Source organism: Endozoicomonas elysicola (genome assembly GCF_000710775.1).
Classification (GTDB): domain Bacteria; phylum Pseudomonadota; class Gammaproteobacteria; order Pseudomonadales; family Endozoicomonadaceae; genus Endozoicomonas; species Endozoicomonas elysicola.
Window position 1 is genome coordinate 4,837,022 of record NZ_JOJP01000001.1, and the last position, 57,671, is coordinate 4,894,692.

Sequence of the window (57,671 nt, forward strand, 5' to 3'; positions counted from 1 at the left end):
ATTCTCTTAATACAAAGAGCAATTTGGTGGGTCGTGTAGGATTCGAACCTACGACCAATTGGTTAAAAGCCAACTGCTCTACCAACTGAGCTAACGACCCATTCTTTTACAAAGAATCTTTTAAAGAGCAAAATTATGTATTTATCACTGACACTTATTGGTCAGGATAAAAAAACCGCCATATCATAAGGCGGTCACACACCATTAGCAAGTAGCTTAATGGTGGGTCGTGTAGGATTCGAACCTACGACCAATTGGTTAAAAGCCAACTGCTCTACCAACTGAGCTAACGACCCATTTCCTCTAAGAGTTGTTTAATTAAAACACCTCTCAAGAAAAAGTGGCTCCCCGAGCTGGACTCGAACCAGCGACCCAATGATTAACAGTCATTTGCTCTACCAACTGAGCTATCAGGGAACAACATGTGGGGGGTGATTTCTCGTCACCAACCAACGGCAGCGAATGATAAGGTTATTTTGCCGTGAGTCAAGTATTCCACTGCAAAAAACTTTTTAAAAAAAAGCTGCATAGGCAGCTTTTTTTACTCAGAGCCAGATTTTAAAGGCCATCAGCACTCTCAGAAAGGTACTTGGCAACGCCATCTGGAGAAGCAGTCATACCCTTGTCACCCTTGCTCCAACCAGCTGGGCAAACTTCACCATGTTCTTCATGGAACTGCAGAGCGTCAACCAGACGAATCAACTCGTCCATATTTCGACCCAATGGCAGATCATTAACAATCTGAGAACGAACCAGACCGTCCTTATCGATCAGGAAAGCACCACGGAAAGCCACACCACCTTCAGACTCAACATCATAAGATTTACAGATGTCGTGTGTCATATCAGCAGCCAGTGTGTATTTGACCTGACCGATACCACCCTGATCTACAGGGGTATTACGCCATGCGTTATGGGTAAAGTGAGAGTCAATGGAAACACCAATAACTTCAACGCCACGCTCCTGAAAAGCATCCATACGATGATCCAGAGCGATCAGCTCAGAAGGACATACGAAAGTGAAATCCAGAGGGTAAAAAAACAGCAGACCATACTTACCACGGATGGCTTCGGACAGTGTAAAAGCATCAACAATAGAGCCATCACCCAGTACTGCAGGTACCGTAAAGTCAGGAGCCTTCTTGCCTACTAAAACGCCCATAAGTGTATCTCCAATGGTTTACGAAGTTATACGCTTTAATACGATAGTCCAAATCAGGAACCACACCGAACAGCGCACCACAAAAACTGCGAACATAATCATACACAGGACTACGGTTTTCGCCTACCATAACAGAGACAAATAGCTATAAATTTTACCAACGACCGCAATTTTATTGGCAAAAGAAGGATTAGCCGCCTACACCTGCGAAAAAATGATCAATCACTGTTCCAATATGTTTCAACATATGATCATTTTTCAGTAAATAGACAGCCCACAACAGTTTTATATAGGTATGCACACTTTGCCGAACTGCAACAGGCTATAACTTTTGCTTTAACGAGTGGTATGTCATATGAGTTGAACTTTGCAGAAATAATAGAATCGAAACTATTTTCGAAATCTATTGTTGGACTAAACCAATGGATTCACCTGCATCATCATCCCGCTTCAGCCCTCCGGGCGCCGAGCATCTTCCATCCAGAGAGAGCTTTCAGGCCACAGTCTCTCTTCATCAATCTCAAAGTCAAAAAGTAAGCAGCTCTCATAACCGACGGGATGTTAGCCCGCTTTCTCACCCTCAAATACACATGCCAGGACAAAGAGGAACGGAAACATCAGAGCAAACATTCAAACCCTTGGGTGCCAGAGAGAAAAAAGAATCAATTCCTTTTGATGATTCAGACAATCAGATTTCTGAACTTTTCTCATTAATCAACATTACGAGTGATCCAAATCACAAGGATGGCAATCTCTTAAAGCCAGTAGCAGTTTATACACGCCAACACTCAGCTCCTGAGAAGGTGGGAGGTAACTGTAAAGACATTAGTGAATCGAACCCAATTCACCAGGATAGGGTGGTTAGTAAAACACGGAAACGTCAACGATTAGAAATGCCGGAAGATACCAGCCAAAAGTTTGCTTCTTTTCCAAAAAGACATCATCTTCGTCCAGAAATGTCTTATACCGCTACCAGGGATATGAGATTTATTTTTACCCCTCAAGCTCCTGTAACTCATTCGCCGCAACAAATGGACTCACTTCCATTCGATATGAAATTTTTTGAAGAACGCGATATGGGCTCTGACAGACGAAACGCTGAAAAAACACAGCTCCCTGAAGGGAAGCCTTAAACAGGAAGAAAGTAAAAAGTGTTTCGGTTAAAGCGATGTAATTAACTTCAGCTAGGTGAGAAGCTCTATTTCAATACAGAGGACTCTCACCCAAGCCAAGCCGTGGCGAATATCAGTCTTCAGCCTTTTCTGCAGAACCAGCAGCCTCAGCAATCAGCTGCTGCAACTCACCGCTGTTAAACATATCAATGATAATATCACTACCACCGATCAGCTCACCCTTAATCCATAACTGTGGGAAGGTAGGCCAGTTAGCATACTTGGGCAGGTTGGCACGAATCTCAGGATTGGCCAGTATATCAACAAAAGCAAACTGTTCACCGCAGGCCATTAAAGCCTGAACCGCCTTGGACGAAAAACCACACTGCGGCAATTTGGGAGAGCCCTTCATGTACAGCAGGATATCATGGGATTCAATCTGATCTTTTATTTGCTCCATTACGTCCATGAGACGACCTCTTCTTCATTGGAATCATAAGACAGGGCATTTTAAAGAAAATACCTGACTGTCACCATATGTTATTACATATATTCCAATAGATAAAAATAACCAACATAGAATCAATTAGTTACAAAAAAGAACCTGTTCCGGTGCTATATTCGAATGGCATACACAAAAGCTTCCACAGATTGCTCCTTCAGCTTTACCATTACAGGAACCCGCCTATATTCTCGCCCCTCAAACTCATCAATGGCTGTCCAGTACCGAGCCAGTTCTCCAGATGACAAAACCCACCCTTTAACCTCATCACCTTCATCTGAGGGCATAATGCCAGGATAACCCATGGAAGCCCCCCAACCTTTATCCAATAGAAACCCCTTTATGCTTGCTGACTCCCACGTTCCCGATACTTTATCCAGTATATGATGATTTTCTCGGCCCGGAGCTAATGTCCCATAAACAAATAGACGCTGAATCACCTATAAACGCTCCTATTAAGTGCAAAAAATAACCTTAGATGAGTCCAGTGATCTTGTTTTGATTTTCTATTGACCCGTCTATTAGTGTAGGGTTGAGAATTGACCTCGTATTCACCCTGGAGGCCATATGCTTACGGTTACTCAATTGGCCAGAAAATACGATGTATCGCGTACTACGATTCTCTACTACGAGCGTGAAGGTTTACTCATGCCTCACACTCGATCGGAGAATGGCTACCGATGGTATGGGCAGAATGAAATCAAACGCCTTGAAGCCATCATGGCTTATCGTGCTTTCGGCATACCAGTCAGCAATATTGCGCCTCTTCTAAACCGTGAAGACGATATGGAGCAGGAACGCATTTTACGCGATCAGCTGATGGCTCTTGAACATGAGATCCAGAAGCTCCGCCACCAGCAAAAAGCGATTGTATTGCTTCTTAAACAACCTTCCTTACTGGAGCAAAGCATGGTCAATAAAGACCGTTGGACAGAGATTATGAAAGCGGCCGGGTTCAGCGAAGATGACATGAAAAACTGGCATCAGCAGTTTGAAAAGATGGAGCCAGAGGCACACCAGGAATTCCTGGAATCCCTGAGTATTGATAAAGAGGAAATAGATAAAATCCGTGTCTGGTCAAGACAGCCTTAAAAATAGAGATACTGGGAGCTCTTAAGAGTGAGCTCCCAGTATTTCCCCTGAATTACTGATCACCAGCAAAAGCTGTCAATGCTGCCCCAACCAACTGATAGCCCACCCATTCACTTTTAGGCCTAGCCCCAATGGACTCATAAAACTCGATGGCTGGCTCATTCCAGTCCAGCACGCTCCATTCAAAACGCCCGCAATTTTCAGCAACCGCGTTCCTTGCCAAGTATTTCAACATCGCTTTCCCCGCACCTAAACTGCGATACTCCGGAGCAATATACAGATCCTCCAGATAAAGACCTTTTCTTCCCAGCCACGTTGAATAGTTATAGAAATAGACTGCAAAACCGATAGGCTTTCCATCCAGTTCACCGATAATGGCTTTTGCCGTGGCATGAAGCCCAAAGATTGACGCCTGAATATCAGAAATCGTGGCAATCACTTCATCTTCTGCTTTTTCAAATCGGGCAAGGTCCTTAACAAACCCCAGAATCAATGCAGAATCCTCTGCAACCGCTTCTCTGATCACAACCTGCGACACGATACCCTCCAGCCAACATCAATTTGTCGTACGCTACACGTTAGAAACGTCCGAAATGATGTATGAGCAAAAGAAAATCTGCAATCGGAGAGTTTAGAAGTGTACTGGTAATTCCAGCAGGTGAGTGGTTTTGAGAGTCTCACCATGGCTATTAAGCTTATGCCTGATTCGCTCAGACATATTAGCTACCCATGCACCTTGAGGTGGCTGTGAGTAAAAATGTTTTCTTATGCCGACGAAGATAGAGTGAGCCATCTTGTTTTGATAACTCTTTGTCACCAACTTCTTCGCTTCTGAGGCATTAGAGATGAAGCCAGCTTCAATCATAATCGATGGGATTTTTCTTGCAGCCAGAACGGTAATAGCCTGCTTTTTAACGCCATGGCTGTGTAGCCTGTTAATTTTACCAAGTTCTTTCAGCACCAGCTGGCCAATATGCTGAGTACGCTCCAGTTTATTTCTTGGGTGATAAATAACCGAAGACCCATGAACGCCTTTAACCTTAAAGGCATCCGCATGTATCGAAACCACCATGTCAGCCTTATTTTTTAAAGCAAATTTCAATCGATCAATGATTGAGATAAAACGATCCCCATCTCTAACCATAATGGGTTTAAAGCCGCTCTCTTTTTCCAGCAATGCAGCCAGTTTTCTGGCAATAGCTAAACAAATATCTTTTTCCAGGGCACCATTAGGTCCGACCGCCCCGGGGTCTTTTCCACCATGCCCAGCATCAATAACAATGACAATATCACGCCCTTTCTGTGAAGAAAGCGCTTTGCCCTTTTCAATAACCTCATCGGATAACTCTGTGCTATTTAACTGAAAATCAACTTCTATTTCAGATAAATACCCTAATCCAGAGCCAGGCAGAACGTCATTAGACGTAGCTGCATATTTAGCGGTCATAAACAGAACAAAAACCAGCAGCAGCATTAAATAGCCCACTATAGTGGCTTTATACAGTATACCTCTGCCTGAAATGATACTACTCATACAGCTACTCCCTGCAAACTGACTACATGCCTTCCATGGCAATCCCCGATATTACTGAATTTACTGAGCAGTACACTTCGACATTAGTTGTAATATTTGAACAGCCCCACCCGAAACGCCTCAAAAAGAGTGAAGCAATAAGACCAATGGATAATAAAGCTCATTTCTTAATCAGACTGATCGTCTGATGAGATGAAAAGTGACCATTAAGGTACGATGTAATGTCGATAGACATTTTTTTTCCTCTTGCATCAAAAGAAATCAAATTCTCAACTAAATGGGCACCACTGCCATTAGGCTGATAATATTTCTCTTCAACCGTTATCGTTGAGCCTGATCGTTGATAATGAAAAATAGTCTCATCATCGAAATAATAGGCAACATCCATCGCCGTTTTATTACCGTCTCTCTTGTCCGTTTGAAAGCGGATAGTTTCTTCCCGCCCTTTTTCAACCTCTGTTTCCATTTCATAGGTTTTACTATAGGCTTTCATCGCCTTACTAGAACCTCTGCAATCCGTAAAAACAGACTCTCCCTCCCACTCGCCTTTTATTGATTTATAAAGGTCTCTCAGCTGCTTTTTTTCACTGGAACTAAACCGAACAGGATCACCCACATCAAAGTATGCCTCCCCCAGAGATACGAAATTTCTGGATTCTTCATAGCAATCAACGGCGAAAGCAGCCCCTGAGCTGACAGAGAACAGGGTGCCCAGCAAAAATACGGACAGGCTATTTTTCATTATGGTGGTTACCCCAAAGATATTTATCTATTCTTTTATCAGCAAATACACAACGTTGAATTGTCGTCAGAAGCTGATCATCTCTCTCTCGCCACCTTGTTTCATTCATCCAGGTCAACAGTTCTCTTAACAGCGGCATTCTGCACCGGTTATTAACAATAGTTTGAGACCTGTTTCTCAATCTTTTTAATCATCATGAAAGTTCAGATAAAAAAACCAGCAGCGCACGATTGACCTGATCCGGCCTCTCCTGCTGAACCCAATGGCCAGCACCGTCAATAATGGTTGCTCCCCTGAAGTCAGTGCAACTCACACCAGGATTTTCATAGAGATCCACCCCGGGGATAAGACCACGCACAATATCCAGAGAGCCTGCAACAAAGCAGCTAGGCTGATCAACCGTTAACTCTGACAGCTGGGGTAATAACGCCCAGTCTCGCTGTTGAGCCCTGTAGCGGTTAAGTGAACCTCGAAAACCACTCAGCTTATAGGCATCCACAAAATACCGTAAGTCTTCGTCCGTAAGCCATTCTGGCAAGGGGTTTGGGTCAGGCATACCACCCAGCAAACTATCATCAGGTCCTTTAGAGGCCATCAGTTGCTCCCAGCTATGTTCAGCAAGGCAGTCACCGGAAATAGCGTAGTACATCGTCCTGAGCGCTCTTGGTATATCAGCTTCAAGCTCCGCTTCTGCAATGCCTTCTTTTTGAAAATAGAGCTGATAGAAAAACTTTCCCTGGTACAGCTGTTTCCAGAGTTCAATGGCAGAAACCTCACCTCGCTGCATATAAGGAACACTGAGCCCTGCGACGGCAGAAACTCTTTCCGGGTATAAAGCGGCAGTGTTCCAGCATATTGGAGCACCCCAGTCATGACCGACCAGAATAGCTGTTTCCTCTCCTAATGCATCAATCAACCCCACCACATCGCCGGTCAGATGAATCATGTCGTATGCTTCAACTGGGTACGGTTTATCACTTCCACCATAACCCCGCACGTCGGGAGCCACCACCCGATACCCGGCAGCAGCAACCGCCTGGATCTGATGCCGCCACGAGTACCAGAGCTCTGGCCAGCCATGAACCATAATCACCAAAGGTCCCGTACCTTCAACAGCGGCCCAGACTGAAATGCCATTAATATTGAACTGTTGTAATGAAAAGGTATCAGCCTGCATAGGGTGCCTCCGTGGTTGAACTGTTCAGAACTATAGACAAAATTCACTTAAGCTCTGCTTTCAGTCGTAACACCTGTATACCCGTCGCCTGTCAAGTTGCTACTTTGTTGGCTGCATTCGCTCACTGGAGTGCAGGCCCGGCCACATAGTTTTTCTATGCTCCCGGGACTTCGCTTATTTGCCACCACGTAGCCACTTAAAACCCATTGGGTATATATATGGACGGTTCAATCCAAGGAAACTGAAAACAGCTGACCCAGATCACGCGCTCACCAGAATGCATAGGGATTTGTCCCCTGTCCCTTGTAGATCTCCGCCTTTCCTGCCAACATCGATTGACCTACTATGGAACTGCACGCTGGAATCAGCCATGTACGTACCGGAGAAACCTCTTCACTCCTATCCTTGGTGGCTCAAGCCCTTTTTCTGGAGCCAGAAGCGCCGCTATGGAAAAGTCCTTAAGCCTGGCTTGCTATGGGCCAGAGTCCCAAAGCTATTTGCCACGGTAGCCGCTCTTTATGGCGTTCTGGATCGCAAAAAATCCCCACTGTCACCGGAACTGCGTTCACTGGTAACGGTCAGAGTTTCTCAGGTTAACTGGTGTGCGTTCTGTGTTGACGTTAACGCCATGACTCTGGCTAAACGTGCAGGCAGTATGGACAAGGTCGAAGCGCTTGATGACTGGAAAAACTCTGACCTGTTCAGTAGCCAGGAACGGATTGCACTGGAATATACAGAAACGGTCACTTATAGCGACCGTCAGGTAACTCCAGAGCTGATGAAACAGTTAAAAGCCTATTTTGATAATGACTCGATCATAGAGCTGACAGGACTTATTGCTTTTCAGAACATGTCCAGTAAATTTAATGCAGCCTTGGATGTTCCTGCAGAAGGCTTCTGCAAAATACCGGAAAAAACCCAACAATAGAAAACCGCTAAATGAGCATTCAAACCATTATCAAACCGGCTATTACCCTGTTATTGATCATCGTTGCACTGGTCATCCCGCCGGTACGTGAATGGTTATCTGAAATGATCCACATTTTATCATCCGTGGATATTGACCAGGTGCGACTATATATTCTGAGCTTTGGAGTCTGGGCACCGCTGGTTTCTGCGTTGATGATGGTTCTCCAGGCAGTATTAGCCCCGCTTCCAGCTTTTATGATCACCTTTGCCAACGCTGCTGTATTTGGTTGGTGGCAGGGGGCGCTGCTCTCCTGGAGCAGTGCAATGGTGGCGGCTGTGCTCTGTTTTTTCCTCGCCCGCTGGTTCGGTCGGGGCTTTGTGACAAAACTCACCAGCCATTTTGCCATTGAGCAAGTGGATCGGTTTTTTGCCCGTCATGGTCAGTACACAGTCCTTATAGCCCGACTACTGCCCTTCATTTCATTTGATATTGTCAGCTACGGTGCCGGACTGACATCAATGAAGCTCCGGCACTTCCTGATAGCCACGGGTATTGGCCAATTACCAGCGACCCTGATTTACTCCTACGTCGGTGGAATGCTGACGGGTGGAAGCCGTCTTTTTGTAACGGCTCTCCTGACACTGTTTGCTATCACCGTTCTGGTCTTTTTCCTGAAGACCATCTATTTGCGGGACTCAGGAACTGCTTCGGATGTGTAAAAAACAATTACGATCGTACGCCCACGGGCACTTTTTACTGCTCATACTGGCTTTGCTGCCTCTTCGATTATTGCAGGCCGCACCTCAGGACTACTTTATCAGTGCCGAGACCGTTGTCAGCAACCTGAAAGACTACCTTCTAATCGATGCCCGAGAGCATTCTGAATACCTTAAAGGGCATATTCCCGGAGCCCGATCCGTTCAATGGCAATCATTTTCTGACATGATTGGAGAAACTGGCAGCGAAACATGGGGAACCGTGCTTAATAATCAGGCACTGGAAAATCAGATCCAAAAGATTGGCCTGACCCCGACTGATAATATTGTTGTCTATGCTGATGCTCACCAAGGCTGGGGAGAAGATGGTCGTATTGTCTGGAGCCTGAGGGTAGCTGGGTTAAGAAATGTTCGCATTCTCGATGGCGGTTACAGCTACTGGAAAGAAAAAGGACTGAAAACGACTGTTATTCCCACCTTATTCAATACCAGAAGCGACTTTAAGATAACCCGCAGAGATGACTCATCAACCATAAACACCAAAGCACTTTACACGGATTACGCCAAGTTTCGTGTTATCGACTCACGCTCCCCAGAAGAATATCAAGGCCAGAAAGACCTTGGTGAAGCCAGGAAGGGTCACTTACCCGGCGCAGTCAGCTTACCATTTCAGCAGTTGCTTATGCCGGACGGAACCCTGAAGTCATTTGACGAAATCAATCAAATTTTATCCGAGCAGGATATTACGAAAACCAGCCCAATTGTTGTTTACTGCACTGCAGGTATTCGCTCCGCCTATATGGTTATGGTACTGAAAGCGGCAGGCTACACCAATGTCAGGAATTATACGCCCTCTTTTTATCACTGGGCTGCGTTATCCTACACCCCCATTGAATGACAATTTAAACGCTGTCTTTGTTTTCTTGAAAACCCATTACTGTTGCTATTGAACCAACAGGAGACAAACCTTTATGGCACCTCGGAAGCGTGTTCCGCGCTCTGCTTTTGCACTCTGTTTGTGTGCAGCCCTCTTTTCTACTTCGATTTTATTCACCATCAATTTGACTGGCTGTCGAATGTTTAATCAGGAGAAGGCTCATTTCCCCATGGAAGAAATATCTGTATCGCAGCTGCAACAATGGCAGATCAGTTCTAAGCCGTTGGTCATTATTGATGCCCGTGCAGATCATTTTTTTAACGGATGGCCAGCCGGTGAAGGTATTAAGCAGGGGCATATAAAAGATGCCATCAGCTTTCAGCCCCACTGGCTTGAGTTAGCTGATTCATCAGAAGATCAACAACAGCTTCTGGCAGAAAAAGGGATCCATAAAAAAGAGGTGCCATTGGTTGTTTATGATCAAAATGACGGCTCCGCTGGCGCCCTGTACCAGAGCTTGAAGCAGCAGGGCTTCACAGAAGTATACCAGCTTGCTGGTGGTATTCAGGCGTGGGGAGATGCAGGTAATGAAACTATAGTTCTCCCAAAATACCACAAACTGGTTTATCCCCAGTGGTTACAACAGCAGTTGGAAAGAAAAAAAGAACAGAGCCTGATCACTCTTGAAGTGGGTTACGAAGAGGAATCCGAATATCGATCAGGGCATATCCCTGGCGCCATTTACCTAGATACCCGTGAGATTGAATGGAATCAGGGAACCCCCTCGTGGAATTTTATACCGGATAACCGACTGGCTAAACTGCTGGCTCAATACGGCATTGATAAAAGCACAATGGTCGTTGTCTATGCCGATGAGCTTGCTATGGGCGCTTACCGTGCCGCTGTAGCCCTACTATATTCGGGTGTTACTGATGTACGTGTACTTAATGGTGGCAAGCAGGCATGGAAGGCTCAGGGATATAACCTGGAAACCAACGTTAATTACCCAACCCCTTTAGCTCGCACGACACTTCAGGTTCCGGATAATGATGACCTGGTCATCAATATTCCGGAAGTAAAAGCGCTTATGGATGATCCAGATACCATCCTGGCCAGCGTAATGACGCCTGAGGAGTTTAACGGTGAGAAATCCGGTTACTTCCGTTACAGCAAGGCAGGACATATCCCAGGCTCTGTTTTACTGGAAAACGGTGAAAGTGCTTATGACATGCTCAACTATCAGGACATTGATGGCACCATGCGCTCATGGACAGAAATTGAAAAAATGTGGCAGAAAAAAGGGATTACTGCGGACAAGGAAGTGAGCTTTTATTGCGGCACCGGCTGGCGCGCCAGTGAAGCTTTTTTTGCGGCTTATCTTATGGGTTGGAAAAAGATCAGTGTCTTTGACGACGGCTGGATTGGCTGGAGTATGGACCCTGCCAATCCAGTAGCACCTAAGGGTTAATTGGTTTTGCTGATCGCCTGCTGGTAGAGATGATCCACTTTTACAATATTGGCATTTAGTCCATTAATACGGGTATCGTGGGACGGGTGTGTGCTCATAAATTCCGGCACACTTCCACCACTTTGCGCTGACATCTTTTTCCACAGGCTGACAGCAGCTCTTGGGTTATAACCAGCCCGCGCCATCAGCTCCAACCCAATGAGGTCAGCCTCGGCCTCATTGGTACGACTATTAGGCAATGTCAACGCATAATTCACTACGGTACTGCCAATATTCATTACCTCAGGGCTAACACCCAGAAGAATACCCAGCGTATCCTGACCCAGCTGCACGGCATAAGCCTGAGACATAGCCTCACGCCCATGCTCCCTAAGGGCATGCGCCATTTCGTGCCCCATGATGGCGGCAATTTCATCATCGGTTAGTTTGAGAGTGTCAATGATACCGGTATAAAACATGATCTTGCCCCCTGGCATACAGTAGGCATTGAGCTGTTTATCGGTCATCAGATTGACTTCCCACTTCCAGTTCCGGGCATCCTGTCGAAACACCGCAACATGAGACACCAGACGGTCAGCAATCGTACGCAGTCTTTTAACGTCGGCAGGCTTCTGGTTCAACACCTCTTTTTTACGGGCCTTGCTTAACTCTTCCTGGTAAGCCTCTGCTGACATAGCACTCACCTGACTTTCGGACAGCAGGGAGAACATTTTCTGCTCCCGATGCACACCGATTGAGCCGGAATTGGTTGTCGACACCGTCTGACACCCTGTCAGGAAAATACACAGGCTGACGCCCAAAACCTTTAACCACTTCATCCCCATTACCTGTACTCTAAAAAGCCAACATTTGATTAATTATTGTCGTTACCTAACTGACCCAGCCATTGCTCTAAGCGCTGACATGCTGCAAACAATCTTGGGCAATACTGTTGAACAAAGCCCTCTGGCTCGTAATGCCCTGCTGTCACCGCATCAAGTGCTCTGGCTCCATCAAAGTCTACAAATGCCATTCTGACAAATAACTGGTCTGCCATTAAACCAAAATCACTGCCAGGAAGCACCGCTACACCGGTCTCTGACAGTAAGATATTGCATAAGTCATCAGAGCAGTTTATACCGCGAGCGCTCAGCTGCTCACGGAATGCTTCAAAACTGACAAAGAGATAGAAACCTCCCACAGGATCAGCCATTTGCAAGCCTATACTTCTCAAGGAGCCCACCATATACTCGGCTATCAGCGCCAGAACCTGCTGACTTTGCTCAAGATACCGGGTAATTTCAGAACTTCCTGCAAAGGCTGTACACGCTGCATACTGAATTGGAGCACTGGTTGAGGTAAAAGTTTCACTGGCAATAACTGCCATGGTATCCTGGACTCTGCGCAGCTCTTTCGGGAAAACCATCGTACCCAATCTCCAGCCTCCAGCACCACACCATTTGCTCAATCCACCACTGAGGATAGTACCCTCAGGATAGAAAGTAGCCATGGAGTGATGCTGACCAGAAAACCGGGTTTCACCGTAAATTTCATCAGCAATAATAATGATCTTCTGCCGTCTTGCCACTTCAGCCAGTGCTTTCAGCTGTTCTGGCTCATAGCTTGCGCCAGTTGGGTTTGATGGATAATTCAACAGAAGAAAGCGCGCTTCATCCCCTGGAGGCGCTAACTGCTCCAGTTGTTCGGGAAGCATTTGCCATTGATTATCCATAGTCGTTGGCAAGTAACTAACCTTTCGTCCCAACATAACAGCTTGGGGCACATAGGATACCCAGCTGGGAGCAGGTAGAATCAGCTCAGCCTGACAGGCCATTTGGATATTAAACAACAACTCTTTGGAACCCGGACCAACCAGTACTGATTCAGCATCCACATCGAGCCCCCTGCTCTGGTAGTAGTCAGCGACTGCCTGACGCAAAGCCTGAAGCCCGCGTACCGGGAGATAATCTTTTTCATGAGCGTGCTTCTGCAGGCTTTTTACAACAATATCAGGTACTGGAAAAGGCGATTGCCCCAAACCAAGCCGGATAATATCCCGCCCTTCTTTTATTAATTGCTGACTAAGTTCATTGATTTTCAATGTTGCCGATGGCTCAAGTGTCCGTACCGTAGGATTGAGCTGGTTTTCGTGAATCATGGTTCTGGCATCCTTGCGCTTGCTGGCGCATAACTCACTTTATCAATAGAGTATCCAAGAAATAATTAAAAATTACCCTTCCTTATAATTCCAGACTACTTTTATTTCGGTTTTTTTCAAAGAGAACCAGCCACTTTTCCTATGCAAACTATCTCAGGAAATCGTTAGCTGTTGTTCTACCATGGAAGCTATTATGACTGATACCAGTCAGGAAGCTGTGATTTAACTTATTAAGGACTTATTCGATGGATGCAGTTTTAACAACCATATGGCCATTATCATCAGCACAATACCAACAAGGAAAAGAGCAAACTATTGATACCTGCTCGCCAAAAGCACGGGTTACAGCAATTGTTAATGCTCAAAAATATATGTTAATGCAACATGGCGATCCATTTATGGGAGCCCATGCCAGCACTCAACTGGACAGTTCAGATATTGTAATAAGCCAAGGATGTACCAGTAGTACCTTTTATAATACAGACAACTCTGACGAGCTTCGCTCTGAACCTTCATTACCAGAACTCTTCCTCACACCATCAGCCAGTCACCACTTAAAAAACCAAGAAAGCCTTTTAAAACCTAACATTGAAAAGCAGCCAACAGTTGTTACAACTAAAAAGCAGCAAGCCATGCTTAATGAGAGACTACGCAGGCACGAGCTAGCTGATTTCTACAATGCTCTAAGGAAAGAATTGAGTCTAAAGCAGGCCTCAAAAGTGCAAGTAATAAGAGCATGTGCATATTATGTGTCAGAACGAGGATTAACGCCCTCTACAAGCACAAGTACAGAAATACAGAAGAAAACAGTACAAAGTAAAAAGAATAACAAAACTGAAGCCTCGCTGATGAGTGCAAACGAGAAGCGCATCTATAAAGAGCAACTTCGCCGCCAGAGACAGGCCGAAGCCCTCAAATACCTAAAGCAGTGCCTGACTTTGGGTTCTACTGAAAAACTGTCTACCCAAGAAATATTAGAAAGCTGCCTAAGAAAAATTCGTACATTGAAAGAGAAATCAAAAAGGAAAACGTGTATTGACACTACCTCCAACTCATTAAAACCATTACCAGTCAAGACTAATGACATTGCCCTCCCTGAGATGAATAAAAAAGAATCGAACATCAGATGCTTATCTGAACCAGATACCGACAGTATAAAGCAAGCAGATAGAACCTTTAGTCTTGAATCCCGATGCCCAACTCTTAGAATGATGCTAATTGATCCGGTTCAAAGAGATTCAGCTGCGTATATCAGTAAGTGGCATATACTTGCTTTCCCTGCAGATGAACATCAAGATCCAACAGATAAAAGTTCAGTATTGATTGCCCCCTATCACAAAGCTCATGAAAGTAGAGAAGGCAATGATGAAACAGATTTAAAAGTACAATCGAGGAGTTACAGATATTTAGTCTTGGATCACCCCTACTGCATACCGGGTAGGCGTAATAACAAATAAACTCCTCAGATTTTTTTGTAAGTAATCCCCTTAAACAAGGGCAGTATAGCCATTTAGTTGCTAGCAGACGTTTAAGATAAGAGTGCTGAATAAAATATTACTCTGCACTCTTATCAACAAAATAACTTTCAAAATTTCTCAGAAATCAGCATGCCTAAGTGACTTTGCAGCCTCCACCATATTGTTCAAAGCTGCTTCTACCTCGGGCCAGTCTCTGGTTTTCAATCCACAGTCGGGATTAACCCATAAACGCTCTTTGGGAATTTTTTGTGCCGCCTTAGTCATCAGAGTTTGTATCCACTCAATGCTAGGTACATTGGGTGAATGAATATCATAAACGCCAGGACCTATTTCATTGGGATATTCAAACTCCTCAAAAGCATCCAGCAGCTCCATATCTGAACGAGATGTCTCTATGGTTATTACATCTGCATCCATCGATGCAATATATTCAATAATGTCGTTAAACTCGCTGTAACACATATGGGTGTGAATCTGAGTCTCATCCTTTACTCCACTGGCCGCAATTCGAAAGCTCTTCACCGCCCATTCCAGGTAAGCTGGCCAATCTGCTTTTCTTAATGGCAGCCCTTCACGAATGGCTGGCTCATCAATCTGAATCACACCTATTCCTGCCCTTTCCAAATCGACAACCTCATCTCTCAATACCAGAGCCAGCTGCAGGCAGGATTCCTCTCTACTTACATCATCCCTGGGGAATGACCAGCAAAGAATAGTGACAGGCCCTGTAAGCATTCCTTTAACGGGTTGACTGGTCTGATCCTGAGCATAACGACTCCATGCAATAGTCATCGGTTCAGGGCGACTGACATCACCAATTATAATGGGTGGCTTTACACAGCGGCTGCCATAACTCTGCACCCAGCCATTGGCTGTAAAAGCAAAACCGTCCAGCTGCTGACCAAAGTATTCAACCATATCATTACGTTCAGCTTCACCATGCACCAAAACGTCAAGCCCAAGCGCTTCCTGTCTTTTGATTGTATTTCGGATTTCTTCCTGCATGGCAGCGATATAAGACTGTTCATCCAGTTCACCCTTGCGGAACTGCATGCGTTTCTGCCGAATCTCCCGAGTCTGGGGAAAAGAGCCAATAGTGGTTGTAGGAAATTCAGGCTGATTCAACTTTTCGTGCTGTAGCTTTGCCCTTACAGCATAAGGAGAGTGTCGATGATCAATCTTCTGATCTCCCTTTAATGCAGCTACCCGTTGTTCCACCAGCGTATTATGAACCCGCTGGGACTGCTGTCTGTCTGAGGCTGCCTTTTCTGCATCAGAAATCAATTTCACCACAGCCGGATCTTGTGCCTGATGCCCGCCGGTCAACGCCTGACCAATAACAGATACCTCTTCACATTTTTGTTTAGCAAAGGCAAACCATGACTTCAGTTCATGATCAAACTCGGTTTCATTATCTAAATCGACCGGTACATGTAGCAATGAACAGCTTGGCGCTACCCAGAGTCGATCGCCTAATCGCTCTTCTGCATCACTTAACTGCTGCAGTATTTGCTTCAGGTCTGAACGCCATATATTCCGGCCATTAACCACACCGGCAGACAACACCTTATAAGCTGGCAACCGGTCAAGCAGAGCGGGTAATTGATCAGGGTCACGTGTCAAATCCACATGAATTCCATCCACCGGCAAATTAACAACCGTAGTCGTCGTTCCATTCAGACCACCAAAATAACTGGCGAGTAGAATTTTTACCTTACAGCTTTGCAAGCGGTTATAGACGGACTCAAACGCCTGATTCCACTCCAAAGGAAGATCGAGTACAAGAATAGGTTCATCAATCTGTACCCACTCCACATCCATTTCAGCCAGCTTTGCTAAAACTTTGTCATAAACTTCAACGACAGAATCCAGCAACTCCAGACGATCAAAAGACTCACCTTTCACTTTCCCAAGCCACAACCAGGTCAGTGGACCGACCAATACAGGTTTTGCACTAATACCCTGCTCAATCGCTTCAGCTGTTTCATCCAGAATAGAGGTATTGCATAGTTTGAACTGCTGTCCCTTGGTCAATTCAGGCACAATATAGTGATAGTTGGTATCAAACCATTTGGTCATTTCACAAGCAGCTACTGATTTTCCAGTGGGAGCCCTGCCACGAGCCATTCGAAACAGGGTATCTAATTCGCCAGGGTCAGCTTCCGCGAACCGCTCGGGTACTGCTCCAAGCATCAGGGAATGGTTCAATACCTGGTCATACCATGCAAAATCACCTGTTGGGATAAGATGTAATCCCGCATCTTTCTGTAGTTGCCAGTGCCGTTTTCGTAAACGACACCCTTCTTCCAAAAGTTCTGATTTAGACAACTCTCCTCGCCAGTAACTTTCCTGAGCCTTTTTCAGCTCACGGTTAGCGCCTATTCGTGGAAAACCAAGGTTATGAGTAGTGATCATGTAAAAACTCCGGGGAGATCATCAAATTTATTGTTTTCAGGATTGATCAAAGAGTAGTCACGATTCTGTTGGAGAGTTAAACTTGAATCAAACTCATTTTTCTAATAATAAAAGTGAAAGATACTAATAAACATAGTCTTATGGTCTACCTAAAAGGCTAACAGGAGAAGCACGAGCTATGACAACACAAAACCTGGGCCTTGAGTTACGTTACCTGAAAACACTGAAAGCTATTCACCAAAGCGGCAGTCTGGTAGACGCCGCAGGTCGTTTGCACCTTACTCAATCGGCCCTGTCTCATCAGCTGAAAGAGCTTGAGCACCGCATTGGTATGGAAGTATTCATCCGCAAATCCCGCCCCCCCCGCTTCACCACTGCCGGATTGAAACTTTTGGAGTTAGCTGAAGAAGTGCTTCCAAGGTTTAAAGCTACCGAACAAAGCCTTTTGAGACTGGCAGGCGGTAAATCCGGGCGGTTACACATCGCCATTGAATGCCATAGCTGCTACCAATGGCTAATGCCCACCATCGGAGAATACCGACAACACTGGGCCGAGGTAGAAATGGATTTTTCCACTGCCTTCAACTTCGCCCCTCTTCCCGCTCTTTCGAGAGGTGAACTTGATCTGGTGGTAACCTCTGATCCAACCCCCATTGACGGTATCGAATATATACCTCTGTTCCGGTATGAGATGCTCCTGGCCATTGCAAAAACACACCCTTTGAAAGAGAAAGAGTTTGTGATACCTCTTGATCTGCAAAATGAGATTCTAATCACTTACCCTGTTGAACGAGAACGTCTCGCTGTCTTCTATGAATTTCTTGATCCTGCAGATATTGACCCTGCAGATATTCGCACAGCAGAGCTCACATTGATGATGCTGCAATTAGTAGCCAGCCAGCGAGGAGTTTCTGCATTGCCCTGCTGGGCATTGGCTGAATACCTTGATAAAGGGCAAGTCTCTGCGGTCCGACTTGGTAAAGAGGGGTTATGGTCAACCCTGTATGCAGCCATCAGGATAGAACAAAAAGAGCAACCCTATATTATCAGCTTTATTTCTTCGGCCAGAGAAACCTGTTTCGAAACCCTAACCGCTATCAAACTGGCATAGCTCTTTGTCACATTCTTTTGACATTAAGATTATTCGTTATGGGGGAGTCATTTTATTGATAGTCCCCTCAAACTTTGGTACACAAGAATCCTCTTACAAGCTTAGGAACATACTTTTGTTTAACTTCTATTTCAGGATAATAAAAGTATTAAATAATTCCAGGTACAGGTACAGGTAGTCTTTCCAAATAGCTAAGAATACGACAATAATAATTAAACGACAGCCTTTCTATTTATTTAGTAGCCAACACAAGAAATCTCGTTTAAAAAATCTAAAAACGATCACCTCGTATCATTTCTTCAAACCACTGACAACAAAAACAACTTCTACTTGATAAAATCACTAAAATTAAGCTCATAGACAACGCTGGTCATCCAAAATCAAATATTCTATCCAATCAGAAACTTGGTCATAAATAGTTTCAAGCCCAATACAAATGACAACCGGAAATTCGACTTTATTATTACCAAAGAAACTGGACTTCATCTTACGTGTGATTTTGAGGTACACAATGAATACACTCTATATTTTTCTCATACTATAAATACCGAATATACCATGCAAAATCTTTACAAAACATTGCGTTTATTTAGTCTAATCTATCATCATATTGAATGAGTACCATTTATCTCTCCACCAAAAAACACATCCACTCTACCGACTATTTGTGTATTACCTTACAGAAAAAGAATGTTTTTTATTTCACCATGACTGCACTCTTAACAGAATCAAATCACTCCAAACAGGCATTGCAAGAAGAGTGTTATACGCAAAACTTGTGCAATAAATCAGCTATCAACAAAAGAAAGATAAAAAACCAAAATTACAAACACCAAAGCCAGTCAATAGGAAAAAAACATTTAATATTTTTTTTTATCACAACAATAACAACAAGCTTTAACGTCAGTGGAGAAATGGAGATCAGTAATACTTACCAGCTCATCCATGATCATTTATCAAAAATTCACTCAGTGGATAAATATAAAAATGCAATGAATGCTCGAAACCAAAAACAGGAATTACCCGATATTATTCTTTCCCCCGGTGAAAGGCGAAGCATTCTTTTGCAAAACTTTTCTCAGGCACATAAAGCAAATAACGAGACTCTGTCCTATCATGCAGTGAAAGATCTACATATTCTTAGTGGCACCATACAAAATCCTGGACAAAGCCTTCTCAGTAGTATCGGCTCACCTATGACTGTCACAGGTGAAATTATGCTGGCAAACCTGCTTATTTCGCCAATTACTGATGTAAACACCCTCCAAAAACGCCAGCAAGCATTACAGTATCTGCTAGACCATCCAAAAGTTATCTTTCAGATTGAGGAGTATCTTATTCACTATGCAGCAGATGAAGATGGGCTCATTGCATTACTGGATCCATCTGATGTAGTGAACAGCCCCCATTTTGATGAAATCGATTACCAGACACACTTCCCGGGATTAACCAGCGATTCAACACGTGAAGAAATTGCCCGCCGCTTAAACGACACAATCAATATTCTTGGGGCACTGAATGTTCCTCTTGGACTCATCGGGTCCACATTTCTTGGAATCTTTGACCCTCGCTACGGTATTGTTCAGGGGTTACTCGATGCAGCAATAAACCTGCCATCTAACATGAATCTGGTCATATCCATAATTCACCAGAACTTTCAAGGACTCCCACCTCCAGCCAAAATTTTTACTCTTGGAAGCTTTGTAGTGCTGCAGATAATAGCAATTTACAAATCATACCGGCTTGTTCAGGAGACTCGAGCTGCATACACCTTTGTGATGGAACGCAGCCGCAGACCAGGCAGAGCATTAGAAAGTGCAAGAGAATTGAAACAACTACTTCAGTATCATCCTGTTCTTGAAGGTATTTTGAATCACTACAGTGGCTTCCTGAAATTCCGCAACTCCACTCAGATCCAAGAGATAGTAACGCTTTTAAAAGATGCCCCTGAGAAAACACCTGATGCCCTCAGTTATCTATCAACCAATATGGGACGCTACAAAAGAAGTCTGATGCTGTTGCGCAGAAACCACAGTTCACTGACACGAATAATGCAGGCAACCGGTGAAATTGATGCCTGGTTAACCGTTGCAAAACTATTGAGGTCATCATCTTACAGAGAGCATAACCCATTGAGCTTTGCACAATATGAATTATCGGAACAACCAACTATAGAGTTACAGGGCTTCTGGAACCCCCTACTGCATCCATCTATTGCCATTCCCAGTGATCTCACAGCCAGTCAATCCCCTCCCTCTAATATCATCATCACCGGTCCAAATGCAGCAGGAAAGTCCACTGCCATTGATGCTATTGCTCTGAATGTCATCATGGCACAAACTCTTGGAATAGCTGCCGCTGAAGCCCTTGCGCTGACTCCTTTTTCCTTCATTCATACTCATATGGTCATTGAACCTGAGACTTTTACGGGCGTGTCCAGTTTTAGCGCAGAATCAAAGCGAGCGATCAAACTTCTGCAGAAGCTGCAATCATTAACTGAGGGTCAGTTCAGCATTGCTTTTCTTGATGAAATTTTTAGCAACACCAATCCAAAAGAGGGAGAGGTAGGAGCCCTAGCCTATATGAAAGCAATAGGAGATTTCTCCAATACTATCAGCATATCCTCCACCCACTACACCAGACTGACATCACTTGCCGATCAGTTCCCAGGAACTTTTCAAAACATTCATGTGAGCGCGGACATTAACAATGAGGGGAACCTCGAGTATGACTATGTTTTAAAGCCTGGCTCCTCAACACAGAATGTGGCATTCAATATTCTCAAAGAAGGAGGTATTCAGCAGGACTTTCTTGATATTGTTCAAGAACTGCTGGAAGACCCTGAGGGCAATACCCCGAAAGCCTCGTATAACTTTCTCGAACACCAATAAACCAGAGATGTTTCTCTCTCAATGTCTCTGTTTCCTGGGCCAAACCAGACTGAATCGTGCGCCTCCCAGAGGACTGTGGCTGACCAGCGCTCGCCCTCCGTGCCAATACATAATACGTCTGACGATGGAAAGCCCCAGTCCATATCCTCCTGACTTGCGCGTTCTGCTGTCATCCAGCCTTGAAAAAGCAGAAAATACTCGCTCCCACTGTTCTTCCGGAATGCCTGGACCGTCATCATCCACATCAATACGACAGGTATCCTGAGTTGATGAAAAGCGTACCTGAACTTTGCTGTCAGCATATCGACAGGCATTACCCACCAGATTCTGTATAGCCCGATGAATGTAACGCCGATCAATTTCTACAAAACGGCGAGGGTTTAATACATTACAGGGAATATGTTCTATTTCTACTCGGTTCTGTAACCGGAGATGCTCACCAACCACCTGTGCTACCACTTTATCAACATCATTACGCTTCAAACTGATCGTTGGTGCCCCCTGCTCCAAGTTGGCATAGGTGAGAAACTCATCAACCAAATGATCCAGCTCCTGGATATCCTGATCCATTCCTTCCAATTGAGATTCACGCTCTTCCTGCGTCCTGGCATCAGCAACCAGGTCGAGACCAAAGCGTAACCGGGCAACAGGTGTCCTTAATTCGTGAGAGACCCCTCGAATCATTTCTTTCTGCAAACTAAGCAAGCGTTGTATATGGTCTGCCATGGCATTAAATGCCATCGCCAGACGGCCAATTGAGTCGGTTCCTCCAACATTGACTCTGACATCAAAGTCACCTCGACTAAAACGTGTAGCAGCCCTTTCCAACTTTCTCAGCCGCTTCTCCATCCCCCGTACCAGGATATAGATAGCAAGACTCAGAGAAATCAGCACAAAAAGGCCCAGAGTCAAAATCAGTTTAAACGGATAAAGGTTGAGTAGTTTCAACGGTCCAAGATGAAGGATCTGGTCACTATCTTTCATCTGAGCATAAAGCTGAAGCGACTCATCCCTTACACTTAACACAGTGATCACACTACCTTGCTGTAGCTGGCCCTGTTGTAGAGGCGTTAAGTACGTGCCTGGAGATTGATTAATCGATACCGGAAAACTTAACGATGCTTCTGACCGTTTTGCCAATACCTCAATGCGCTCATCCGGAGAGTAACTACTGAGCAGATGTCTGAGAAAAACAATGGTACCACTTGCCATCTGTTCCGAGATTTCAGCCACACGCCCTTGCAGCAGCCATTGATCATCAATCCATGAGGTAATAACTGCGGACTTTTCATTCAACATCTGGACGTCAACCAGCCCCTGAGATAGCTGTTCAACTTCCTTCCGGCTGAAGCCAGACTGCTCTATCGGCACTATTGAAAAAGGGATCGATAGTTTATGCCCCCACTCTCCTAACCATTGCTTCCGCTGATCATCGTCCGGCATTGCCGCCAGGACTTCGGAAACAAGCCGGAATGTACCACGAGCCATATCTTCACGGTATTCAGCCATTCGAACACCATTAACAATAGTGACAACAATGCCCGAGAGGACTGAAACCAGAACCAGAGAAAATAGCAGACCACCATAGATTCGGAGAAAAATACTGCTCATAACTTTATGCCGAAGGCTTACACTCAAAGAATTTGAAGTTGCTACGCGGCGGCAAGTGAGCAAAGCCCCGTGAGCTTAAAAACACTACATAAACGTACTGGACTATTGTTCCTGTGAGTTAGTGCAGTCAACTAAAGTAGCAACGTCAAAGGCGACGGGTATATCACTTTTCACATGCTCTTCACAAAGAGATAGCCTTTACTGCGCACGGTTTTAATCAACCGCGGATGCATTGGATCATCACCAATCTTTGGACGAATGCGTGACACCCTGACATCAATAGAACGATCCTGGCCATCGTATTCAATCCCCCTTAGCTGGGCAAAGATCTCCTCTCGGCTAAGCACCCTGCCTGCATTCGAGCAGAGCAGCCAAAGCAAATCAAACTCGGCACTGGTCAGATCTACGCTCTTGTCGTCCAGCCAGGCTTCCCTCATGGAGTTATCAACGACCAAAGCCCCAAAGCGGAGACTGTTCTTCACTTCAGGCTCTTCTTCTACCTGCGCAGGCCCTCTTCTTAACAGGGCGCGTATACGGGCAAGCAGTACTCTTGGACGGACAGGTTTGGCCACATAATCATCTGCCCCCATTTCCAGCCCCAACACCTCATCAAGGTCATCGGTTCTGGCAGTCAACATAAGTATCTGGCCATAATACTGACTGCGCACACGTCGACAGATGGAAACCCCGTCTTCTCCTGGCAGCATCAGATCCAACACCACCAAATCAGGACGTTCACTCAAAATACGCTCAACAGCCTTACCGCCGTCACCTTCAACAGACACCTGAAGTCCATTATTTTCGAGGTACTCACGGGTCAGGGTCGCCAGACGCTCATCATCCTCAACAATCAGGATGTGACCCGTTTCTGCATTATCCAAAGCCATTGTTTTACACCCCTGGGTTAAAGAGACGAAATGCTCAAGCCATTGCTGTATATTTAAAGCGGCGGAAATCTGGCACTTCGTAGGCAATCTAATCTTGTATGGGGCGTAGATGTTACACTACCAACGTTCAATCGTCCTCCCCAGAGCCGGAAGAAGCCAGACATTTCTGAGACAACGTCCAGAGCCCAGAAAATTTATTATTTTTTTTTATCAAAAATAGACTCAGGATATTTTTTTATTTTGAGAAAATCTCCGGTCGATCTTGCAAATTATTCTTTCTGTCTGAAAAAGTTACCTGGGAGTTAGCGGGCACCAACACCAGAAAAAATCCACAACTTATCCACAGCATCCCCCCAACTTAACCGGCTTGAATTTCTTCAACAAGCGCATTATCTTGTGTATATAAATGGTCGATACACAATATGTAGTACCCATCACTGCTGGTCGGCACATTGCCTGACAAGACGGGCTGTAGATAATACCTGAAGCAATACTCGGGCAGAAACAGCGACTTGTCTGTGCACAGCAGCCTAGAAAGGAATGGCAAACGGTGCTCACGGAAGAATATTCATACAGGTTTTCAGCCGCTTGGCGTGCTGTCTCAGTCCTGCAAACCTGTCTCGTAAAAAGAGCGGGCATCTGCCTTGGCGGATATTTCCCGGCATCATCCCGGATAGACTCACATTCACCAAGGTCAATGCCAGTCAAGGCGACCTTGAGATAATAGTGGTCTGCACAAATGACGGTTGTACAAAGAATTTCCATTGAATATAGGTAGGGGCTGAATGAACAAAAGTATCCTGGTTACCAAGCGTGACGGCGACAAGGAACAGCTGGATCTTGAAAAGATCCACAAAGTCATCACCTGGGCCGCTGAAGGCCTGGATAATGTCTCCGTTTCAGAAGTAGAACTTAAGTCTCACATACAGTTCTACGATGGTATCAAGACCACGGATATTCACGAAACGCTGATCAAATCCGCAGCGGACCTGATATCGACTCAGGCGCCAGATTATCAGTATCTGTCAGCCCGTCTGGCCATTTTCCACCTCCGTAAAAAAGCTTACGGCCAGTTTGAACCTCCACGGCTGTTTGACCATGTGGTTAAACTGGTGGAGCTGAAAAAGTATGACCAACACCTCCTGACGGACTATAGCGAAGCTGAGTTTGATCAGATGGAAACCTTCATTGATCACAGCCGTGATATGAACTTCAGCTATGCCGCAGTGAAGCAGCTGGAAGGCAAATACCTGGTACAGAACCGAGTGACCGGTGAGTACTATGAGAGCCCCCAGATTCTATACATGCTCATTGGTGCCTGCCTCTTTGCTGAATACCCGAAAGAGACCCGCCTGGATTTCATTGAGCGTTTCTACAATGCGGTGTCCACATTCAGACTTTCCCTACCAACCCCGATTATGTCCGGGGTGCGTACACCTACGCGCCAGTTCAGCTCTTGTGTACTGATCGAGTGTGGAGACTCGCTGGACTCTATTAATGCCACTTCCAGCGCGATCGTTAAATACGTTAGCCAGCGCGCAGGCATCGGTATTAACGCTGGTAGTATTCGAGCTCTAGGTAGCCCAATCAGAGGCGGTGAAGCATTCCATACTGGTTGCATCCCCTTCTATAAGCACTTCCAGACAGCGGTAAAGTCGTGCTCTCAGGGTGGTGTCCGCGGTGGTGCAGCCACCCTCTTTTACCCAATCTGGCACCTTGAAGTTGAAAACCTACTGGTTCTGAAAAACAACCGAGGTGTTGACGATAACCGGGTACGACATCTGGATTACGGGGTTCAGTTTAATAAGCTGATGTATCAGCGTCTGATCGAAGGGGGAAATATCACGCTCTTTTCACCCAGCGATGTACCCGGGCTTTATGATGCGTTCTTTGCCGATCAGGAAGCGTTTGAAAAGCTCTACAAGCAGTATGAGCAGGACAGCAGCATTCGCAAAACCACTCTGAAAGCCATCGAACTCTTTTCATTGTTCGCTTCCGAACGTGCCAGTACTGGGCGGATATACCTGCAAAACGTGGATCATTGTAATACACACAGCCCATTCGATCCTTCTGTAGCACCTGTTCGCCAGAGTAACCTGTGCCTGGAAATTGCTCTGCCAACAAAGCCACTGACGCATATCCATGATGAAGAAGGCGAGATTGCCTTGTGCACACTGGCAGCATTCAACCTGGGTGCCCTGAAAGACCTCAGTGAACTTGAAGAGCTCTCCGAACTGATTGTACGGGCCCTCGACAGCCTGCTGGACTATCAGGACTACCCGGTTCCCGCTGCTTACAACTCGACCATGGGACGACGCCCTCTCGGTGTCGGGGTCATTAATTTTGCCAACTATCTGGCCAAGAATAGTGTTCGATACTCTGATGGCTCCGCCAATGGACTGACTCACCGCACCTTTGAAGCCATTCAATACTTCCTGCTGAAAGCTTCAAACAAGCTGGCCAAGGAAAAGGGAACCTGCTCCAAATTCAATGAAACCACGTATGCGAAAGGTATCTTGCCCATTGATACTTACAAGCGCGACCTTGATACAGTTTGTGAAGAATCTCTGCATCTTGACTGGGAAAGCCTGCGCGAAGAGATCAAGTCCTTCGGTCTTCGTAACTCAACACTGACCGCATTGATGCCATCCGAAACCTCATCCCAGATCAGTAATGCAACCAATGGCATTGAGCCCCCCAGAGGCTTCGTTAGTGTCAAAGCCAGTAAAGACGGTATTCTGAAGCAGGTGGTTCCTGACTTTGCCGAGTTGCAAGATCGTTATGAACTACTCTGGAACCTCCCGAATAACGATGGATACCTGCAACTGGTTGCCATCATGCAAAAATTCGTGGATCAGACCATCTCGGCCAACACCAATTATGATCCTGGCCTGTTCGAAGGTGGCAAGGTACCCATGAAACTGCTCCTGAAGGACCTGCTGACAGCCTACAAACTGGGCGTGAAAACGTTGTATTACCACAACACTCGTGATGGCGCTGCCGACGCCCAAAACGATATGGACGATGGTTGCGCGGGGGGAGCCTGCAAGATCTGATGAACATCCAGTCTCTTTAAAGACTCTCTTAAAGAGACTGGAAATGTTTACCTGGGCGAGCGGCATCCATGCGTAAATATTTATAGATAAATGCTTATAGCTAAACAGCGTCGTTCGCTTCACTCTTGCCCAGGCTAAAAGCCGGCCAGAAAACCATGCGCGGAAACCACTGAATTGGGGCAAATCAAACAATGACATACACCACATTTAACCAGGAACACTTCAATGCCACTAAGGAGCCCATGTTCTTTGGCCGTAATGTCAATGTATCCCGTTATGACGTCCAGAAATACCCTATCTTTGAGAAGCTGATCGAGAAACAGCTCTCCTTTTTCTGGCGCCCTGAGGAGGTGGATCTCTCGACTGACCGTCGCGATTTTGCTGCACTTCCTGATCATGAAAGGCATATTTTTCTCAGCAACCTGAAATACCAGACCCTTCTGGACTCAGTGCAGGGTCGCTCACCTAACGTTGCCCTGTTACCCATTGTTTCCCTGCCAGAACTGGAAACCTGGATAGAAACCTGGGCCTTTAGTGAAACCATTCACTCTCGCTCCTATACTCACATCATCCGTAATATTGTCACGGAGCCGGCCCGCATCTTCGACGATATTGTTACCAATGAAGCTATTACCAAGCGGGCCAAAGACATCACCCGTTACTATGATGCTCTGATTGAAGGCGTCAGCCTTTACCACCAATTGGGCGAAGGTAAGCACATCATTAACGGTGAAGAAGTTAACATCAGCATCACGGACCTGAAACGCAAGCTCTATCTGACCATTGTTTCGGTCAACGTACTGGAAGCGATCCGTTTTTACGTTAGCTTTGCCTGTAGCTTTGCCTTTGCAGAGCGCTCCACCATGGAAGGCAACGCCAAAATCATCAAATTGATTGCCCGTGATGAAGCCCTGCACCTTACCGGTACCCAGCATATTCTGCAGCTGATGGCTGACGGTAAGGATGACCCTGAAATGGCCGTCATTGCCCGAGAATTGAAAGATGAAGCCCGACAGATCTTCATTGATGCAGCTGAACAGGAAAAAGACTGGGCGGACTATCTTTTCCGTGATGGATCCATGATTGGCCTGAACCGGGATATTCTTGGCCAGTACGTTGAATATATTACTAACCAACGCATGTCTGCTGTTGGTTTTGAGCCTGCCTTTACCATCAAGCAGAACCCTCTGCCCTGGATGAACAGCTGGCTTAACAGTGATAACGTTCAGGTTGCCCCCCAGGAAGTGGAAGTAAGCTCCTATCTGGTCGGACAAATTGATAGTGAAGTTCAGTCTGAAGACTTTAGTAACTTCTCATTATAAGAAGCGTTATATACCTAAAGAATTTCATATTCCTGCGCGGCGGCCAGTAAGCGAAGCCCCGGAAGCTTAACAACACTATGTGACAGAGTCGGGCTGGCACTCCAGTGGGCGAACATCGCCAACAAAGCAGGAATATGAAAGACGATGGGTATAAGCAGTCTCAGCATACAACGTCCCATAGTCACCCCTGATTCAGGTCTGACTAATACAGGCGAAGCATCATGGCTCACATTATCAAAATTCTGGAAGGTTTCAGCTTTATTCCCCGTAACGAGCTGACGCTTCTGGAAGCTCTTGAGCAAGAAAAAGTAGACGTTGAGTACCAGTGCCGTGAGGGTTTCTGTGGAAGCTGCCAGATAAACCTTATCGATGGAGAAGTCACCTACACAACAGACCCCATTGCCTTCATTCCTGAAGGAAAAATTCTGGCCTGCTGCTGCCAACCCAAAGGCGACCTGACCATTGAGATCCCGGGAGGATGTAAACTTAAAAAGAACCGCCTATGATATTTACAAAAAAGAATGACAAACAAACAAAAAAGAATGTCATATCATAAAAAATAGAGTGACAAAGTCGTATCTTAGTTCCATACTTCGTTTAATTGCACTAAGGTACGAAGTATGCGCCCAGGTCAATATGCTAAGGAGAAGAGAAATCTTCGCAAGCAAAAAGGAAAGGGAATTACGACTTTTCCAAGCAAACGAAAGGGTCAAAGGGAATCAATTCTAACGGAAAGCCCCTTAGAGGCAGATTTCTGCTATCACCTTGAATACGACCCTGATGTTCTAAGCTACGAGGCACAACCATTAGGCTTCTATTATTTATTTGAGGGAAAAGTCTGTTTATATACACCAGATTTTCTGGTCAACTATATTTCTGAACCTAAATACTACGAAATCAAGTATAAAAAATATTCAGAAACGAAGACTTTTTCAAAGGCGCGGTTTGATGCAATAAAAAAGCAGGCTCAATCACTCGGCATTCCGATCACGATGATCACCGAGGAGTTCATTTATCAACAGCCAAAGTTTACTAATCTACAAGTCCTGCACCAGTATGAGTATATTGATCAAATACCCACAACATTTATCAATCATATCTACACAGCTCTTTCACTAGGTGAAGATAGAATTTCAAATCTTATCGACGGCGAATATCAAGGCATACAACTCTGCTATGTCTATCAGATGATAGCTAATGGTATGTTAAAAACAGATATAGATGCCCCCCTATCCATTAACTCAGTTGTATCAAGAGTGAAATAATGAGACCCATTAAGGAAGGAACGAAATTAAAAGTCCAGCAAGACAACGGCGAAGAACTCATATTCACAGTTTATGGGGTTAATGGTTCCAAAGTTAATCTTCAAGAGATGATCATTGGTTATACAATCACATATAGCTATAGCCAGCTAGCAGAGCTAATTGCATGTGAAAAAGTCAGTTTCCTATATGCTACTGATGAAGAGAGCAAACTATATCAGTCATCAAGAATCGACTTTGCATCATCACCTGAAAAACATAAAAAGCAAGCAAAAAGGCGGTTAGAATACATAAACCAGATTAAAGATGACGGGATAGAGACTTTTACAGAAAAATCTTTAACTCCATCTATTCAAAAAACGGCTACTAGACTTGGTGATAAAGCCCCAAACTGGCGCACTGTAGAAAGATGGATTAAATCTTATAATGCAATAGGTGGAAGCATCCGAGGCTTACTACCAGATTATGATAACGTAGGAAAGAAAAAAAACAAATTCGGTGAAGAAGTTGAAGATTTTATAGCAAAGGCAATAGAATCTTTTAAAAAAATGGAAAAGCCATCCGTAACTACAGCCTATAGTAAGCTAAAAATATTAATATCAAATTACAATGCAGAAGTTGTTTCATCCAAAGAGTTAAAACAACCAAAATATAACACATTTTATAATCGAATATGTAAAGAAGCCCCATATGAGCTCTCGAAAGCCAGGGAAGGAAAAAAGATAACACGAGCAAACTTCAGGGAAAGACAGGATTATCAAAAAACCACAAGAATATTAGAAAGAGCTGAAATTGACCATACAATTCTTGATTTGTATGTAGTAGATGATAAGAATTTGATTCCCCTAGGAAGACCCTATATAACATCTATTATTGATCACTACTCTCGATCTATTCTTGGGTTTAATATTGGTTTTGAAGCAGCCGATCATGTTGCGGTTACCAAAGCACTAAAGCATGCAATAGCTCCCAAGACCTACGTGAAAGAAATCTACCCAGAAATAGTAAATGAGTGGCTCACTTATGGGAAACCTGCCAAGCTTGTAACAGATAGAGGAATGGAATTTGAAAGCTTATCAATGGATGACATTTGTTTGGATCTAGGGATAATCCTGCAAAGAAATCCAGCAAAAATGCCTTGGTATAAGGGGCGTATTGAATCGCACTTTGATACTATCAACAAAGAGCTGTTAGATGATAAACCAGGAAAGACATTTTCCAATATCATTAAAAGAGGAGACTACGACCCAGAAAAAAATGCAATTATCAGATTTTCAGCCTTCATCAAAATATTCCATATATGGGTTATTGATATCTATCAGCAGTCACCAAGAGCTGAAAGCAGTCTTGTACCCGATACTTGGTGGAGAGAATCTGCTGAAATTTATCCTCCCATCCCTATATCAACAAAGACACTTGATATCATAATTGCTGTAACGAAAAAAAGAACAATCCAAAAATACGGCATTAAGATTGATCATATTGTCTATGACTCAGAAGAGTTGTTTAAATATAGATGCAAAAAAGGCTTCATTAATGTCAACATAAAATATAACCCAGATGATATTGGGTCAATATTCATTCTTAACACCGATACAAATACGTATTTTGAAGCCAGAGCTATCAACTTAAGATACGCAGCAGGGCTGTCTGTATATCAACACAAAATCATAAGGCAATATCTAAAGGATAAAATCCAGTCTTCAGTAAATCCTGAGAATCTAGACAAAGCAAAAGAAATTATTCAGAAGATAGTTGACGAAGAGTTAAACCATAAAAAAGCACACACTCGAGCCAGAGCTAGCAGGCTAGCTAAAATCACACAAACAGAAACAATTAAGAAAACAAAGAAGCAGACCCCATCAAATGACAATGAAACGACTGTTAAAGTAGAGACGGTCTCTTCCAATAAGCCTGAAAAAGAAAGCCTCTCAAAAAATACACCTAAACCTAAACCGACAGGCTGGGGAAGTAGCCTCAGACTAGGGGGATCAGATGACTACTGATAAACATGAGCGCCTCAAAGCCATTGAAAATATTTTTATATCAAGCCCACATATTCAAGAAATAATTGATGATATTGAGGACTTCAGAAAGTGGGCAAAATTTAATGAATATAGAACAGAGCCGGACTGTATTCTGGTAACAGGAGGTCCAGGCTCGGGTAAGACTTGGCTGATTGAGAAGATGAATGAACTTAACCCGAGAATAGAAGAGGAAGATAGAACTAAGATCCAGATTCTGAGTTCATCAATCCCAAAAGCTAGAACACCGAAACCTGTTGTTCAAACTTTACTTCGTGATATAGGAGATCCACTGCTCGGCAGAGGAGATACTATAGATTCCTTAACAAAGCGACTGGTAACTCTTATAGAAAATACAGGTGTAGAACTTATCATCATTGATGAGTTTCAGCACTGTATTGAATCATATTCTAAAAAGGTTCTCCATGATATTGGTGACTGGTTAAAAACTCTCATTAATGACTCAAAACGGCCAATTGTTCTTTTTGGCATGACTTGGTCAGATATCATCCTGGAAACAAACCCTCAATTAGCCAGAAGATTTCCAATACACCACTCAATGCCGGTATATACAGAAAAAAACTTTAGTGACTTTCTCCAATTTTTAGGAGAGGTTGAAAAACAGCTTCCCTTTAAAAATAGTTCTGGCCTAACTCAAAATGAATTAGCCTTTCGGCTACTTTGCTGTTCCAATGGTAATATCGGGACTCTGATGAAAAACATAATAAAAAAAGCCGCGATAAAAGCAGTAAAGTTTAACCTCAATAGTATTCCATTAGAGTATATTTCAGATGCTGTTGAAAAATTTTGCGGTTACAGCAAAGAAAACAACCTGATGCTAAAACCAATTGACAGCATTCTTTTTGAAACTCAGGATGATTACAATTACTTTCCAAATCATAAAATTAATATTTCATCATTTGATGAAAATAACAAAATAAGTGTTACATTTTCAGAATTCGAAAAAAATCTGACAAAACATTAGATTAGACCTCCCCACTATGCGGGGAGCTTCTCATCCTCTCTTTCTGATACACAAAAGCTGTCCATAATCCTCTCAGAATAATTAAATGGTTGATCTAGTGGAATATTAGTCAGCCTACCACAAAAGTAAGAAGAGTCATCGATATACTTTTTATAGTATTCTACTCCATTAATCTGAACATAACCTGCAACAATTCTATCCCTAAGTAAGCCCATGTTTTCCACACCGCTTTCTTTAACAAAAAATCTAGTATAAAAACAATCAATATCTACATCATAGAATAACTTCATCACTACCAACTCAATTATATTGTCCGGTATATGATGCTTAATAAAATCCTTTTCATTGCTGTCAAGAGATATATCAGGAAATACATTCCTTTCATACCACAGGAAATCACTTAATCCGTGCATTAGATTACGCGAATGAAGAGGATAGACAACCTCAACATTAGATAAATTGGTAGATGCAAGTGGAAAGATAAAGTGCGTAAACATTATGGTTAAAGAATCGCTACTGCTAAATCCAAGCTCAATTAGCCTTTTGATAAGTAGTTTTAAACCCATCTCAATGTCAATAACCATAGATTTTGAAAATCCTTCCCAAGAATATAATTCAAGGAATGGAAGCCCTGTTACTATACGAAGTTCTCTAATAAACTTATCATACATTTTGTCGAAAATATTTTTTAAGACCACCACCTCATCAAATCTTAAAAAACCAAACACACCTAAATTTAAAACACGAAAAGATTTAATTATTTTTTCATAAAACCAAATCTCACATTTTATATTATCAGCTGTAACAGTTTCTTTCTTAACGATTTCATCTCCATAATGAAAAATCTCCCACACGGAAGTAACTGGTGCTTGCTCCGAACCATCAAAAACCAAGGAACCCCCTTTTTTTATATAAGGTTTGATAGGTAACCTATTATTTTTTAAATTTAGCCTCTTAATTTCTGTTAACGACAATCTGAAGGTATCAAGATGCTCATAATTAACTTCATGCTCAGGACAAAAGGAGAATAATTGTATATGGTTATGTAGCGCTCCCCAACCTTTGAGCTTTAGACAGCATGGACAATAACGTAACAAATATCTCTTATCTTCCTCCTCATACTTTGATGGCAAAAACATATTTTCATAATCTTCTTTATTTAATTGAAGATCATTTTCTAAAAATCTCTGTAAAGTCTCATCCCCTAATTTTAAGAAATCGAAACTTATAACCGTAATAGTCTTTTTCTGTATGAATGATAATAGATGAAATAGATGCTTGAAGCCATTTACTTCTGCAACCCGAGCCAAATACCATATAATACTTTCGTTTTCAAAACAACGCGGACGAACCAATAGCGGCACTGTTTGTCACCTAACATACAAATCAATCAACCCCCCATCCAATTGCTTTCCTGAAACGAGGGTCATACGCTTGGTGTCTTTTATATCATAACAAATTCCTGCTGTCCTATCGTTATAATACTTATTCAAAAAATTATTCAGCTGACTTTCAGATACAAGCCTCATTGCTTTTTTGTTGCCACTGAGTTGGCATGTATCGAACTTTAAAAAACCTTTCTTCATCCAAAAATATACTACCTTTATATCAACATTGACCATCTCCGCAACTTCGATAGGCTTTATGTATCCATCCTTCGCAATGTGCCGTTTAGGCATTACAGGGCACATTTGTTTTATTGACCATGGGTCAGCATCACTTTTAACAAAAAAATAATGAATCCGTCCTTCGAACATACCTTCAACAATTTGTGAAAATTCTATCCCTGAAAAGTAATAGTTTTTCAAAACTTGTTCATAACTGTACCCACCTGACAAATCTTTATTTTTTTTGCATTTCTCTTAGCCATATTTATAAAAGATTCAACATCCTCTTTCAGAAAGATATATTTCTTGTTATCTGATGATGGTTTGATAAATGTTTTAATCACACCTGAATTAACAAGCCGCCTCAATACAGCTCTTTGAACATGCAAAAGGGCACACACATCTTTAAAATCCAGTTTATTTCTCAACCTCACTTCCAGCTCTTCAACTTGCGCTCTTTCATATATTGCAGCCCCCTTCCCTCTTTCAACCAGCTTAATTATCCCTAACCTTTCATACCTAATAACCGTACCTATATCACACCTCAATTTCTTGCATACCTGCGATCTACTTATATATCTAAGATCCTTGCTCTCTAATTTCATTTTTTTCATTTTGCTTAAATATCTTCCGGACCATATTTGCGCTATATAATAATCAAATTCTTTATTTAGCAGTTCATTCCATCGACAATTATTATCACCTTTTAGAATTCGATAAATATCCCTAAAGCACAGAGTGACACCATGAATTCCAGAAGCCGACATTGGATTTTCTGAGTAGTATTCCAGAATTTTATAATATGCTACTGGCCAGTTCTTTATAGCTCTCCACCCTTTCATAAAAAAGGAATTCAAATCATGATTCGACCATGACTGAATAGGAAGCTTATTTCTTGCTTTGACACCCATTTCATGACTGTCAGCTCGATGTTTCCAGAATGAAAGCCAATATAATAAGGAGAGGAAATCTTCAATAGCTATTCCTCTAAAATCTTCATGCAGTTCTTTGCAGTTACCATCTACAACCTTTAAGATAGTGTCTGATAATAACAGTGAATCATTACTTACAGGCCTGCCATCGCACAAGTAAATTTTATCGTCATTTGGAAATGAATTCAGTTTATTCCTATACCATGTAAGCCTTTTATCTTTCCCTATTTTACAATCCACAAGACTGCATTTATGCTCAGGACAACTTGTAATCGCAACAACATTCCAGATCGCCAACCCATACCCATATTCCTTTATACAGCCAGGGCAAACTCTAGGATTATTAAATCTTACAAGGCCTAAAGGAATTTTTATTCCTGAAACCAAATAAAAGCCCCCGTCTTCAATTTCTTGGAATGATATTTCTCTTATTACATCTATCGATAGATCAAGTATTTTCGAAATACCTTTAATTTCGCTTTTCCCTGTAAGTATATTTTTTGCTCTTAGCTTTCCACTTTTATTTCCATAACCGGCTAAATTCATAATTCCAGCTGGAGAACCAATTCCGTTCCCTTCAGCCAGTCTGATTAAATAGCTAAGCAAGCACTCATCTTCATATGGTATTGGCCTATATAAAAGCATTCCTTGCACCTTTCTTAAACTCGTATAATAAATCAATCCAGCTAAGAGGTTGTTCCAATAAAATCATATTTTAAAAAACAATTTCTTTATTAAATTATTATAGTTGATAAATTCACGAATACTGATCTTAAACCATTAAAATTAAGGCTCTTTTCGAATTCCGGACTTCTGAACTATCCTTTACTGAAAAATAGTCAACGCCAGCATTGATCATGAATATAGGCCGACTTTCAGACCTGATCAGTAACGAAACCTGCTTCAAAGTGATCAGGGAGAACCGCTGACCAGATGGCACTATTCGCTGCCCCCACTGTGATTCTGAGAATATCAAAAAGAATGGACACGACAATGTTCAGGTAGAATGCCAACAATATTTTTGCAAATCCTGTAAGCGCTACTTTGATGACCTGCCGAATACGGTTTTCTCTGGACACCACCGGCCACTTAAAGTTTGGATTTCAAGTCTCTATTTAATGGCGCTGAACGTCTCTAACAGCCAGATAGCCCAGGAGCATGATAAGGTTTACATTGTTGCTGGTCACAAGGGACACCTTGAAGCATGAAAAAAACCTGGATCACCTTCCGAGAAAAAGAAGGCATAAAGGCGCCCCGGGTCGTGGGACTCTTGAAAAAGACAAACCTCCTGTACTGGGGATGATTCAAAGGGGAGGTCAGGTGATTATCAATATGCTGTCGAACGTTAAGAAAGCAATAATCGAACCTTTTATCAAGAAACATCTAGCACCCCAAAGTCAGGTTTATACCGACGAATACAATATCTATGATGACCTTGAAAGTTGGTGCTTCAAGCATAAAACGGTCTGTCATGAAAAAGGAGAATATGCCCGAGATGATGACAAAGATGGTATTTACGAGATTCATGTAAATACTATGGAGGGCTTTTGGTCGCTTCTACGCTCGTGGCTGAGACCTCACAGGGGAATATCTCAAGAGGCATTGCCCCTTTACCTTGTTTTTTTGAGCTTTGCATAATGTTGGGCGAAGAGGGAAAAGCCTGCTTCAGCCCTTGGTCAACTTGTTGGTTACGTAGCAGTCAGGAATTCGAAAAGAGCCTCGGCGGTAATAACATGGCGCTATCCCCAAAAGCCATGCTGAGAATTGCTTCAATGGTTCGGGGTGATGGAGTCTTTAATGGAGAGCAGGTAATTTTACGACAGTGGATTAATGAGTCAATGATTCCCAGGGCATATTCATCCTGGAGTGGGCTGGGCTACGGTTATGGCTGGTTTATTACGCCATCGGGTTACGTGATCGCTCGAGGTTATGGTGGACAGATCATCGCAGCTCACAAAGAACGGCAACTGGCGGTTGCGATCACCTCGGATCCTAACCATCCTGCAGGATCAGATGGCTACTTTGGCCAGCTACTGGAATTACTCGATGGTCCGTTGCTGGCTTTTGGCTCATCATCGAGGCTGGAATTATCGACATAAATTTGTGAAGTGATAAATACCAGTCCGAATCTGGAATGAGTAAATACTGACCATGCTGGATACTGTGAGCAATTTTTTCGTCTGATTACATTATGACATAGGGAATCAGAGATACTACAATTCTCTGATTCCCTACCCCCTCTCTGTATCTCTAGTCCAACCTGAACCTTTGTTGTTCGGGGCTAACTGATCGAGGACAAGCTTTTAGGCATGCCCCCTGAAGTATCAAGTGTTTATTAAAAGCTATACTGATATTGAAATTGCAGCTTCGTATCACTGTAGTCGTGTTCAATATGATGCCCAAGAGCAATGCCAAGTTTACCTTTATAGCTCATGTGATAATCTAGAGCTGCCAGCAACTCATAACGTTCTTCAGAAGCTCCTGAAACTGTATCAATATCAAGCTGGACAGTTTCATCAGCAAGAATGTAAGCATCAATCTGTTCATCGTCAGCATTAAAGTCATACCAGCCCATTACCATTAGCGAAGGCGAGAATGTCGCTGAATCCAGCTCAATTTTGGTGCTCACGTTTAAGCCTCCTCCAAGTTTCATTTGTGAGACTGACTGGTCATCATAACCAAGGGCCGCTACGGATCTCGACTCTTCGTAATCGCTGACTTTCAGATGGTTCAGTTCAGCGGCCACCAATGGTTGAACTGAGAACATACCCAACTCGAAGTTTGCTCCTGCATTCATTCTCAAGGCGATATTCATAGCCGAGAAGTTGCCTTCTGCCTTGGTATTCCCACTATAGCCGGTGCTTTCACCGATAGTACGAGTACTGACAAAAGAGCTGTAACCGGCATTAACGGCTGCTGTTGCAAAATACCGATCTTTATTAAGTCCGCCATAGAGAGACATTTGGTATGTCATCAACGGTATAGTTAGTGTCATATATTTGGGTGTCAATATCCTGCCTATTGATACTGAAAGCCGCGCCAACAATTATGTTCTCAGAATAATTGTTATCCATACCAAAGCTGGCGTTGAGACCGCTCACTTCATAGCCATCAATACGACCATCTATGTCTTTTTCACCATGATACCCGTATATGTTCATCCAAAACCCGCCTTGTTGACCACTACGATTCATGGACAGTCGCGTATCAATCTGATCCAGCTGATGACTCTGGCTGCGTTGGATCACATGGATCACGGCACCACTGCGATCAGGAGTTAACTCTCCCGCAAGCCTGGCTGCCTGCTGATCATTACTGGCATCATTTAACAAATTGGCAAGTTCTTCACTATTTCTGCTGCCGAAGGTAATAGTGTCTGTTGTTATTTCGGTGTCATCCAATGCCACATGACCAAATGTTTCCAGTACGAAACTCTCAGTATCATCGGCCCCACCATCACTGGCCATTTTAGCCAAGTCTTCAGCTGACGTATCCGTGTTATAAGATATTTCAGCTTCTATATACTGGTCACCATCGGTATTGGTTAAAAGCTGGTGACTGTCCACAGTCAATAACCAGCCCCCAGTGATCTTCAAGTCGTCATAGCCAGTAACTGCGTCGGCCTCAACAAGGCGCTGAGTGCCAGCTGCATCTTTAAGATCCCCCTTAACAAGCAGGTCGGCACTAACGCCAGCATCAAGTGCAAAAGCTCCATTAATCTTCAGAACAGCCTCATCATCAGCCAGTTCACCGTTCAGTTCCATATTTAATGTTGAGTTTTTACTCAACCGAAATATCCCGTCAGTCTGCAAATCCATAACAATGGATTCACTTTGCTGCCTGAGTGTCAGGGTGCTTTCCTGGCCAATTTTAAACTCACGGGCACCAGACACCAAAACACCGTCAAAAATTGCTGCAGCATCACCTTTAACAGCAACCTCTGAGCCAAATTTATCCGAATTCAAATAGAGGTTTCCGTACGTTTCACTGCCCCCTTCCATAACATAAGCAATCCCGTTTTCACTTCCCCGGGTATCTAGCGCAATCTGCTCACCATTAACCATTCCGCCAATCACCTTTCCGTAATTGACAATATCTCCAGCCTTGGCTCCGATTATCTTAATAGCAGCAGCATTGTCTGACTGGAGAATCCCATTATTGGTAATATCATATTTGCTATTACCACCGCTGGTAATATCTATAGCACTGCCTGTAGTGCTATAAACCCGGTCTCCCTCGCTAATTGTCACTGATTCAGTGAGTTCTTTAATGGCCTCAAGATCTGCCGAGAAAACATGCCCACTCACAGACCTAAAATGGATGTAATAGCTACAGCTAAAGCCGATTTTTCTTTTGTGATTACACTGATCATCATTCAACCCATGGCTATTGATGTGTGCAAACCATCAGGAAAAATATAATGAACGACACATTTCAATCATTATATTGGACGAACTGATAGTGGTCACTTGCATCACCGCACGCATTAATACGTATCAATAGTTTTCGTCGTAAAGAAAAAGTAAGTTAAGTAGGCGGTATATTTTTTCGAATACAACCAAAATACATTGATTTGAATCACACTTGGGTGAAAAACACCACAAACCAATAAATCATTCATCAATATAAACGAATAGAAAATGTATCCAACATAAATGCAATGAACTATTTACAACTTGCAGCTCAAATTATGAACCAAATCAAGCCAAAAAATCATAACCCACTGTCTTTAAGAAAAACAAAGCCATTTCTGTACAAAAATCAAACCAAATCATTCGAGATAAATATTAAACGCATAAACTAATAACAAAAAATATAACTTTTCGCTCAACATTGTTAATTTTTTGATTTATGTCAACGAAATAAAGATGCTGGGACTGCATTATTATCAGCGTGCTGAATTGATTGATATATTGAGTTTTGTTTCTGCTTACAGTGAATTGTTGTCCAATGAATAACCCAAGACTAAATCGAGTACTTCAATATATAAATCAAGTTGGATTTGCTACCACAAATGAGCTTTCAGAAGCCGTTGGTGTATCCTTACAAACCATCAGGCGCGATATTCGTATTTTAAGCGATCAAAATCTGATCAATAAATATCATGGTGGTGTCGCCAAACTTAACATGACAGCCACATCTTCTGAAGCGATTGCTGTCAATGATAATCACATTGATAGTATCAGCAGCCTCCCTGAGAGTACCAATAATCAGGAGCAGAGAGAGAATATGCAAAAGCAACTCGCTCTTGAAGTTGTGAAGCACATAAAAGATGGGAGTTCAGTTTTTATTGCCATTGGCACAACGATGGAAGCAATTGCTCATGAATTGGCCTGTAAAAAAGAATTAACGATTTTTACAAATAGCCTGACAGTTGCCAATATCATTTATAAAAACACTGATTTTGATGTCATTATTCCCGGTGGTACTGTTCAGCGTCGAAACGCAGGTTTGGTTGACAGAGAAACAGAATCCTTTGTTCAAGAGATCAGTGTCGACTACTTATTGTTTACTTGCGGAGGGTTTGAGGAGTCAGGTAATTTGCTGGGTTTCTATTTGCAGGAAATTCACATTCTAAAGATGCTTTTAGAGAGAAGCTCCCACTCATTTTTAGTTATTGATTCAGGAAAATTGAACAAATCCGCACCTATCAGAATAACGAACCTGTCAGAAATAAGCAGTTTATTTATTGACAACAAGCCCAGCGAAGGGATTTTAAAAATTGCCAAGCTCAATAATGTTGGTGTGTATATACCGGAAAAATAAAACAGTTATTTATGATTTATAAATCATGTGATGACTTTTTTCACTTCAAAGAGTCATTGCATGAGCAATAATTTTTACAACATATAAGCTAGCAAATTAATAAAATATTATTCAATAGCTTTGAATTTCAATGCTACATCACTATTTTTTAGCCCTTAAAAATGGATGAGCATTTCCTTTACATCTGTTCAGGCTATTACTTGATCAAAAGAACCAAGTAAAAAATTTTTTGGCTAAGGCAACTCAGACCATCTGACATGATTGATTAATTCATTTTTTTGCAGAAGTAATAAATAAACTGATAAACGAGTATTAAGTATGGAACAGATAATTGAAGAAGTTGATCTCGGACTTTTAGAGTTCACCCTACCAAAAGAAGTGGTGGCTGGAGGTGAGATCAAATGGAAAGTCAACTTTACTGCTCACAGCGAGTTCAAGCCAGGTAGCCACATTCGTATCACTGTACCTGCCTACCAGCACCAACGCAGCGAAGAGTACCTGCAAGCTCATGATTACTGGATGCCAAATTTCTTTTGGGCCATTGCCGACGAAGAGTCTGTCCAACTGGAAGTCCATGTAGAAAAAATCGCAACAGACTTCAAACATATTAAACGTTGGGTTGATTCATGCCGTGTTGGCGTCATCACTCTGGAGACAGGGCTTAAAGCTGGCGAAGCAATAACTATTCATTTCGGCGGAATAGATCGTCCTTGGCTTGAAGGTGACTGCATGCCGTCACGTGCCGGGCAGTTGGCATTCCATAAAGAAGGTACCTATTTAGACTACATACTTGAGTTCGATGTAACGGGAACTCAAGAATATAAACAATATGATGTTTTCCCCAGTATCAAGCTTATACCTGATCAGTTGGCTCAGCTACAGGTGACTTGCAAAGGATATAGCAATCCCGGTGAAGTGCTTGAGGCATCAATCTTACCGATGGACCGGTTTGGTAACCCGTTGTATGAAGCCACACTTGATCATTTCAAACTATCTATTTTTGACCTGAAAAGTGGCTTGCAAGTAACAACAACCGACATCACAGGACAGAAGGCATATATCGCATTGGAGCAGGGTGCTTACAAGCTAACTGTTGAAGACAGCGGGCTACACGTTAATGATGCAGTCATTATTTGTGAAGAGAATGCACCTTCTTTGTTCTGGGGGGATACACATATTCACTCCAACCTCACCGCCAATATTCGGGATAACGACCTTGGTTCGACACCAAAACGGGGGTACACCTATGCACGGGAAGTATCAAAACTGGACTTCTTAGCCCTGACGGAACAGACCTATACCTTTAACGAAGATCGCGGGGTAAATATCGACAAGGCCACCTGGCAGACAATGGCTGATGAGTGCGATCGCTTCGATGATCCTGGCAATTTCGTAACCATGAGCGGTTTTGAGCTCCATTGCCGCCGGGGAGATACTATCTGCCTGTTCCGTGGCTCGCTAAGGAATTATGACTACCCCGGCTATGAATTTGGTATCCTGCATGATCTCTGGGATTTTTATAAAGACCAAAACATTCTTACCATTCCACACCTGCATCGATTCAGTGACCGCACGCCAAAATACGCCGAAAGCAAGGGCAAAAAAGCGGAGGTCGGGTTTGATCTGAAAAACTGGGAACAGGACAGTCACCATGAAACCATGGTGGAAATCTATTCTGCTCAATGGGGACGCTTTGAGTACGAAGGTAATCCGATGTTACTCAAGTCTCGCAGGAATATTAAAAACAATACCGTTGTTGATTTTCTGAACCGAGGCAAAAAATGGGGCTTCGTTGCCAACAGTGATGGTCACGATGGTAACCCCGGCTATGGTGGAGTGACAGGCGTTTATACAGATACTCTGACCCGTGAAAGTATTTTTGATGCACTGCATAACCGTCAGACCATCGCAACCACCCATCCACGCATGGTGATGGATCTCAATATTAATGATGCTCATTTAGGCCAGACAATAACCAGCACAGGTTCGATTGACCTTTGCTTCAGGGTTGCGGCACCAAGAGCGCTGAAACGTATTGAAGTGATTCATAACGGTGAAGTGCTAAAGCGTATTGATAGCAGCGAGCAATACCAAGAAGTTGAACTTTCAGAGACATTCGAACCCGGTAAACATTATTTCTATGTTCGTTGCTTTCAGGATGACGGCCATATCGGCTGGGTATCACCAATCTGGGTCAATATCGACTGATCGTAAGTCCACTAGCTTAACCCCAATAACATTACTTATTGGGGTTAAGAAAGCAACAACCTTATTTATCTGGAGCGAACGCGAATGAATGTACGCGAGCCTGTGCACAGTGAACACGCTAAAACCTTCAATACCCAACAGCTGCGTGAGCACTTTTTGATTGAACAGGTTATGGTGGCCAATAAGATCAATCTGACCTATTCCCATATCGACCGTATTATTGCCGGTGGTTGTATGCCGGTTTCCCAAGGCATTGCCCTGGAGGCAGGTAAAGAAATTGGTTCAGAATTCTTTCTGGAGCGTCGCGAGTTAGGCGCCATCAATATTGGAGGCGACGGTATCGTTCTGGTTGATGGCACTGAGCATATGATTGGCAGCCGAGAGGCTATATACATTGGCAAGGGTGCCAGGGAGGTCAGCTTCCTCAGTATCAGCAGTGATAACCCTGCGAAGTTTTATATCAACAGTGCTCCGGCTCATACATCCTACCCAACCAAAAGAATTACCCTGGAAATGGCTAGCCCGGAAACACTGGGTGACGCTGAAAACTGCAATCGTCGTACCATTTACAAGTATCTGGTACCTCAAGTTCTGGAAACATGCCAACTATTGATGGGAATGACCATGCTGGAGCCAGGCAGCATATGGAACACTATGCCCTGTCATACCCATGAACGCCGTATGGAAGTGTACTTTTACTTCGACATGAAAGAAGAAAATGTCGTATTCCATATGATGGGCAAACCAGAAGAAACCCGTCATCTGGTGGTACGTGACGAACAAGCAGTGATCAGTCCAAGCTGGTCCATCCACTCAGGTGTGGGCAGTTCAAACTACACCTTCATTTGGGGCATGGTTGGCGAGAACCAGACATTCTCGGATATGGATTTTGTTCCAATGGGTGAAATTAAATAATCAATTGATTATTTGATGACGTGTTATGCGTGACTGCCATTCGGCAGTCATCTTCAATTATTATCTATCAAGACTCAAATAATGAACTTCTCTTTTGACTTACAGGGCAAAGTAGCGATAGTCACCGGTGCGAATACGGGTTTAGGTCAGGGTATGGCCTTAGCTCTTGCCCAGGCCGGTGCCAATATTTGTGCTGTTGGACATATCGATGCTCCTGAAACCCGGGAGCTGGTTTTAGCCGCTAACCGTCGTTTTCATTTTGTTGAAGCCAATTTGCTGAGCATTGAACCAGTTGAACGCATTGTTAAAGAAACCATAGACTACTTTGGACGTGTTGATATTCTGGTCAATAACGCTGGAATTATTCGCCGTGAAGATTCGGTTAACTTCAGTGAAAAAGACTGGGACGAGGTGATGGATATCAACCTGAAAACTCCTTTCTTTCTGAGCCAGGCAGTTGCCAAACAATTCATGGAGCAAGGAAATGGCGGAAAAATTATCAATATTGCTTCCATGCTTTCCTTTCAAGGTGGAATTCGTGTTCCATCTTATACCTCAAGCAAAAGTGGTATAGCGGGGCTGACTCGTCTGCTGGCTTGTGAGTGGGCATCCCACGGCATCAACATCAACGCTATTGCCCCTGGTTATATGGCAACTGATAATACCACAGCACTGCGTGCTGATGAAAAGCGTAATACAGAAATCCTGAATCGAATCCCAGCCAATCGCTGGGGAACCCCGGAAGATCTGGCAGGCCCAGTCGTGTTTTTAGCCTCTTCTGCCAGTGATTATATCAATGGTTATACCATTGCGGTTGATGGTGGCTGGTTAGCGAGATAGAGCCTCCACCCAAGCCAGCTTGCTCAATATGCTGGCCGGCTTGCTAACGTCTAATGCCGTTTATAGAGATAAAGCCGGTATCCATCAACATTTCATCATCAGAGTGCAATGGCATTCTGGTGATGAAAGTATAAGCCAGCACAAATTCTATATTGTAGAGAGTTTCACTGTGTATAAAAAACCAATTGAATGGCAATGCATTGGCTTTATTGGTGAGGCAATGCTTGAGCTATCCAGTAGTCAGGATAGTTATCAAGTATGTGTTGCAGGGGATACATACAATACCTCCGTTTATTTGCAACGACTAATTAACCATAAAGCACAGATTTTCTATATTTCCGGCTTAGGTATTGACCGTCAGAGTGAAAAAATTAAATCTTCACTGGTACACGAAGGCATTGATACTCAGGGTATAGTTGAAATACCAGATAAGCAGCCAGGCCTGTACATGATTGATACAACGCCTGAAGGTGAGCGCAGTTTTTCATATTGGCGTGATAACTCCGCAGCCAAATATTGGTTGGAAACTCAAGATACCGAAAGGGTACTTAAACGATTAAAAAGAATGGATGCCATATACTTATCAGGCATCAGCATAGCCATCTTATCAAATCCCAGTCGGGAACGATTATTAACTCTTTTGGAAGGCCTGCACGATGATGGTAAGGCAATCATTTTTGATAATAATTTTCGCTCCGGATTATGGGAGTCAACGTCCATTGCCAGACAGTGGTATGACCGTATATTCCAGATAACCAATATTGCCTTGATTACTGTCGATGATGATCAGGCTCTGTACAAAGAAATAGCTGACGATGCCATTATTGAACGCTGCCGAAAGCATGGCATAGATGAAATTATTTTGAAACGTGGGGCAGATAACTGTCTGGTTGCCCGATCCGGCGAGAAAACTTTAACAATACCAGCAATCAAGATTAATCAGGTAGTGGATACCACTGCCGCCGGTGACTCTTTTGCTGCTGGCTATCTCGCTGGAAGGATAACTGGAAAGAATCCTGAATTTGCAGCAGTAACCGGCCACTCCCTTGCATCCGTAGTTATACAACATAGGGGTGCCATTATTCACAAACAACTTATGCCTTCTTTATAAGTTAGAGACTTCTTCTATGAACATGATACTTAAACAGTTGCAGCAACAACGCATTCTGCCGGTTATTCAACTCGAAGATCTGAAAGGTGCTGAACCTTTGGCAGAGATTTTGATCACCCACGGATTCCCCATCATCGAAATCACCCTGCGAAGCGATGTATCGCTTGCAGCCATAGAGCGAATCAAAAAGCGCTACCCACAAAGTATATTATCTGCTGGTACAGTTCTTACTCCTACACAAGTGGATTCCGCCAGAAAAGCCGGTGCCGAGTTTGTTATCAGCCCAGGCTTTAACCCGGTTACTTTTAAGCATGCCCTGCAATCCAACATGTTTATGGTACCGGGCGTCAATTCACCAAGTGACATAGAGCAGGCTTTTTATCATGGTGCCAGCGTAATGAAGTTTTTTCCGGCGGAAGCCTCCGGCGGTGTTAATATGCTCAAATCCCTGACAGGACCATACCAACGTATTCACCTGATTCCTACTGGCGGAATAAACCCGGATAACTTGGCCAGTTATCTGCAAATCCCACAGGTGATTGCCTGTGGCGGAACTTGGCTGGCACCGCTGGATTCTCTCAATAAGGGGCAATGGAAGATCATTGAAGAAAAGGTAAAGGTTACCCGAAATCTTATTGATAGTCTTTAGTCAGATTTGATCAAACTCTGGTGTTTTGTAGAACTTCACCTGTAAAAGTGTGATTACCAAGGGATACACCCATTGGTAATCACACTTTTACAAAACACTACTCCAGATAAAGTGGTTGGAGAGTTTATCTACTGAGACTACCTTTACTCATATGAGCCTTTAACCATTTTTTATGATCAAAACATGGAGGTTAGCACCAGCATCACCAAGCTTGAACCTGAAATCTCCTATGTGAGTTGAGTCTCCCCAGCATAGCTGGGGATTTATCAATGTAAATTAAAAACGATATAACTCAATATTTTTGCTGAAAGCATGTTTTGTAGTAAATGAAATTTCGGTTACTGGTTGATCTTTCAACATTTTTGCCTTGATCGCAACATCCTCCATTTCATCACCAGCCTTAATATTCCAGTGTCCATTAAGAGTCAATGTTACATTTGATGTTTCACTATCATGATAAAGCCACTTAGTTTCTTCCCTTAAATCCTCAAAAGTTATAATTTTTGCATCTGGCGCTAATTCGAGATCAGGGTTAACAACAGATAGTACTATATTGTTTGGAGTAACTTTTCTGACCATAGCAAGAGCGGGCTTATCGGTTGCTATAATAAGGTCTGATTCATAGGCATTACCTGCTTCGAACAACGCATATCCTGTAATATTCGTACTGAGGTGCTCAACTATGTGCGCACGTTTATCTCTTTGCCTGACTTGGTAGATGTTTCTAGCATTTTTTGCAAACTGTTGAGTTTTGTTCGTACCGGCATTAACCAATACAACATACTCATAACTACCAGAGTCAACGAAAGTACCATGAGATAACCAAGCTGTAGCATACATTCCTTTTGTAGTTGTTTTACCACTAGAATCGGGAGCTACCTGTAAATCACGATGAACCTCCAAGCCTGATGGATTTGGTACATAATAACCATTGCCTACACTATCTGTTAACCACACTGGATGAGTATTTGTTGTCAACGATATCTTACTTTTACTGTCATAGATTGAGCCATTAATAATAGTTGGCGTCTGCTCTGTTGGTAGGCGTGTTTGGAAAAGAGTTGTAGCTATTTCATCTTTACGATTTCCACCATTGATATCACTACCAAGCAGTACAATTTGATCGTCAAAAAAGAAAATGGATTTCCTAGCTGTAAGTGAAACATCCCCGACTTGATTGTCGTAGATCATAGCAAATAGACCATTAGCTTGCTCTGCACTAAGTCCACCAACAAAAGATTCATCAGACCAGTTTCTATGTTCAACCTCCATTCTCTTGTAAGGTACACGTACAGTCGTTGCGCCTGGCAATCGATGCCAATCCCACCCCTCTATTCCATAACCACTATCAAATGCATTGACCGGATTACCTTTTGTATAGAGCCTTAAAACGCCTGAACTTGCATTACCCCCATAGAGATTTTGAGATCTACCAGATTCATAATCCCAAATATAACGACTAAAACCTTTAACTGCAGCCATCCAGTCAGGTCTTCTATGAATACTCATGGCACCATAAGGATAGACCCAATGACCTGATAGTGATGGCTCTGGCAGAGCATTTTCTTTCTCTAATGAGATCATTGCCTCTAACTCACCAAAAGCGCCAAGCCCCTTACCCGTAAAGTTATCACTAAGTATTTTTGAATTTTCAAAATACGTTCTATCCCATAATCTTGCAAAAATACCCTTCATTTCGGGGTCACCAAGTCCATCATTCGAGCCTAAATACGCATAAGCTGGTAAAAGCCTTATTAATGAATTAAGTATCTCTGGAAACCTACCAGCAATCCCACGATGCATATCATATTTCTGTGAATAAATTCGGATTGTTTTCAAGGCTAATTTGACATTTTCAATAGATTTATCTGTTACCTGAAATGATGTATCACGGAATAAATAAATACTGCGAGCAGCTGCCTCAAAGGCTTGTTCTGAATATGTATTTCCGTAAATGCCTTTGTGATGATAGCCTACACCATCTGGTTTAATAGTATCTGCCCAACCGGGAGCAATTGCATATGACTTGTTATAGAATTTAGTAAGAAATCGCATATTTTCGATGCGTCTCGAATCATCAGGTAGCTGTGTTGCTACATACGATAGGCGGTTTCTGACCATAGATTTAAATCCATCTGAGTTAAATCCGGAAAAATTGAAGTGAGTTATTCCTCTACCATCCTGCTCTGGTGAAAATATTCTTGTCACCCAGTCAAGCGTTTCCAGTTCTCGCTCTAATCGACCTACTGCATGTAACTCATTTCTCAATAGCAATAATGTTTTTGAGTAGCCAGTAATATTATTATTTATACTTCCACCAAAACCAGTGTCACCAGTTTCCCTCAAGCGATCAAAATCAAACCCTGTATCAACCCCCTTTTTCCAACCAGATGTATGCATATGATCCAGAATAGAAATAATCATCTTTAATGTATTTTCATTTTTGTAACCTGGGTTAGGGCTATCATGTAGGCCTGGGTAGGCATAAGACATGCTTAGAGCAGGAAGCAATGTGTCGAAAACATATCTCGCTACTGGCTGTTTATCTTTTTTACTAGAAAAACTGATATCACCTAAACCATCCACACCACCTTTACGAGTAAAACCATCAGTAACTTCTTTAAATGTATTCAGCATAACATTGTGATAATCGTACACAATTTTATCGGATTTATTTAAAGACTTTGTTCCAATAGTCCAACTGACATAGCGTTGATAAATAGTCTCTAACTCCTGTTGTTCCTTAATGGATTGTTGAGAATTCTGTTTCAAACTTAATTCATTTTTATCAGAAGATGGAGATTTCAGACTACACCCTGTAATAAATATGATTAAAATTAAAACACTGCTAACTACGGCATATCCTCTCATCAAAAACTTCCTAAAAGTAATCATAAATTAATATCTATAAGTCCAGATTATTTTGTTTTCTATCTGTCTCTATTTGCACTTCAGGTTTTTATAGAGCCAGAAAAATCCATGTCATTCTTTACGACACGCACGCTTTAATTTCTCATCGCCCTACTTCAACCTTTACTGTTTAAATCTTGCTAGATAGTAAGGTTGGGAAATAATCCGACCTATTTCATAAAATAGTAAGGAGAGCAATCATTGAATTTACCAGTATACCCTCCCCACGCTATCCAGTGACTATGAAATAAATTCTGAAAAATCCCCCACTGTTTCTACCTTTAAGTTATTGACTATAGTAAGTAATACTCAACATTTTAACTGATTAATATTTAGCAAAACAAAAATTAATCCAATACTAAAAAACAAATTAAACGGTTTCTAATCGAGAACAGTTTTTTGATAGATAGGATTTTCATTTAACTCATACACATTAATATTACTGTATGCTCCTTTACCAAGAACCATAACTCTAAACCCCCAGTTTCCAGAAAATAATGGATCTTTATCCTTATAGCTAAGAACATGTATATCATCGACAAAATAGTTTACTTCATCACGCCATTTAGTAATAACCATTCTGCATTCTTTCTCACATCTTTCAATAGCAATATCAGGTCCCACTGTGGTTAAATGACGGCCGGGTGACTTACGCATATTGGCCGTTTTTCGAAAAGGGAAAAAATATGAAATTCTGTACAAACCTACATCGCCATACATAATTTCCCTCGCCAACCCCTTTCTTGGTGCAAGCTTATCGCTAAAAACATCTTTACCATTAAGCCCTTTAGCTGAAAACATAATCATATGAAGAGCTTCAGGTGATAGGCTCTCAAAGTCAAAACTAATTGAATAATTATCAGGCGTTTGTTTTTTATTCCAAAAATTAAAATGACCACCTCTAAATACATCATTTACATACATGCTATCAACTATGCTTGGATATTTTTCTTTAACTAGATCGGCCAACTCATCCCCATATTCTTCAGCCAAGTTTTCATTAGAAAACCTTCCATCTTTCTGCATAGCCAGCATAGGTTTATGAAACTCAGGCTCAAGGATCAATTTCCCTTTAGCTATATTAGCCATACCAAAACCTTCAACCACCCAGTCATCAAGTTGATCCTTACTGCTAAAGTCATAGCTAAACACTAGGTTATTTTTATGATTAGCCAATAGTTCAACATCAGTTCTCCTTTCTAGTTCAGCATAAACATTAACTGATTTTGTCATTAATAGTACAAAAATGAGTGGAAATATTTTTTTCATAGGAATACAAACTCTAAATTCAAATATTGTCGACACCAATAAAAATCGTTTAAATAACGTCCTTTCTTAAACCATGACCACCCGGAAGAATTTCATACTTGGTAGTATCTTTAAATGCATTAAGTTGCTTTTGAATAAAAGCTTCGGCACGATGGTGTTCTTTATCAGGATCAAGATATCTCAAAAGATCCTGATGAAGTTCTTTAACCAGCTCTGGTTTTTCACTTACCAAGTCCACAGTTTCATGTGGGTCTGATGAAATATCAAACAACTGTGACGGTAAGCCATAGTGATAGATATATTTCCATTGTCCTTTACGAATAGCATAACTACTCACTCGCTGACCATGGCCATGATATTCAGATAATGCCGTACGTACACTGTCATTGAGTTTTAATACTTGGAGTGGCTGGCCATCCCAATGCTCTGGACGCTGTGCTCCAAAAATCTCAAAAAGTGTTGCCTGAAGATCCATAGAGTCGCAAGCCGTAGTACTAGTAACCCCTTGCGCAAATCCTGGCCCACTAATTAGGCAAGGCACACGCGCAGAATCTTCATGCATACTGGATTTCCAATGCATTCCGTATTTACCCATCATTGCACCGTGATCAGACGTATAAATAATCACCGTATTATCAAGTTGTCCTGTCGTTTCTAGAAGCTTGATCAATTCTCCAACCTTACGGTCTATGTAGGTTACATTGGCATAGTAACCGCGACGCAGGCCTCGTACTTGCTCATCGGTAAATTTCTCAGTCTGAAAGTGTTCCCGCAAATCCTGAGAAACAGGATGTTGTGCAACAGCATGTTCGGCTCCATACATAGGGAGATCATCATGACCTTCATATAAATCCCATAGTTCCTGAGATGTATAACAAGGGAAATGAGGCTTAGATGTACACAGCTCCAGAAGCCATGGTTGATTAAGACTCATACCCGTCGAGGTAATCCAACCTTCGGCAAAATTGAAAATAGGTTCATCTTTCGTAAAAGCGTTATCTTTGGGGCCATACATCGTATTTCTTGGAGTGCCATCCCTATCTTCCAGGGGCCTGAAAGAAACCGGGTTACGTGATACATTCATATCTCCAGGGTCTTGAACATTTGGCGACCACAAACGATGCATTTCTGAGAAACCAAGTTGGGAACCTTCCCGGTATGCATCCAACTTTCCTACATGCACTGTATATATCCCTTGTTCTCTCAAGACCTGTCCATGACTAGGATAATCCTTTTGAAATACAGAGCTGTTATTATAGAATTCACCTTTATGTGGCCGTAATCCGGAAATCCATGAAGAACGCGTTGGTACACATAAAGGTGAAGCGGTGTAATGACTTTTATAGTAAGTGCCTTTATCAGCAAGCTTTTGCAAGTTTTGTGTATGTATAAATGGGTGACCTTCCATTGAGCTGAGGAAAGGATTATGTTCATCGGATTTAATCACCAAAACATTTGGACGCTTTCCATTTATAGAATTGTGTTTCGGCGTGGGGTTTGCAGTGCTGGTTACTGAAAGACCACTCGCAGCCAATGCAGCCACAGTTAAACCTGCTGTTTTTAGAAAACACCTACGACTGATATCATTTCTTTCATTTCGCATACATCTAACCTTATAAAGGTGGTAGGAAAGTAATCATAAGTCGTGATTACCTGATAGAGCTTGTCAAAAAATCTGCCCTGGCAATCACTTATCTGTTGTTTTTGAACAACCCAAAAATAAATTAAACTTTAATATCAATTCATCATTTTTCTATAACATAAGCTGGAATTACATTAGTACTTTTGAAATTTGCAAAATCATGAGGTTCCACTTTTACTGCGAGAATACTTAAGGGGAAAGGCTGCACAGAATTTACCAGCAGCATCAGAAGGTGCCGCACCATACGCGAGCCCTGAAGCCACTGATGGTAAGTTTTCCGATGCCTCTCCCTAAGTACTTTTAAAACCTTCAATACTTGAACAAAAATAAACCAAAAGCATCCTAATAGAAAACATAATGCAATGAAATGTCAAAATTATCATTGACTCAAATCATTACAAAACACCTAAAAAACCAAAACGATCAAAAAAAGCACAACCAATCATAAATATTTTAATACATAAAACACAAAAAAAACCACAACCGATCTTTAAGATGATCTAAGTCAAAAAATAAAATTCGATTTCATTTAATTATTACATTTAAAATCAGCACGAGATTGGCTAAAAAATGCCTAGGTATCAAATGAACTTATCAACAACATGTAAAAAAGCTTATTTAGCAATAGCCATTTCATCTGTAATATCATCATGGGTAAGCTGCTCTTATGCTGTAGATCTTGAGCCCATCACCGAACTGACGGTTAATACCACAATTTCATCAGAAGATAGAGTGTATAATGATAGTGGTCATGCCGTAGACCTTTCTGGTTCGGGCACAACAAAAACATTAACAAACAATGGCATTATTCAATCAGATAATGACACAACAATTCGCCTTACTGATGGAAAGAAACTAAACATTGCAGGTTCTGGAAGCATTATTGGTGGTATAGTCAATAGTGAGAAAATTGCACTTGACGCGAGAGGCGAAGGGGACACTCTTGGCTCAGGAAAAGTTGTTTTTAAATTTGATTCCGGGGCTATGGTATCGGGTAATATATACTTCAACCCAGGTAGTGAATCCCAATTAACAACATCTAATGATTCCACGTTAACCTTTGATGGAAAATTAATTGATGGTGTTGAAAAAATCAGGCTCCGAGAAGGATCCAACTTAATTCTTTCAGCTCAAAACGAATCTATAAATTTTAACTTCGACGGTATTAATGATAGCGGTGGTTTTTTCGTTGAGGGAAGCACAATCACATTATCAATTGGAGAAGGCCTGGATAAAGATGATGCGATTCTCATCGTAAATGATTTGATAGAATTCAGTTCTGTGGATGAAAAAAATTCGTCACTGGTAGTTACAGGTGACATCACAGAATCTATTGGCACCAAAGTTCTCATACAAGCTGAACAAATCGAGGGTTTTTCGGAAGATATGGTCACTAGCTCAGGTTTATTCTTGAGTGTGAGCAATGTTCAATTGTCAGAAAGCGATTCACACGACTCTATAACTGCTGATGTGTCATATAATGAAGGTGTTACTGCGGATGACTTTTCAGCAATGGCAAGCGCCGGTGGTGCCGATGCTACTGAAGCAAGTGTAATTAAATCTTTTGCTGATATTGCTCTTGATGGTACAGAAATCACTTCAACGACAATCTCTTTTAATTCCAGCCATAATGAAGAAATTGCCAATTTACTTAATGGTGCAACAGATGAAGTATCAGCTTCTCGCTTAGCAGGAGAGCTCACACCAGATCGTAGCGGTGCTATTATTCAAGCTATACATACCAGCCAAAACCTGCAGCTTGATGACATTGATAACAGAGTGTCATTAATTAGAAGCGGCCAGGAGTCTACAGGTTTTTGGTTTGGTATCGATGGTTATCAGGGTGAAAAGGACGTAGATAGTCGTATAGATGGTTATGATATAAATGGTTTCAGTACTCGCTTTGGTATCGATAAAAAGTATTCAGAAGAAGGGTTAACAGGTATTGCTGCTAGCATAAATAGACAGGAGGTTGAGACTAAGGTATACGATACTAATTATACTATAGATTCATTTCAATTATCACTCTACGGCAATCTGAACTTTGATAAATACTTTATCTCAAACTCTATTAATGCTGGTTATAATGCTTTCAACAGCACACGAAAAATTGGTGAAAGCACTGGTTACAATGGTGAAGTTGAAGCTACAGGTGATTTTTCCGCATACAATATTGGCTGGAGAATAACTACAGGACTTGATTACAATATTGGTGATGTATCAATACAACCTCTAGTTTCTGGAGAGTTAAATTATCTGTTTATACAGAATTACACGGAGTCTGGCTCACCCGCTTCACTAGAATATGACAAGGAGACTCTTTCTCAAGTTAAAATTGGTGCAGGTATAAATATCAGCAGGCAAATTAAACTTGAATCTGGAAAATTAATCCCTTCATTTACAGCAATGGGATGGCATGATTTCAATGCTAGTGAAAGAGACATTAATACTAATTCCATTACCACCCCTTCAACAGGAATAGATATTAATACTGCAACAGGAGCATCAAAAAATAGATTTAATGCTCAAGCGGCTATTAACTATAAGGCAAACCATGACAGCGCAATTGGTATTACCCTTGGCCATCAAGTTGAAGAAAATTACAGCGACACAATGTTTAATCTTGAATACAGGCATAATTTCTAATTAGATTTACGCTTTGACTCATCAAGCTTCTTGAAAGCTTAAATAGCAGCTTGATGAGTTAGAAATTAGCCATCTTTATTATTTATAGATTTACCAGAATTTAGTCTACAAAATATTCATAACCTAAACTTACTCACAGGATCCATTAATGATCTTTAATTCAGACCGCATATTACTCAAGAATAAAAAACAATTAATCTTAATTTTTCCGTTTTTTTTTCCTGCAGCAAGTTATGCAAATTTTGGCTGGTACAGTCAGCTTGCAAGTGATGGAAAAGTTAATATACACAATTCTATTGAATTTAAATCTATTGAAGCTTGGGACAAAAACAAAGAGGAGCATAAAACAAGTAATGAGGCATTGGGGGCAATAGGAGTTAACCTTCAATCGGGTTTTATTGGAAGTAGATCCTTTTCTGTTGGATTCGGTCTTGGAGGTGCCTATGTATATAAAATTTCCGATCGTAATCCAGATACTGATTATGGTGCAACGAATCTTGCACAAGAGAACTGTTTCTCTGATCCAGATAGAAAGGGCCGCCTAACCGATTGTGATACAGTAAATAGTGGTAAACTCTCACAGATGAATATCCAACTAAAAGTTGGAAAGAAAAAAAGAAAAAACTTGAGCGCTAATGTTGGCTTAGGGTATTTTGATGCAGGAATGATACAGAGTTACGATCCTGATGATGACCTTATACCTAAAAGCTATACTGGTTTTGAAATCAATAGTCGTTGGGATAATACTTTAATTTCTGGTGCTTTTGTAACAGGAATGATAAAAGGAAATGCACAGTCAGTACAAAAATTACACTACATCGCTGATAAGGAAATTCCAAATTCAGACTTGGTCTACATTGATCATGTTGCCAGCATTGGATTAAGACATAAGCTTGGCGCAACTGATTATAGCCTGTCATATGCTTACGCATCCGGATATAAACATCGATATTTAGCCTCTGCTAAATATAATATGGATTTAACCTCTAATTCACGACTACTTATCGAAGCAGCCTATAATCTTAACCAACATAAAGGACGGAAGTGGGATGAGGCAATTAAAAAAGGAATCGAAACAGAAGGAGAAGATATCGCTTATCTGACAACCGCGAGAGTCAGGTACGATTATAGCGACGATTTTAGAATAGGCTTGGGGTGGTCAAAGACGGGAGGCAATACCGACTTTAATCCTTACCTCGCTGGTGTCGATGCTGAGTGGTTAAGCCATGGGCAAGGATCATTAGAACTCTTCAGAAAATTAGATAATACTTCTCATAAAGCTGAGGTTGTATATTGGTTGAATAATCTTAAAACTCCATTACTTAAAGATCTTCGATTGAAATACCAATACATTTGGGGCACAAATAATCATGTCGGCGTAGACAAAAATATGACAGGTGAAGCTAACGAGAATATTTTCGAAGTGCTTTATACTCATCCGTCAGGTCATTTTTCTGGGTCTACGGCCTCTCTAAAAGTATCAAAATTGTCTAAAGATAAGGCTTGGGGTCAAGTAAGTGATATAAATGGGGATCCAAGTGATAAAGGTGATGTTTCTCAGGTCAAAATGACCATTTCATTCCCAATCTACTAGGGCTGTTGACGTTTCAAAAAAGCTATTGAACTCAGTGTCTGCAAGTCCGCAGTATAACGGTTACCACGCCTGATTACTGCGAACCTGCAATGCCCCGATTAATGGTCGAAGCTGATGACAATTTTCAGCCAGATTAAGATATACAACAAGCCCAATCTGCGTTCCTATGTTGAAGGAATGCTTTATCGTTATTCCAAGAAGAAAGAACTCGGTCGTTGGTAATAATGGTTATATTGACCGGTATTTATACAAATATCGACATTTGGTAGAAAATTCATTTGCACTGCTAAAACATTTCAGAGGTCTCGCTACTCGCTTTGATAAGCTTGGGCGTAACTTTGGTAGCGCAGTAGTGTTAGCGTGTGCTTATGCTTGGTTGCCTATGTGAAACGTCAACAGACCCAAGATCCGGCTAGAAAAACCTATCGTTCTTTTTCTGCATCTGATGCTTTCCTATGATGATACTTCCAAACAAGCAGCGCTCACTGACAAAACTGTTTTTATTACTTTGTCTTTCTTTTCAGATAGTTGGCTGTAAAAGTGGTGGAGGCGGTGGTGGCTCAAGCAGTCCACCGACACCACCTCCCCGAACACCACCCACCATTTCAATTATTGGTGAACAGCATACAGAGGTTCCGGTAAATACGGTTTATTCTGATCTGGGTGCCACGGCCAGTGATACTGTGGATGGCAACCTGACAGGCAGCATGACCACTGAAAATACAGTAAACAGTTCAACACCTGGCCTGTACAGTGTGACTTACAAAGTCATGAACTCCGCCAACCAGACAACAACAGCCGTTCGTAGTGTTACAGTCAGTGATCCTTTTGCTCAGGACGATATCAACGATGAACCCGTACTGTCGGAGTACTTCGATATCCAAACTGGCAGCACAGCAGGCAGTAAGGTTACTGGTCATATTAACCTGTCAAGAAACAAAGAAGCACTGGGTAAGTGGAATGCCCTCCCAAAATCAGTACCTGATAGTTATCGCTTTTATCTGATTGGTGATAGCAGTAATGATATGTTCTCTCTGGATACTGTCCGTGATGTCTCTGGCAACCGACTATTTGGTGAATTTTCGGTAGCAGATGGAAAAACAGCTCTGGCT

Annotated in this window: 48 protein-coding genes, 3 tRNA genes and 1 pseudogene (1 of these 52 cut by a window edge); 28 read left to right on the forward strand and 24 right to left on the reverse strand. The window is 42.4% G+C overall.

The features are described from left to right. Positions 1-24: 24 nt before the first annotated feature. The 4 genes from GV64_RS20420 to GV64_RS20435 form a co-directional block, all read right to left on the reverse strand. Positions 25-100 (reverse strand) — tRNA-Lys (locus GV64_RS20420). A 120-nt stretch (positions 101-220) separates the two neighbouring features. Continuing rightward, positions 221-296 (reverse strand) — tRNA-Lys (locus tag GV64_RS20425). A gap of 45 nt (positions 297-341) precedes the next feature. Continuing rightward, a tRNA-Asn gene (locus tag GV64_RS20430) sits at positions 342-417 on the reverse strand. 141 nt (positions 418-558) lie between these two features. Further along, positions 559-1,161, reverse strand: a complete 603-nt coding sequence (locus GV64_RS20435) for a peroxiredoxin (protein ID WP_020581645.1) — start codon at positions 1,159-1,161, stop codon at positions 559-561. A 422-nt stretch (positions 1,162-1,583) separates the two neighbouring features. On the opposite strand from GV64_RS20435, the gene GV64_RS20440 reads away from it, so the two are divergent. Then, positions 1,584-2,294: a hypothetical protein gene (locus GV64_RS20440; protein ID WP_020581646.1), complete on the forward strand. Its 711-nt coding sequence runs from the start codon at positions 1,584-1,586 to the stop codon at positions 2,292-2,294. A 112-nt stretch (positions 2,295-2,406) separates the two neighbouring features. Here the strand turns inward: GV64_RS20440 and grxD are convergent, their stop codons facing one another. Next, positions 2,407-2,742, reverse strand: coding sequence for a Grx4 family monothiol glutaredoxin (grxD, locus tag GV64_RS20445; protein ID WP_020581647.1), 336 nt, complete (start codon positions 2,740-2,742; stop codon positions 2,407-2,409). Positions 2,743-2,888: 146 nt separating this feature from the next. Further along, positions 2,889-3,215 carry a gamma-glutamylcyclotransferase family protein gene (locus tag GV64_RS20450; RefSeq protein WP_020581648.1) on the reverse strand — a complete coding sequence of 109 codons (327 nt, stop codon included), beginning with the start codon at positions 3,213-3,215 and terminating at the stop codon, positions 2,889-2,891. Positions 3,216-3,342: 127 nt separating this feature from the next. Between GV64_RS20450 and GV64_RS20455 the strand changes: the two genes are divergently transcribed. After that, entirely contained in the window at positions 3,343-3,867 is a 525-nt protein-coding gene (locus GV64_RS20455; protein WP_020581649.1) for a MerR family transcriptional regulator, read from the forward strand. 52 nt (positions 3,868-3,919) lie between these two features. On the opposite strand, the gene GV64_RS20460 is transcribed toward GV64_RS20455, so the two are convergent. The 4 genes from GV64_RS20460 to GV64_RS20475 form a co-directional block, all read right to left on the reverse strand. Then, positions 3,920-4,405: a GNAT family N-acetyltransferase gene (locus tag GV64_RS20460; protein WP_020581650.1), complete on the reverse strand. Its 486-nt coding sequence runs from the start codon at positions 4,403-4,405 to the stop codon at positions 3,920-3,922. Between the two features lie 93 nt (positions 4,406-4,498). Continuing rightward, positions 4,499-5,401, reverse strand: a complete 903-nt coding sequence (locus GV64_RS20465; RefSeq protein ID WP_020581651.1) for an N-acetylmuramoyl-L-alanine amidase family protein — start codon at positions 5,399-5,401, stop codon at positions 4,499-4,501. Between the two features lie 160 nt (positions 5,402-5,561). Beyond that, a complete protein-coding gene (locus tag GV64_RS20470) occupies positions 5,562-6,143 on the reverse strand; it encodes a hypothetical protein (RefSeq protein ID WP_020581652.1) in 582 nt (193 codons plus the stop codon). A 193-nt stretch (positions 6,144-6,336) separates the two neighbouring features. Beyond that, positions 6,337-7,320, reverse strand: a complete 984-nt coding sequence (locus GV64_RS20475) for an alpha/beta fold hydrolase (protein ID WP_020581653.1) — start codon at positions 7,318-7,320, stop codon at positions 6,337-6,339. A 370-nt stretch (positions 7,321-7,690) separates the two neighbouring features. Between GV64_RS20475 and GV64_RS20480 the strand changes: the two genes are divergently transcribed. The 4 genes from GV64_RS20480 (at position 7,691) to GV64_RS20495 (ending at position 11,291) form a co-directional block, all read left to right on the forward strand. Beyond that, entirely contained in the window at positions 7,691-8,248 is a 558-nt protein-coding gene (locus tag GV64_RS20480) for a carboxymuconolactone decarboxylase family protein (protein ID WP_020581654.1), read from the forward strand. 11 nt (positions 8,249-8,259) lie between these two features. After that, positions 8,260-8,949, forward strand: coding sequence for a TVP38/TMEM64 family protein (locus tag GV64_RS20485; RefSeq protein WP_020581655.1), 690 nt, complete (start codon positions 8,260-8,262; stop codon positions 8,947-8,949). Then, the gene (locus GV64_RS20490; RefSeq protein WP_020581656.1) at positions 8,942-9,844 is read left to right on the forward strand and encodes a sulfurtransferase; all 903 of its coding nucleotides are present in this window, start codon (positions 8,942-8,944) and stop codon (positions 9,842-9,844) included. The genes GV64_RS20485 and GV64_RS20490 overlap by 8 nt, the downstream gene beginning before the upstream one ends. Before the next feature lie 73 nt (positions 9,845-9,917). Then, complete coding sequence (locus GV64_RS20495) at positions 9,918-11,291, forward strand: rhodanese-like domain-containing protein (RefSeq protein ID WP_020581657.1); 1,374 nt, start codon at positions 9,918-9,920, stop codon at positions 11,289-11,291. Here the strand turns inward: GV64_RS20495 and GV64_RS20500 are convergent. Next, complete coding sequence (locus GV64_RS20500) at positions 11,288-12,109, reverse strand: M48 family metallopeptidase (protein WP_020581658.1); 822 nt, start codon at positions 12,107-12,109, stop codon at positions 11,288-11,290. The two genes, GV64_RS20495 and GV64_RS20500, sit on opposite strands and share 4 nt — an antisense overlap. A gap of 35 nt (positions 12,110-12,144) precedes the next feature. Then, positions 12,145-13,428 (reverse strand): pyridoxal phosphate-dependent aminotransferase, encoded by a 1,284-nt coding sequence (locus GV64_RS20505; protein WP_020581659.1) that lies wholly within the window; start codon positions 13,426-13,428, stop codon positions 12,145-12,147. Between the two features lie 245 nt (positions 13,429-13,673). Here GV64_RS20505 and GV64_RS20510 point away from each other — a divergent pair, with 245 nt between their 5' ends. Continuing rightward, positions 13,674-14,885 (forward strand): hypothetical protein, encoded by a 1,212-nt coding sequence (locus GV64_RS20510; protein WP_020581660.1) that lies wholly within the window; start codon positions 13,674-13,676, stop codon positions 14,883-14,885. 138 nt (positions 14,886-15,023) lie between these two features. Here the strand turns inward: GV64_RS20510 and metE are convergent, their stop codons facing one another. Beyond that, a complete protein-coding gene (gene metE / locus GV64_RS20515) occupies positions 15,024-17,321 on the reverse strand; it encodes a 5-methyltetrahydropteroyltriglutamate--homocysteine S-methyltransferase (protein WP_020581661.1) in 2,298 nt (765 codons plus the stop codon). 178 nt (positions 17,322-17,499) lie between these two features. On the opposite strand from metE, the gene GV64_RS20520 reads away from it, so the two are divergent. Together GV64_RS20520 and GV64_RS20525 are read left to right on the forward strand one after the other, a co-directional pair. Then, positions 17,500-18,432: a LysR substrate-binding domain-containing protein gene (locus GV64_RS20520; RefSeq protein ID WP_020581662.1), complete on the forward strand. Its 933-nt coding sequence runs from the start codon at positions 17,500-17,502 to the stop codon at positions 18,430-18,432. 971 nt (positions 18,433-19,403) lie between these two features. Then, a complete protein-coding gene (locus tag GV64_RS20525; protein ID WP_157236942.1) occupies positions 19,404-21,323 on the forward strand; it encodes a MutS-related protein in 1,920 nt (639 codons plus the stop codon). Between the two features lie 18 nt (positions 21,324-21,341). On the opposite strand, the gene GV64_RS20530 is transcribed toward GV64_RS20525, so the two are convergent. Further along, positions 21,342-22,934 carry an ATP-binding protein gene (locus tag GV64_RS20530; RefSeq protein ID WP_034844423.1) on the reverse strand — a complete coding sequence of 531 codons (1,593 nt, stop codon included), beginning with the start codon at positions 22,932-22,934 and terminating at the stop codon, positions 21,342-21,344. Positions 22,935-23,104: 170 nt separating this feature from the next. Then, positions 23,105-23,821, reverse strand: coding sequence for a response regulator transcription factor (locus GV64_RS20535; RefSeq protein ID WP_020581665.1), 717 nt, complete (start codon positions 23,819-23,821; stop codon positions 23,105-23,107). 785 nt (positions 23,822-24,606) lie between these two features. Between GV64_RS20535 and nrdA the strand changes: the two genes are divergently transcribed. Then, complete coding sequence (gene nrdA, locus GV64_RS20540) at positions 24,607-26,877, forward strand: class 1a ribonucleoside-diphosphate reductase subunit alpha (RefSeq protein ID WP_020581666.1); 2,271 nt, start codon at positions 24,607-24,609, stop codon at positions 26,875-26,877. Positions 26,878-27,068: 191 nt separating this feature from the next. Next, positions 27,069-28,199: a class Ia ribonucleoside-diphosphate reductase subunit beta gene (gene nrdB / locus GV64_RS20545; RefSeq protein WP_020581667.1), complete on the forward strand. Its 1,131-nt coding sequence runs from the start codon at positions 27,069-27,071 to the stop codon at positions 28,197-28,199. Between the two features lie 14 nt (positions 28,200-28,213). Here the strand turns inward: nrdB and GV64_RS25375 are convergent, their stop codons facing one another. Next, positions 28,214-28,366, reverse strand: coding sequence for a hypothetical protein (locus tag GV64_RS25375; protein ID WP_020581668.1), 153 nt, complete (start codon positions 28,364-28,366; stop codon positions 28,214-28,216). 54 nt (positions 28,367-28,420) lie between these two features. On the opposite strand from GV64_RS25375, the gene yfaE reads away from it, so the two are divergent. From yfaE to GV64_RS20565, 4 genes are all read left to right on the forward strand, one after another. Beyond that, positions 28,421-28,705, forward strand: coding sequence for a class I ribonucleotide reductase maintenance protein YfaE (gene yfaE / locus GV64_RS20550; protein ID WP_020581669.1), 285 nt, complete (start codon positions 28,421-28,423; stop codon positions 28,703-28,705). A 114-nt stretch (positions 28,706-28,819) separates the two neighbouring features. Further along, entirely contained in the window at positions 28,820-29,464 is a 645-nt protein-coding gene (locus GV64_RS20555; RefSeq protein ID WP_020581670.1) for a TnsA endonuclease N-terminal domain-containing protein, read from the forward strand. After that, positions 29,464-31,467: a Mu transposase C-terminal domain-containing protein gene (locus GV64_RS20560; protein ID WP_020581671.1), complete on the forward strand. Its 2,004-nt coding sequence runs from the start codon at positions 29,464-29,466 to the stop codon at positions 31,465-31,467. Before GV64_RS20555 ends, GV64_RS20560 begins: the two co-directional genes overlap by 1 nt. Then, the gene (locus GV64_RS20565) at positions 31,457-32,470 is read left to right on the forward strand and encodes a TniB family NTP-binding protein (protein ID WP_020581672.1); all 1,014 of its coding nucleotides are present in this window, start codon (positions 31,457-31,459) and stop codon (positions 32,468-32,470) included. Before GV64_RS20560 ends, GV64_RS20565 begins: the two co-directional genes overlap by 11 nt. 14 nt (positions 32,471-32,484) lie before the next feature. On the opposite strand, the gene GV64_RS20570 is transcribed toward GV64_RS20565, so the two are convergent. The 3 genes from GV64_RS20570 to GV64_RS20580 are packed head-to-tail and all read right to left on the reverse strand — an operon-like array spanning position 32,485 to position 35,654. Next, positions 32,485-33,834 carry a TniQ family protein gene (locus tag GV64_RS20570; RefSeq protein ID WP_020581673.1) on the reverse strand — a complete coding sequence of 450 codons (1,350 nt, stop codon included), beginning with the start codon at positions 33,832-33,834 and terminating at the stop codon, positions 32,485-32,487. 6 nt (positions 33,835-33,840) lie between these two features. After that, the gene (locus GV64_RS20575; protein ID WP_152554134.1) at positions 33,841-34,278 is read right to left on the reverse strand and encodes a hypothetical protein; all 438 of its coding nucleotides are present in this window, start codon (positions 34,276-34,278) and stop codon (positions 33,841-33,843) included. After that, complete coding sequence (locus tag GV64_RS20580) at positions 34,275-35,654, reverse strand: TniQ family protein (RefSeq protein WP_020581675.1); 1,380 nt, start codon at positions 35,652-35,654, stop codon at positions 34,275-34,277. Before GV64_RS20580 ends, GV64_RS20575 begins: the two co-directional genes overlap by 4 nt. Before the next feature lie 326 nt (positions 35,655-35,980). Here GV64_RS20580 and GV64_RS26335 point away from each other — a divergent pair, with 326 nt between their 5' ends. The 3 genes from GV64_RS26335 (at position 35,981) to GV64_RS20590 (ending at position 37,108) form a co-directional block, all read left to right on the forward strand. Beyond that, entirely contained in the window at positions 35,981-36,217 is a 237-nt protein-coding gene (locus GV64_RS26335; RefSeq protein WP_428829075.1) for a transposase, read from the forward strand. Continuing rightward, on the forward strand, positions 36,207-36,647 hold the full coding sequence (locus GV64_RS25660; protein ID WP_201772504.1) for an IS1595 family transposase: 441 nt from the start codon (positions 36,207-36,209) through the stop codon (positions 36,645-36,647). Before GV64_RS26335 ends, GV64_RS25660 begins: the two co-directional genes overlap by 11 nt. Positions 36,648-36,742: 95 nt before the next feature. Beyond that, positions 36,743-37,108 carry a serine hydrolase domain-containing protein gene (locus tag GV64_RS20590; protein WP_051700875.1) on the forward strand — a complete coding sequence of 122 codons (366 nt, stop codon included), beginning with the start codon at positions 36,743-36,745 and terminating at the stop codon, positions 37,106-37,108. A gap of 236 nt (positions 37,109-37,344) precedes the next feature. Here GV64_RS20590 and GV64_RS20595 read toward each other — a convergent pair whose 3' ends face one another. Together GV64_RS20595 and GV64_RS26150 are read right to left on the reverse strand one after the other, a co-directional pair. Beyond that, entirely contained in the window at positions 37,345-37,971 is a 627-nt protein-coding gene (locus GV64_RS20595) for an autotransporter outer membrane beta-barrel domain-containing protein (protein ID WP_020581678.1), read from the reverse strand. Next, complete coding sequence (locus GV64_RS26150; protein ID WP_152554136.1) at positions 37,949-39,259, reverse strand: autotransporter domain-containing protein; 1,311 nt, start codon at positions 39,257-39,259, stop codon at positions 37,949-37,951. Before GV64_RS26150 ends, GV64_RS20595 begins: the two co-directional genes overlap by 23 nt. 700 nt (positions 39,260-39,959) lie before the next feature. On the opposite strand from GV64_RS26150, the gene GV64_RS20605 reads away from it, so the two are divergent. The 6 genes from GV64_RS20605 (at position 39,960) to eda (ending at position 46,498) form a co-directional block, all read left to right on the forward strand. Further along, positions 39,960-40,775: a DeoR/GlpR family DNA-binding transcription regulator gene (locus GV64_RS20605; protein WP_020581681.1), complete on the forward strand. Its 816-nt coding sequence runs from the start codon at positions 39,960-39,962 to the stop codon at positions 40,773-40,775. Positions 40,776-41,093: 318 nt separating this feature from the next. Then, positions 41,094-42,983, forward strand: a complete 1,890-nt coding sequence (locus tag GV64_RS20610) for a DUF3604 domain-containing protein (protein WP_020581682.1) — start codon at positions 41,094-41,096, stop codon at positions 42,981-42,983. A gap of 84 nt (positions 42,984-43,067) precedes the next feature. Then, positions 43,068-43,898 carry a 5-dehydro-4-deoxy-D-glucuronate isomerase gene (kduI, locus tag GV64_RS20615; protein WP_020581683.1) on the forward strand — a complete coding sequence of 277 codons (831 nt, stop codon included), beginning with the start codon at positions 43,068-43,070 and terminating at the stop codon, positions 43,896-43,898. 81 nt (positions 43,899-43,979) lie between these two features. Further along, on the forward strand, positions 43,980-44,738 hold the full coding sequence (kduD, locus tag GV64_RS20620) for a 2-dehydro-3-deoxy-D-gluconate 5-dehydrogenase KduD (protein ID WP_020581684.1): 759 nt from the start codon (positions 43,980-43,982) through the stop codon (positions 44,736-44,738). Between the two features lie 169 nt (positions 44,739-44,907). Next, positions 44,908-45,849: a sugar kinase gene (locus GV64_RS20625; protein WP_152554137.1), complete on the forward strand. Its 942-nt coding sequence runs from the start codon at positions 44,908-44,910 to the stop codon at positions 45,847-45,849. Between the two features lie 16 nt (positions 45,850-45,865). Beyond that, on the forward strand, positions 45,866-46,498 hold the full coding sequence (gene eda, locus GV64_RS20630) for a bifunctional 4-hydroxy-2-oxoglutarate aldolase/2-dehydro-3-deoxy-phosphogluconate aldolase (RefSeq protein ID WP_020581686.1): 633 nt from the start codon (positions 45,866-45,868) through the stop codon (positions 46,496-46,498). A 276-nt stretch (positions 46,499-46,774) separates the two neighbouring features. Here the strand turns inward: eda and GV64_RS20635 are convergent, their stop codons facing one another. From GV64_RS20635 to GV64_RS20645, 3 genes are all read right to left on the reverse strand, one after another. Further along, entirely contained in the window at positions 46,775-49,369 is a 2,595-nt protein-coding gene (locus GV64_RS20635) for a polysaccharide lyase family 8 super-sandwich domain-containing protein (protein WP_020581687.1), read from the reverse strand. Between the two features lie 420 nt (positions 49,370-49,789). Further along, positions 49,790-50,677, reverse strand: coding sequence for a DUF1961 family protein (locus tag GV64_RS20640; RefSeq protein ID WP_152554138.1), 888 nt, complete (start codon positions 50,675-50,677; stop codon positions 49,790-49,792). Positions 50,678-50,726: 49 nt separating this feature from the next. Beyond that, positions 50,727-52,280 (reverse strand): sulfatase-like hydrolase/transferase, encoded by a 1,554-nt coding sequence (locus GV64_RS20645; RefSeq protein WP_020581689.1) that lies wholly within the window; start codon positions 52,278-52,280, stop codon positions 50,727-50,729. Between the two features lie 624 nt (positions 52,281-52,904). Between GV64_RS20645 and GV64_RS20650 the strand changes: the two genes are divergently transcribed. The 4 genes and pseudogenes from GV64_RS20650 to GV64_RS20660 form a co-directional block, all read left to right on the forward strand. Next, positions 52,905-54,965, forward strand: coding sequence for an autotransporter family protein (locus GV64_RS20650; RefSeq protein WP_020581691.1), 2,061 nt, complete (start codon positions 52,905-52,907; stop codon positions 54,963-54,965). Between the two features lie 148 nt (positions 54,966-55,113). Next, positions 55,114-56,559 (forward strand): hypothetical protein, encoded by a 1,446-nt coding sequence (locus GV64_RS20655; RefSeq protein WP_020581692.1) that lies wholly within the window; start codon positions 55,114-55,116, stop codon positions 56,557-56,559. 190 nt (positions 56,560-56,749) lie between these two features. Further along, positions 56,750-56,947 (forward strand): annotated as a pseudogene (locus GV64_RS24500) (transposase); the annotation flags it as partial. Positions 56,948-57,014: 67 nt separating this feature from the next. Continuing rightward, a protein-coding gene (locus GV64_RS20660) for a polysaccharide lyase family 8 super-sandwich domain-containing protein (RefSeq protein WP_020581693.1) crosses the window boundary here: on the forward strand, positions 57,015-57,671 show its beginning. The gene runs 2,736 nt beyond the window's last position; 657 of the gene's 3,393 nt are visible here — the first part of the coding sequence; its start codon is at positions 57,015-57,017; the stop codon falls past the right edge of the window.

What these genes read in the sequence shown, in the direction of transcription:
- kduI (WP_020581683.1), top strand. Translation starts at nt 43,068, where the DNA reads ATGAATGTACGCGAGCCTGTGCACAGTGAACACGCTAAAACCTTCAAT.
- GV64_RS20645 (WP_020581689.1), bottom strand. Translation starts at nt 52,280, where the DNA reads ATGCGAAATGAAAGAAATGATATCAGTCGTAGGTGTTTTCTAAAAACA.
- GV64_RS20535 (WP_020581665.1), bottom strand. Translation starts at nt 23,821, where the DNA reads ATGGCTTTGGATAATGCAGAAACGGGTCACATCCTGATTGTTGAGGAT.
- GV64_RS20500 (WP_020581658.1), bottom strand. Translation starts at nt 12,109, where the DNA reads ATGAAGTGGTTAAAGGTTTTGGGCGTCAGCCTGTGTATTTTCCTGACA.
- GV64_RS20470 (WP_020581652.1), bottom strand. Translation starts at nt 6,143, where the DNA reads ATGAAAAATAGCCTGTCCGTATTTTTGCTGGGCACCCTGTTCTCTGTC.
- kduD (WP_020581684.1), top strand. Translation starts at nt 43,980, where the DNA reads ATGAACTTCTCTTTTGACTTACAGGGCAAAGTAGCGATAGTCACCGGT.
- GV64_RS20495 (WP_020581657.1), top strand. Translation starts at nt 9,918, where the DNA reads ATGGCACCTCGGAAGCGTGTTCCGCGCTCTGCTTTTGCACTCTGTTTG.
- GV64_RS20505 (WP_020581659.1), bottom strand. Translation starts at nt 13,428, where the DNA reads ATGATTCACGAAAACCAGCTCAATCCTACGGTACGGACACTTGAGCCA.
- nrdB (WP_020581667.1), top strand. Translation starts at nt 27,069, where the DNA reads ATGACATACACCACATTTAACCAGGAACACTTCAATGCCACTAAGGAG.
- GV64_RS20605 (WP_020581681.1), top strand. Translation starts at nt 39,960, where the DNA reads ATGAATAACCCAAGACTAAATCGAGTACTTCAATATATAAATCAAGTT.
- GV64_RS25375 (WP_020581668.1), bottom strand. Translation starts at nt 28,366, where the DNA reads ATGCTGAGACTGCTTATACCCATCGTCTTTCATATTCCTGCTTTGTTG.
- GV64_RS20475 (WP_020581653.1), bottom strand. Translation starts at nt 7,320, where the DNA reads ATGCAGGCTGATACCTTTTCATTACAACAGTTCAATATTAATGGCATT.
- GV64_RS20465 (WP_020581651.1), bottom strand. Translation starts at nt 5,401, where the DNA reads ATGAGTAGTATCATTTCAGGCAGAGGTATACTGTATAAAGCCACTATA.
- GV64_RS20555 (WP_020581670.1), top strand. Translation starts at nt 28,820, where the DNA reads ATGCGCCCAGGTCAATATGCTAAGGAGAAGAGAAATCTTCGCAAGCAA.
- GV64_RS20610 (WP_020581682.1), top strand. Translation starts at nt 41,094, where the DNA reads ATGGAACAGATAATTGAAGAAGTTGATCTCGGACTTTTAGAGTTCACC.
- GV64_RS20520 (WP_020581662.1), top strand. Translation starts at nt 17,500, where the DNA reads ATGACAACACAAAACCTGGGCCTTGAGTTACGTTACCTGAAAACACTG.
- GV64_RS20635 (WP_020581687.1), bottom strand. Translation starts at nt 49,369, where the DNA reads ATGAGAGGATATGCCGTAGTTAGCAGTGTTTTAATTTTAATCATATTT.
- GV64_RS20485 (WP_020581655.1), top strand. Translation starts at nt 8,260, where the DNA reads ATGAGCATTCAAACCATTATCAAACCGGCTATTACCCTGTTATTGATC.
- GV64_RS20595 (WP_020581678.1), bottom strand. Translation starts at nt 37,971, where the DNA reads ATGTCTCTCTATGGCGGACTTAATAAAGATCGGTATTTTGCAACAGCA.
- grxD (WP_020581647.1), bottom strand. Translation starts at nt 2,742, where the DNA reads ATGGACGTAATGGAGCAAATAAAAGATCAGATTGAATCCCATGATATC.
- GV64_RS20640 (WP_152554138.1), bottom strand. Translation starts at nt 50,677, where the DNA reads ATGAAAAAAATATTTCCACTCATTTTTGTACTATTAATGACAAAATCA.
- GV64_RS20510 (WP_020581660.1), top strand. Translation starts at nt 13,674, where the DNA reads ATGGATGCAGTTTTAACAACCATATGGCCATTATCATCAGCACAATAC.
- GV64_RS20490 (WP_020581656.1), top strand. Translation starts at nt 8,942, where the DNA reads ATGTGTAAAAAACAATTACGATCGTACGCCCACGGGCACTTTTTACTG.
- GV64_RS20650 (WP_020581691.1), top strand. Translation starts at nt 52,905, where the DNA reads ATGAACTTATCAACAACATGTAAAAAAGCTTATTTAGCAATAGCCATT.
- metE (WP_020581661.1), bottom strand. Translation starts at nt 17,321, where the DNA reads ATGATCACTACTCATAACCTTGGTTTTCCACGAATAGGCGCTAACCGT.
- yfaE (WP_020581669.1), top strand. Translation starts at nt 28,421, where the DNA reads ATGGCTCACATTATCAAAATTCTGGAAGGTTTCAGCTTTATTCCCCGT.
- GV64_RS20655 (WP_020581692.1), top strand. Translation starts at nt 55,114, where the DNA reads ATGATCTTTAATTCAGACCGCATATTACTCAAGAATAAAAAACAATTA.
- GV64_RS20565 (WP_020581672.1), top strand. Translation starts at nt 31,457, where the DNA reads ATGACTACTGATAAACATGAGCGCCTCAAAGCCATTGAAAATATTTTT.
- nrdA (WP_020581666.1), top strand. Translation starts at nt 24,607, where the DNA reads ATGAACAAAAGTATCCTGGTTACCAAGCGTGACGGCGACAAGGAACAG.
- GV64_RS20455 (WP_020581649.1), top strand. Translation starts at nt 3,343, where the DNA reads ATGCTTACGGTTACTCAATTGGCCAGAAAATACGATGTATCGCGTACT.
- eda (WP_020581686.1), top strand. Translation starts at nt 45,866, where the DNA reads ATGAACATGATACTTAAACAGTTGCAGCAACAACGCATTCTGCCGGTT.
- GV64_RS20530 (WP_034844423.1), bottom strand. Translation starts at nt 22,934, where the DNA reads ATGAGCAGTATTTTTCTCCGAATCTATGGTGGTCTGCTATTTTCTCTG.
- GV64_RS20440 (WP_020581646.1), top strand. Translation starts at nt 1,584, where the DNA reads ATGGATTCACCTGCATCATCATCCCGCTTCAGCCCTCCGGGCGCCGAG.
- GV64_RS20580 (WP_020581675.1), bottom strand. Translation starts at nt 35,654, where the DNA reads ATGCTTTTATATAGGCCAATACCATATGAAGATGAGTGCTTGCTTAGC.
- GV64_RS20480 (WP_020581654.1), top strand. Translation starts at nt 7,691, where the DNA reads ATGTACGTACCGGAGAAACCTCTTCACTCCTATCCTTGGTGGCTCAAG.
- GV64_RS20560 (WP_020581671.1), top strand. Translation starts at nt 29,464, where the DNA reads ATGAGACCCATTAAGGAAGGAACGAAATTAAAAGTCCAGCAAGACAAC.
- GV64_RS20435 (WP_020581645.1), bottom strand. Translation starts at nt 1,161, where the DNA reads ATGGGCGTTTTAGTAGGCAAGAAGGCTCCTGACTTTACGGTACCTGCA.
- GV64_RS20590 (WP_051700875.1), top strand. Translation starts at nt 36,743, where the DNA reads ATGGCGCTATCCCCAAAAGCCATGCTGAGAATTGCTTCAATGGTTCGG.